Source organism: Cellvibrio sp. BR, assembly GCF_000263355.1.
GTDB lineage: Bacteria > Pseudomonadota > Gammaproteobacteria > Pseudomonadales > Cellvibrionaceae > Cellvibrio.
The window spans coordinates 1-57,671 of record NZ_JH668203.1; the positions used below are offsets into that span (position 1 = coordinate 1).

General features: G+C 48.1%; 42 protein-coding genes (1 of these 42 running past the window's edge). 15 read left to right on the forward strand and 27 right to left on the reverse strand.

Annotated features, from left to right (window positions below; translation table 11 throughout):
• The 4 genes from O59_RS13255 to O59_RS13270 all read right to left on the reverse strand — a co-directional run.
• The coding region (locus O59_RS13255) for a putative Ig domain-containing protein (RefSeq protein ID WP_040392669.1) at positions 1-5,598 on the reverse strand (5,598 nt) is incomplete at its 3' end.
• A 337-nt stretch (positions 5,599-5,935) separates the two neighbouring features.
• Positions 5,936-6,823, reverse strand: a complete 888-nt coding sequence (locus O59_RS13260) for an efflux RND transporter periplasmic adaptor subunit (protein WP_157152580.1) — start codon at positions 6,821-6,823, stop codon at positions 5,936-5,938.
• Between the two features lie 52 nt (positions 6,824-6,875).
• Positions 6,876-9,041 carry an efflux RND transporter periplasmic adaptor subunit gene (locus O59_RS13265; RefSeq protein ID WP_007643571.1) on the reverse strand — a complete coding sequence of 722 codons (2,166 nt, stop codon included), beginning with the start codon at positions 9,039-9,041 and terminating at the stop codon, positions 6,876-6,878.
• Positions 9,042-9,045: 4 nt separating this feature from the next.
• Positions 9,046-10,863, reverse strand: a complete 1,818-nt coding sequence (locus O59_RS13270) for an efflux RND transporter periplasmic adaptor subunit (protein ID WP_040392672.1) — start codon at positions 10,861-10,863, stop codon at positions 9,046-9,048.
• 446 nt (positions 10,864-11,309) lie between these two features.
• Between O59_RS13270 and O59_RS21075 the strand changes: the two genes are divergently transcribed.
• From O59_RS21075 to trxB, 4 genes are all read left to right on the forward strand, one after another.
• Positions 11,310-13,439 (forward strand): ATP-binding protein, encoded by a 2,130-nt coding sequence (locus tag O59_RS21075; RefSeq protein WP_157152581.1) that lies wholly within the window; start codon positions 11,310-11,312, stop codon positions 13,437-13,439.
• 15 nt (positions 13,440-13,454) lie between these two features.
• Positions 13,455-13,913, forward strand: a complete 459-nt coding sequence (locus O59_RS13280) for a response regulator (protein ID WP_007643577.1) — start codon at positions 13,455-13,457, stop codon at positions 13,911-13,913.
• Positions 13,914-13,973: 60 nt separating this feature from the next.
• On the forward strand, positions 13,974-15,731 hold the full coding sequence (locus tag O59_RS13285; RefSeq protein ID WP_007643579.1) for a bifunctional diguanylate cyclase/phosphodiesterase: 1,758 nt from the start codon (positions 13,974-13,976) through the stop codon (positions 15,729-15,731).
• Between the two features lie 217 nt (positions 15,732-15,948).
• Positions 15,949-16,896 carry a thioredoxin-disulfide reductase gene (trxB, locus tag O59_RS13290; RefSeq protein ID WP_007643580.1) on the forward strand — a complete coding sequence of 316 codons (948 nt, stop codon included), beginning with the start codon at positions 15,949-15,951 and terminating at the stop codon, positions 16,894-16,896.
• A gap of 80 nt (positions 16,897-16,976) precedes the next feature.
• Here the strand turns inward: trxB and O59_RS13295 are convergent, their stop codons facing one another.
• From O59_RS13295 to purL, 6 genes are all read right to left on the reverse strand, one after another.
• Positions 16,977-17,729, reverse strand: coding sequence for a DUF3313 family protein (locus O59_RS13295; protein ID WP_232283091.1), 753 nt, complete (start codon positions 17,727-17,729; stop codon positions 16,977-16,979).
• A gap of 214 nt (positions 17,730-17,943) precedes the next feature.
• Positions 17,944-19,074: an acyltransferase family protein gene (locus O59_RS13300; RefSeq protein WP_040392674.1), complete on the reverse strand. Its 1,131-nt coding sequence runs from the start codon at positions 19,072-19,074 to the stop codon at positions 17,944-17,946.
• A 44-nt stretch (positions 19,075-19,118) separates the two neighbouring features.
• Positions 19,119-19,799: an ABC transporter permease gene (locus tag O59_RS13305; RefSeq protein ID WP_007643583.1), complete on the reverse strand. Its 681-nt coding sequence runs from the start codon at positions 19,797-19,799 to the stop codon at positions 19,119-19,121.
• On the reverse strand, positions 19,796-20,680 hold the full coding sequence (locus O59_RS13310; protein ID WP_007643584.1) for an ABC transporter ATP-binding protein: 885 nt from the start codon (positions 20,678-20,680) through the stop codon (positions 19,796-19,798). The genes O59_RS13305 and O59_RS13310 overlap by 4 nt, the downstream gene beginning before the upstream one ends.
• 51 nt (positions 20,681-20,731) lie before the next feature.
• Complete coding sequence (locus tag O59_RS13315) at positions 20,732-21,112, reverse strand: GntR family transcriptional regulator (protein WP_198284807.1); 381 nt, start codon at positions 21,110-21,112, stop codon at positions 20,732-20,734.
• Between the two features lie 208 nt (positions 21,113-21,320).
• The gene (gene purL, locus O59_RS13325) at positions 21,321-25,193 is read right to left on the reverse strand and encodes a phosphoribosylformylglycinamidine synthase (RefSeq protein ID WP_040392679.1); all 3,873 of its coding nucleotides are present in this window, start codon (positions 25,191-25,193) and stop codon (positions 21,321-21,323) included.
• A 658-nt stretch (positions 25,194-25,851) separates the two neighbouring features.
• Between purL and mltF the strand changes: the two genes are divergently transcribed.
• From mltF to O59_RS13340, 3 genes are all read left to right on the forward strand, one after another.
• Positions 25,852-27,360 carry a membrane-bound lytic murein transglycosylase MltF gene (mltF, locus tag O59_RS13330; protein ID WP_007643592.1) on the forward strand — a complete coding sequence of 503 codons (1,509 nt, stop codon included), beginning with the start codon at positions 25,852-25,854 and terminating at the stop codon, positions 27,358-27,360.
• 219 nt (positions 27,361-27,579) lie between these two features.
• Complete coding sequence (locus O59_RS13335; RefSeq protein ID WP_007643594.1) at positions 27,580-30,633, forward strand: FAD-binding and (Fe-S)-binding domain-containing protein; 3,054 nt, start codon at positions 27,580-27,582, stop codon at positions 30,631-30,633.
• Between the two features lie 84 nt (positions 30,634-30,717).
• Positions 30,718-33,294 carry a DUF349 domain-containing protein gene (locus tag O59_RS13340; RefSeq protein ID WP_007643596.1) on the forward strand — a complete coding sequence of 859 codons (2,577 nt, stop codon included), beginning with the start codon at positions 30,718-30,720 and terminating at the stop codon, positions 33,292-33,294.
• Here the strand turns inward: O59_RS13340 and O59_RS13345 are convergent.
• Entirely contained in the window at positions 33,291-33,587 is a 297-nt protein-coding gene (locus O59_RS13345; RefSeq protein WP_151058402.1) for a hypothetical protein, read from the reverse strand. The two genes, O59_RS13340 and O59_RS13345, sit on opposite strands and share 4 nt — an antisense overlap.
• Positions 33,588-33,728: 141 nt before the next feature.
• Between O59_RS13345 and O59_RS13350 the strand changes: the two genes are divergently transcribed.
• The gene (locus tag O59_RS13350) at positions 33,729-34,448 is read left to right on the forward strand and encodes a GntR family transcriptional regulator (RefSeq protein WP_225318412.1); all 720 of its coding nucleotides are present in this window, start codon (positions 33,729-33,731) and stop codon (positions 34,446-34,448) included.
• A 74-nt stretch (positions 34,449-34,522) separates the two neighbouring features.
• On the opposite strand, the gene O59_RS13355 is transcribed toward O59_RS13350, so the two are convergent.
• The 3 genes from O59_RS13355 to O59_RS13365 are packed head-to-tail and all read right to left on the reverse strand — an operon-like array spanning position 34,523 to position 35,825.
• Complete coding sequence (locus O59_RS13355; RefSeq protein WP_007643604.1) at positions 34,523-34,711, reverse strand: DUF4177 domain-containing protein; 189 nt, start codon at positions 34,709-34,711, stop codon at positions 34,523-34,525.
• Positions 34,712-34,716: 5 nt separating this feature from the next.
• A complete protein-coding gene (locus O59_RS13360; RefSeq protein WP_007643606.1) occupies positions 34,717-34,923 on the reverse strand; it encodes a hypothetical protein in 207 nt (68 codons plus the stop codon).
• Positions 34,924-34,964: 41 nt separating this feature from the next.
• Entirely contained in the window at positions 34,965-35,825 is an 861-nt protein-coding gene (locus O59_RS13365; RefSeq protein ID WP_007643608.1) for an SPFH domain-containing protein, read from the reverse strand.
• A gap of 212 nt (positions 35,826-36,037) precedes the next feature.
• Between O59_RS13365 and O59_RS13370 the strand changes: the two genes are divergently transcribed.
• From O59_RS13370 to O59_RS13390, 5 genes are all read left to right on the forward strand, one after another.
• Positions 36,038-37,129, forward strand: coding sequence for a sensor histidine kinase (locus O59_RS13370; RefSeq protein WP_040392903.1), 1,092 nt, complete (start codon positions 36,038-36,040; stop codon positions 37,127-37,129).
• Between the two features lie 28 nt (positions 37,130-37,157).
• Complete coding sequence (locus O59_RS13375) at positions 37,158-37,754, forward strand: DNA-binding response regulator (RefSeq protein ID WP_007643611.1); 597 nt, start codon at positions 37,158-37,160, stop codon at positions 37,752-37,754.
• Between the two features lie 191 nt (positions 37,755-37,945).
• The gene (locus O59_RS13380; RefSeq protein WP_040392683.1) at positions 37,946-38,248 is read left to right on the forward strand and encodes a DUF485 domain-containing protein; all 303 of its coding nucleotides are present in this window, start codon (positions 37,946-37,948) and stop codon (positions 38,246-38,248) included.
• Positions 38,248-39,888: a cation acetate symporter gene (locus O59_RS13385; protein WP_007643618.1), complete on the forward strand. Its 1,641-nt coding sequence runs from the start codon at positions 38,248-38,250 to the stop codon at positions 39,886-39,888. Before O59_RS13380 ends, O59_RS13385 begins: the two co-directional genes overlap by 1 nt.
• An 85-nt stretch (positions 39,889-39,973) precedes the next feature.
• Positions 39,974-40,843, forward strand: coding sequence for a hypothetical protein (locus tag O59_RS13390; protein ID WP_007643620.1), 870 nt, complete (start codon positions 39,974-39,976; stop codon positions 40,841-40,843).
• 160 nt (positions 40,844-41,003) lie between these two features.
• On the opposite strand, the gene O59_RS13395 is transcribed toward O59_RS13390, so the two are convergent.
• Together O59_RS13395 and O59_RS13400 are read right to left on the reverse strand one after the other, a co-directional pair.
• Positions 41,004-42,023, reverse strand: coding sequence for a glycoside hydrolase family 16 protein (locus O59_RS13395; protein WP_007643622.1), 1,020 nt, complete (start codon positions 42,021-42,023; stop codon positions 41,004-41,006).
• 163 nt (positions 42,024-42,186) lie between these two features.
• Positions 42,187-42,891, reverse strand: coding sequence for an RluA family pseudouridine synthase (locus O59_RS13400; protein WP_007643625.1), 705 nt, complete (start codon positions 42,889-42,891; stop codon positions 42,187-42,189).
• Positions 42,892-43,129: 238 nt separating this feature from the next.
• Here O59_RS13400 and O59_RS13405 point away from each other — a divergent pair, with 238 nt between their 5' ends.
• Both O59_RS13405 and O59_RS13410 read left to right on the forward strand, forming a co-directional pair.
• Positions 43,130-44,794 (forward strand): nitrite/sulfite reductase, encoded by a 1,665-nt coding sequence (locus O59_RS13405; RefSeq protein WP_007643627.1) that lies wholly within the window; start codon positions 43,130-43,132, stop codon positions 44,792-44,794.
• Positions 44,778-45,281 carry a DUF934 domain-containing protein gene (locus O59_RS13410; RefSeq protein WP_007643635.1) on the forward strand — a complete coding sequence of 168 codons (504 nt, stop codon included), beginning with the start codon at positions 44,778-44,780 and terminating at the stop codon, positions 45,279-45,281. The genes O59_RS13405 and O59_RS13410 overlap by 17 nt, the downstream gene beginning before the upstream one ends.
• 76 nt (positions 45,282-45,357) lie before the next feature.
• Here the strand turns inward: O59_RS13410 and O59_RS13415 are convergent, their stop codons facing one another.
• The 11 genes from O59_RS13415 to O59_RS13465 all read right to left on the reverse strand — a co-directional run.
• Entirely contained in the window at positions 45,358-46,497 is a 1,140-nt protein-coding gene (locus tag O59_RS13415) for a patatin-like phospholipase family protein (RefSeq protein WP_007643639.1), read from the reverse strand.
• Between the two features lie 174 nt (positions 46,498-46,671).
• On the reverse strand, positions 46,672-47,139 hold the full coding sequence (locus O59_RS13420; RefSeq protein WP_007643641.1) for an NfeD family protein: 468 nt from the start codon (positions 47,137-47,139) through the stop codon (positions 46,672-46,674).
• 9 nt (positions 47,140-47,148) lie between these two features.
• Positions 47,149-48,138, reverse strand: a complete 990-nt coding sequence (locus O59_RS13425; protein ID WP_007643643.1) for an SPFH domain-containing protein — start codon at positions 48,136-48,138, stop codon at positions 47,149-47,151.
• Between the two features lie 56 nt (positions 48,139-48,194).
• On the reverse strand, positions 48,195-49,814 hold the full coding sequence (locus O59_RS13430; protein WP_007643644.1) for an AMP-binding protein: 1,620 nt from the start codon (positions 49,812-49,814) through the stop codon (positions 48,195-48,197).
• A 109-nt stretch (positions 49,815-49,923) separates the two neighbouring features.
• Positions 49,924-50,487 (reverse strand): CoA pyrophosphatase, encoded by a 564-nt coding sequence (locus O59_RS13435; RefSeq protein ID WP_007643645.1) that lies wholly within the window; start codon positions 50,485-50,487, stop codon positions 49,924-49,926.
• Positions 50,484-50,807 (reverse strand): YqfO family protein, encoded by a 324-nt coding sequence (locus O59_RS13440; protein ID WP_040392689.1) that lies wholly within the window; start codon positions 50,805-50,807, stop codon positions 50,484-50,486. The genes O59_RS13435 and O59_RS13440 overlap by 4 nt, the downstream gene beginning before the upstream one ends.
• A 28-nt stretch (positions 50,808-50,835) precedes the next feature.
• Positions 50,836-52,011, reverse strand: a complete 1,176-nt coding sequence (locus O59_RS13445) for a phosphoglycerate dehydrogenase (RefSeq protein WP_007643647.1) — start codon at positions 52,009-52,011, stop codon at positions 50,836-50,838.
• Between the two features lie 72 nt (positions 52,012-52,083).
• Positions 52,084-53,199: a phosphoserine transaminase gene (locus tag O59_RS13450; RefSeq protein WP_007643648.1), complete on the reverse strand. Its 1,116-nt coding sequence runs from the start codon at positions 53,197-53,199 to the stop codon at positions 52,084-52,086.
• A gap of 533 nt (positions 53,200-53,732) precedes the next feature.
• Positions 53,733-55,289 (reverse strand): tryptophan halogenase family protein, encoded by a 1,557-nt coding sequence (locus O59_RS13455; RefSeq protein ID WP_007643649.1) that lies wholly within the window; start codon positions 55,287-55,289, stop codon positions 53,733-53,735.
• 158 nt (positions 55,290-55,447) lie between these two features.
• Entirely contained in the window at positions 55,448-56,929 is a 1,482-nt protein-coding gene (locus O59_RS13460; protein WP_007643653.1) for a tryptophan halogenase family protein, read from the reverse strand.
• A gap of 38 nt (positions 56,930-56,967) precedes the next feature.
• Positions 56,968-57,671, reverse strand: partial view of a SapC family protein gene (locus tag O59_RS13465; RefSeq protein WP_007643655.1) — the 3' portion only. 19 nt of this gene lie beyond the right edge of the window; the window shows 704 of its 723 coding nt (coding positions 20-723); its start codon lies beyond the right edge, outside the window; its stop codon occupies positions 56,968-56,970.

Consider the following 57,671-nt stretch of genomic DNA (forward strand, 5'->3'; position numbering starts at 1 on the left):
ATTGGGGATGGTATTCGCAACTATAGGGGCATCGTTAGTATTAGCGACAACAATATTGAACGTGTCCGTTACGATACCGCCATTGCCATCATCGGCAATAACATCAATTGATACCGTTCCAACATCGCCATTTGCGGGTGTGCCGCTAAAAGTGCGAGTAAGGGGATCAAAACTCAACCATGCAGGTAATGCTCCGCCGCCAGCTAACTGAGCGGTGTAAGTGAAAGTGTCGCCAACATCAGAATCAGCAAATATATTACTGTTGAACTGGAAATTAAACGCAGAATCTTCCGTCGCGTTTTGATCAGGAATTACATTCGCAACTGTGGGGGCATCGTTAGTATTAGCGACACTAATATTGAACGTGTCCGTTACAGTACCGCCATTACCATCATCGGCAATAACATCAATCGATACCGTTCCAACATCACCATTCGTTGGTGTACCGCTAAAGGTGCGAGTAACGGGATCAAAACTCAACCAAGCAGGTAATGCTCCGCCGGCAGCTAATTGCGCGGTGTAAGTTAAAGTGTCGCCAACATCAGAATCCGCAAATGTATTGATATTGAATTGGAAGTTAAACGCAGAATCTTCGGCTGTGTTTTGATTGGGGATGGTATTCGCAACTGTGGGGGCATCATTTACGGCGGTGATAGTGATATTAACTGTGTCGCTGTCTATCAAAACGCCACCGCTACCACTATTACCTAAATCGCTTGTAGTAATTGCTAATACCGCAGTGCCGTTGTAACCCGTTGTTGGGTTAAATGTCAGAATTGAAAGTGCATTATTAATATCAGTTTTAGTGCCACTAAATACCAGACTGCTATCGTTGGTGCCATCGCCAGTGGTAAAAATTAAACCTGTAGTACCATCAAGTGTTAATGTGCCATTCGTTACCGAAAGAGTAACCTGTAAATTACCCGCACCAACATCCAGATCATCTATTTGAATTCTATTGCCATTTACTGAGCTGAAAACCAGTGATGTATCTTCACTCGTGACTTGTCCACCGGGCACAGTATTTTCAGGTGCATCATTCAGCGCGGTGATATTTATCGTGGCTGTGTCACTGCCCGACAAACTGCCATCATTGGCGCTAATGGTAAGCATGCGTGTTGCAACAGGGGTATCGCCTGAAAGGCGATAAGTAAGTGTGCTACCGCCATTGCCTGCAAACAAATCGTTGAGTTGTGCAGCGGTACCTGTGAGTACCAACGTATTCGTATTCACGCCCGATACAATTACCACATCTGTAGTGCCAACTGTTGCAGCAAGATTACTATTGCTACCCTCAGCAGTCAGCGTGATTGTTAATGCATCGCCATCTACATCAGCAACACTAATTCCAGTTCCGTGCAAATCAATCGGGGTTTGTTCATCTGCAAAATAATCAGTGGCAGTAATGGTGACACTGGGGGCGCCATTAGTGTTTGCAACCGTAATAGTAAATGTATCCGTTACACTACCGCCGTTGCCGTCATCGGCAATTACCTCGATAGATACAGTACCAACATGCGCATTCAGCGGCGTGCCACTAAAGGTGCGCGTAACGGGGTCAAAACTCAACCACGCAGGTAAGGCACTACCGCCAGCTAACTGCGCGCTGTAGGTCAATGTATCGCTCACATCCACATCGGAAAAGGTATTGCTGTTAAATTGGAAATTAAATGCAGAATCTTCCGTTGCATTTTGATTGGGAATTGCGTTGGCAAGGATAGGCGCATCGTTAGTGTTAGCAACAGTGATAGAAAAAGTATCTGTGACTGTGCCAACATTTCCATCATTGGCAATCACATCAATAGATATAGTACCCACATGAGCATTCGTAGGCGTGCCACTAAAAGTTCGCGTAGCTCCGTCAAAATTCAACCATGCCGGTAATGCACCACCACCGCCAGTTTGTGCGCTGTAAGTGAGTGCATTACCTACATCTTGGTCCGCGAATGTATTTGCTGCAAAAGTAAAATTAAATGCAGCATCTTCGGTTGCGTTTGCATTGGGGATTGGATTGGCAACAGTTGGAGCATCGTTAGTGTTGGCAACAACTAAATCAAAAGTATCTGTTGCGGGTGTCCCACCGTTACCATCATCAGCGGTCACTCTAATTGAAATTGTACCCACATCAGCATTGGCTGGTGTGCCTGAAAAAGTACGTGTAACCGCATCAAAACTTAGCCATGCTGGCAGTGCACTTCCATCCGCCATAGTGGCAGTATAAGTTAGCGTATCGCCAACATCCGGATCATCAAAGGTTGAATTATCAAACTGAAAATTAAATGCAGCATCTTCAGTTGCATTTTGATTGGGGATGGGCGTAATTAAAAAAGGAGAATTGTCTACATTGCCGATAACTACATCAAATGTATCTGACACAGTCGCTTCGCCATCATCGGCAGTTACGCTAATACTAATTGTGCCCACGTCACCATTGGATGGAGTACCACTGAAAGTACGCGTCGCTGAATCAAAACTCAACCATCCCGGTAGTGCACCGCCACCTGCCAAGGTGGCCGAATAAGTCAGACTATCACCAAGGTCCTGATCACTGAAAGCGTTAATTGGAAAGGTGTAGTTAAACAGTGCACTTTCGGTGGCCGTTTGATTTCCAATAGAATTCGCCACTGTGGGCGCATCATTGGTATTGGCAATTACAACATCAAAAACATCGTTAGCGGTTCCGCCTGCACCATCATTTGCAATTAATTTAACTGAAATAGTTCCTACATCACTGTTAGTAGGTGTACCGCTAAAAGTACGTGTTGCCGAATCAAAATTTAACCACGCAGGTAATGCACCACCATCAGCCAATTCTGCGGTGTAGCTAAAGGTCGCGCCCACATCGCCGTCACCAAAGGTATTGGCGGGAAAGATATAAGTGAACACAGAATCTTCTGTGGCGTTTTGATTGGGAACGGGAATATTGACGAAAGGATCGTCGTTGACGCCGTTAATCGTAATATCAAAGGTATCATCTGCTGTTGAACCATTTCCGTCATTAGCCGTGACTTTAACGCTAATAAAACCTACATCCCCATCGTCAGGAACTCCACTAAACGTGCGTGTGCCTGCATTAAAATGCAACCATGCGGGAAGCGCATCGCCATTTGCTAAAGTAGCAGTGTAAGTGAGTAGATCCCCATCAACATCAGCGAAAGTATCTGCGGCAAAAGTGAAACTGAATAGTGATTCCTCGGTAGCAATTTGATTGACGATTGGATTCGCAAGTGTAACCGGGTCGTTAACTGGGTTGACCGTAATATTGACGGTGTCTGTATCCTCAAGCGCGCCACTAGTACCACTATTACCCAAGTCATTGGTGGTGATGGTTAATACTGAACTACCGTGAAAATTTGCAGTAGGGGTGTAAATTATTGTTGCCAAAAAAGCGTTAAGGTTATCGCGAGTACTTAGAACCTGAATGGTCGAGTCATTGGTGCCATCAATCGGGTCTGTGGTGGGACCACCCACTCCACCAAACGTTAAGATGCCATTAGTTACCACTAAAGTAACCTCAATAACATTATTCTCCGCATCCGGATCAGAAATTTGAATTTGATTGCCGTTGCCTGCGCTAAAGACCAAATCGCTATCTTCATTAACCACCTGTGCACCGGGCACAGTATTTACAGGGCTGTCATTAATCGCAGTGATATTAATTAATGCCGAATCATTTGCACTCAAGCTTCCATCGCTGGCAGAAATGGTTAACTGTTGCGTTGCCGAAGGTGTATCTCCAGCCAAGCGATAAGTCAGCGTGCCACCATTATTACCGGCAAACAAATTATTCAATTGTGTTGATGTGCCAGTGAGGGTTAATACATTGGTAGCATTGCCGGATGAAATAATCACGCCGGTAGCGCCAACTACCGCAGTGAATTGACTATAAGTTGATGGCGCTTCGACAGTCACAGTTAACGTATCACCATCCGAATCATTGATCACTATGCCGGTACCATGCAAATCTAATAGTGCCTGCTCATCAACAGCATAACTAGTTTCAGCAATAACAACTGTTGGGGCATCATTAACATTATTAATAGTGATTGCAATATTATCTGTGTCTTGTAAGCCACCGCTTAATCCCAGATCTTTTGTCGTGATACTAAAAGTATCGCCACCAACAAAATTATTTACCGGTGTATAAGTAATAGTGGATAAGGCCGCATTAATTTCAGCTACTGAGCCACGGAATAACATATAGAAATCATTGGTGCCATCACCACCAATGAATGTTAAGCCTGTGGTTTGTGCAAGGCTGAACGAACCCTGCGCCGCATTTAGAGTCACTTCAAGATCGTTGGGGAATGCATCGGCATCGGCTACTTGAATTTGATTGCCGTAAATTGAGCTAAAAATTAACGGCGTATTTTGATTGGTAGATTGCGCACCCGGCACGGTATTCACCGGAGCCTGATTACTGCCATTATTGTATGAAAGCAAAAAATTCAAATCGGCACTGCTATTACCTGTGCCGTTTACAATCATTTCCGAGTTATTCCAGGCATCGCTTTTGTAGGCGACAGAAACTTTCCCATCGGCATTATTGGTGGTTATCTTGATAATGTAGGTTTGATTATCGTTAAGTACAACATCACCAAAATTAAAGGTTTTCCAACCAAAAGTGCTGTCTAACTGATCGGAATTAATCGTTTGTGTAGCCAGCGGTGATGCATCATTCCATCCGCCATCCAATAATTGAATCGTGATGTCCTGATTGGCAGCACCAGATTCCACACGCAGCTGCACACTGATCTGGTTAACGGTATAAGTTGCACCGGGGCTATCATAAAGAAAGGATTGACCTACACCACTAATCGACGACACTGATTGAACGCTAGTTCCCCCTTGAATATTAATATAATGAGTAGACGCTAAAACGCCAACCCACGCCTCTTGCACCGTCGTGCTTACAACAACAGTTTGTTCAATACTACCTACTGAAAACTCTAAATCCCAATCACCACTTAATGTGTTATGGCCCGTTGCATCATCACTTGCAGCGACATCCGCGTCGGTTAGCGCTGCAAGTTCTGCAATAAATTCGCGCCCCTGCACAGTCGCGGCCACATCGCAGCCGTAAATTAAAATATCAGCATTTTCACCCAATGCAGTACGCCAAGCGCTCAACTCATCTTCATACTGAAACAGATTATTGGTGCTGAGCAATGTACTGCCCAGTGCAACAGAGCCATTCGCGCCGTGAGAAATTATGTGCAGCGAATCAAGCCGGGAAAATTGTGTCAGCTGTTGCGCAATTTGAACGACGCCATCAATGTTGGCATCAAGGTAAACAATTTCCAAATCACCTGTCGAATGTTGTTGGCGAATATCCTCCACTAACTGCTTATAATTTTCGACAGCAGTATCCACAACCACCAAGCTCGTGATTCGTTGAGCAGCGGTTTGTTCATCCAATAACGGATCTGCAGGTGGCAGATAGATGGCGGTCAAATCGAGTTTGGCAGCAGCTTCCGATAACTGCGTTATATCTGCACTGCCATCGTCAAATACGGCGATATCTGCAGTTGCAGAAAATAGCAACCGGGGTTCAAGCGTTTCAATCAGGGGGCGCTTGTGGCGCGACAACTTGGACATGAGCAGTATCGAGTCTTGTTATTTGTACCCGCCTCTTGCATAGATACAAACAGGGTTAAGGTGTGGTTCTCACCAACTTGCATCCCTGTGGCAGAGCGATGGATTCCAAGCCATGGAAAACATCAACTACTACCATCGTAAAACTATCGTCAGCTCTTCTAGAAACGGAGTGCGTTTTCGCACTTTTATAATATTTATCTTCTTGAATTTTTTTCTTATGTGGTTTGAGGATCAAGCATGGCACATATTTTTAACAATCACCCTGCTCACAACTAAATAATATAAGGAAAGCAAAAATTAAAAAATTTAACCTTAATCGAAACATCGTTTACGTGATTCACGGCAAGCTTTGGGTATCCAATAAATTTAACGTGACGCCTTCAAAGGTAACACGGCATTTTAAACCACTGGGTAAACGGTTACCCGGATTGGGAAATGCCAAGCGAATACCAAAAGTATTACTCGGCCCATCAATCACTTGATCAACCAGAATCACTTTAGCGTCATAACTTTTAGTGGATGCACCCAGCTCTGGTACCACTGTAGCCGTCATACCTGCTTGTACCTTGCCGTAAAGGCTTGCAGGCGCAAATACTTCCACACGCAGTGGATCAAGCTGGGCAAGTTTAAGCACTGGTTCAAAATCAATGTGTTCACCGGGCTGTTTGTAACGCTCTACCACCACCCCATCAATAGGGCTCGCCAATGTGCGACGCTTGAGATCAGCCAGCGCACGATTGTGTTCAAGTTCGGCTTGGCGTTTGCGATCGAGCGCCTGCTGTAATTGTTGTTGGGCAATTGCATATTCAGTTTTGAGTTTATCCAGCTCTGAAAAAGAAGCGGCTTTTTTCTCGTAAAGATCGGTAACACGCTCCAGCGAGCGTTTGCTAAATTCAACTGCCAGCTGCTGGGCTTGTACATCGCTTATCAATTCCGCTTGCACACGACGCAATTCAGCGGTGGCCATTTCCAAACCGGCATCCAGGCGGGCCACTACCTCCCCTTTTTTTACTGAATCGTTTTTATCCACTAATACTTCACTGATTACGCCCTCAACCGCGCTGCTCATTTCCACTACTACCGAAGGTTCAATCCGGCAATTTAATTGTGCCGGCTCAGAGGTTTGCGCGCTGGCGTAGCTACTCACAACACTGCATAACGCCAGTAGAGGCAAGCAACCAGAATCACTAGTGCGAACGGACATATTTAGGATAGATCTGAACATAGTTGACTCGTTATAAAAAATTATTTGTATATAAATATAGTTCAAAAGAACATTAAGAGAAGTGACGAATGAATACTTGTTGCAAAGTACTGTACCACTGCGCTAACAAGGGCCGTGCCGGGTGTGAAAACTTCACATAGGTACGCTCACCATAATGTCCCATTTGCTGAAAATCATGCAGCACTATATCCAACAAAAATACTTGCTCAGTCACACGGGTTCCGCTGGGTTGCTGCGCATCTACCGCAAGCCTGCCTCCGCCCTGTGCCCCCAGCACTTGACTCGGCAATTCGAAAGTGGCGATTGGCAGTTGCTGCAAAAGCTCACCATGAATATGGCGTGAAGGATTACTCGCTAAACGAACTGAAACATGACGTGTGGCCTGACGCACCAAACCTATCTCTTCTTGTAACAAGGCAGTGCGCACGCGCACCTTGTCTGCGCGCTCAATAATCGCCAGTTCATCGCCTTGTGGAAAAAAGCTGCCCGGCAAATGGTGCTGACGCAATAGGCGTACTGTTCCGGCGGTGGGGCTACGCACCACCAGACTGTTCACTCGCGATTGCAACAATTCGATTTCAGCACTGATGGCATCGATATCCTGCTGTAGTAATTGCGCCTGGGTGCGATCACTGACCCATGCCTGTTGATAACGCGCTTCAAATTCGCGGAGATGCGCTTGCTGCACTGCTAAATTGGTAGTGAGCGCAGGATTGTGCAAACGCACCAACACTTGCCCCTGTGTAACCTGATCGCCATTATTAACCAACACCTCCTGTACTTCGCCGCTGGATTCCACTTTTACCCGCGCCTCTTCCGGCAACCAGATAACAGCTTCAACAGAAGTCGATTCCGGCATAGGAACCCACAAGAGAAAAGAGAAAAAAGCCAACACAAAGGCACCGGTGATTGTCACCGCACGCTGACGCACCGCCAATAATTGTTTATCAGCCATTAAAAAACGTATCGCTTTTATTAGCGGCCAACACAATTGAAAGAAAATCAGCCAAGCGCCAACAATCAAACCCGCCAGGGGGAAATAACTCGCCACCAATAAAATAATAAAAAACAAAATAAACAGGCGATAACCAAATGCGGCAATGCTGTAGCACGTGAGCACCGCTGCTTCACGATTTGTCTGTGCCGGGGAGAAAATCTCGCTTACACCATAGGCATAGCGGCGCAACAAATAACTCACTTGTTGATTGGCGCGGGTAGCAAGGTTAGGTAAATCAAATACATCAGTGAGCAGGTGGTAACCGTCAAAACGCATGAGCGGATTGCCATTAAAAAACAATGTGGACACGCTGCCGATAATAATGATGTTGTATAAAAAATCACTGAAAAAACCGGAGGGAACTTGGATCCACAATAACAGTGCAAGCGACGCTAAAAATATTTCCACCGCCATACCAGCGGCGCCCACCATTAGTCGCTGGCGTTTGGATTGAAATCCGGTCGCGGCACTCGCATCCACGTAGGGTAAGGGTGTACCCACCACAAATACCACCCCGCAATCATTCACCTGGCCGCCCCAGACTTTGGTAAATAATCCGTGACCCAACTCATGCAACACTTTAAAAAATGGATAGGTGAGCCAGAGCAACAACAAATTTCCCGGCGACAGCAAACGCTGCAACTGCCCTTGCGTGAGTTCACTCCAATGATTACCGGCTTGCAATAATGCGTAACCCACTACAAACAACCACAAGATGCCCATTGTGCGGCTCGCCAATAATCGCGCTAGGGGCATGAGTTTATTGAGCAAACGATCGGGGTTGCCGAGTGGCAGGTGCCATGTGAGCGGGTTCATTAATAAGCGCAGCCAGCGCTGCTGCTTTTTCTGTTCTTGTCGCGCAAATAATTCGCGCGTGCTGGGCGGTAAATCGCACACCAATAAATCAGCCACATGCAAATATTGCAACAGGTGAATTAGATCATCCTGCGTGGGCACATCCTCCGCACAGGTATAAAACTCTGGTTTGGCAGCAGCGGATAAAACCTGCGTTAAATTATTTCGCCCATCCATCGCGCTAATTAAACGCCACGCTGGTGGGCTCAAGCGATGAAAGCGACCATTACTTTTATCTTGCAATAAATACCAGCGCTCACCATTGTAATCGCGGCGTTGGATATGAATGTGTCGCGGCAATGAGGGACGTAATGATTCGAGCCGCTGCCAAGCAGGATTAACATCATGTGATTGGGCGTCATTCATAATGTCACCACCATAAACTTAAACGCAGCCAGTGCCAGAGATCGTGAAACCAAATCCAGCCCAGCGCGCGTTTACCAACGGTAATTTTGCCTGAGCCGGTCATGCCGGGGCGCAGCAGATTTTTTATACTGTCGTCATCACTTGCTGCATCAGCCATCAACAACAATTCCACGCGAAAGTAATTGCGCCCTTCTCGCACTTCACTGATCGGCGTAATGGTTTTTACACGCGCAGAGAAAAGTTGATTAGGTAAACTAGACAATTTCACTTGCCCTTCTTGACCGGGCACAAGCGCTGCGATATCGCGTTCATCCACGAAAAGCTGCACGATAAAATCGTTCGCCGCCGCCAACTCAAATAACACATCACCCTGTTTTACCGGAGCGCCCTGCTTTTGCGAAATATCATCTGACACGATAATGCCGTCGATAGGCGCAAGCAGCTGGGTGCGCTGCAATTGTTGCTCGATTAAACGCAATTGAATGGCCGCCTGATCCATTTGTGCGTTGGCAATTGCCGCTTCAACACGATCAGAATTCGCCAGAGCCGCATCATAGGCTTGGCGATAGCGCTGTACCTGACTCGCCAATTTACGTCGCTCCAGCAGTAAATCCTCATCCTTTAAGGATGCGAGCAACGCTGCTTTAGTCACACTGTCGCCGGGGCGCACCAATACCTCGCCCAAATAACCGTCCTGTGGAGATACCACCAGATATTTTTCGCTTGTCTGTAACCTGGCATCAGCAGTAATGCGATAACTGATCGGCACAAATAACCCCATCAGTAACAGCAGTGCAGCGGCTAATACCACACGACTGCGCCAAGCATCTACCCCAAACCAGCGCTGCATACGTTGGCCAATACTGCGTGCCACCAGTTGTTTAAACCCGGCGCCCGCATCCTGCCGTAAAGCGATAAGACCGCCAGCAAAATGCAGCGCCGCCTGAATAAACAACTGTTGTGTCTGACTAAGTTTTGTCTGTTTGTCCAACTCGATTGTAAGCACGCCCAGCAGGCGATCACCTTTACGAATTGGAAAGCTGGAAACCGATTGCAATTGTTGTGATTGTTGCAATTGCTGATGAGCGCGAGTAATCGCCACCGCCATGGTCTCGTCCGCAGGTTCCATCGGGGAGTAGCTAATCCTAAGCCCCTGCTCCAGCGCTTCATTCATCGCTTCAGTCACTGCCTGCATTGCTTGGGTGCGCGGATCAAAGTGCGCCGAGTAAGACACCGCTTGCAGGCGCAGTGTTTGTTTGTGCAATAAACCCAAACTCACGCGCGTAGCCCCCAACTGCGACGCAACCATATTGACCAAACTAATCGCCACTTCTTGCAGGGAATTTTCTTTTAATAAAATGGTGCCCAGCTGTAAGGCGGCGAGTTGATAGTCAGCAGCTGGTGTGGTTGCTGGCACCTCTTGTACTTCCCGTTCCAGTGGGGGCGAATCACTCTGCTGATGCAACAAAAATTGCAACCAGAACTGCCCCAACTTGAGTTCTTTGAGCATTCCGGTGAGTGCTTTTTTATCGGCGACACTCACTTCCAATGCCACCACTCCCCAAAAGTTACCATCGATAATTAACGGATGCGCAAGGCGGTAATGATGCTCATCCACCTGCTCCAACTGTAAGCGCTGTTTTATTACCACCTGTGCCAATAGCATGCGCAGCGGCTCGCTTATCGCGTCCGCACCCGGCCACCTGGCAAGTAGATGTTGAGTTCCATTATTGACCTGAACCAGCATGGCGGCACTGACGCCACCGAGCATTTGGCATTGGGTTGCCAGCCAGGTTTTGAGCTTATTGTTGAACGATTGCATGGAGTTAACTGCTTTATCGATCCTGCGGTGCAGGAACCACTGTGTTTTTGTTATTAACTGTTTTACTGAATTAACTGAATGGGCAGCTGAAATCGATACAGTGAGAATTAACCATAACAACAAAAACCACACTTGTCGTCAATTTCAACATTAAAAGCGAAGATTAAGTCCTTAAATTTCACTACTTCTCAAGCTTATACCAACTTATTGCAGTTTGATTGAAAACAACTGTCAGATTGTTATTAAGCTGAGAAAAATATCTCTTTTTTATCGCTACAAAATATATAAAACGATAAATACTAATTATTTTTTTATGCTCACAACTTTCGAGAGTATTTCTCATTACCTGAACTAGACTCTAGCCTTATAGCTGGAGGTTTTTTCACTTGTCATCGTATTAAACATACAAGTTGGGGAATTTTTAAAGAGTAACGGACTAAGCAACCATGTACGGAATTTTTAACCTTTTGAAGGAGCGCCCGGTGGTAATGCTGGGCTCAGCAAGCCTACTAATACTTGTGGGAGTAACCGTGCTCGCCACCTGGCACGCCCCTCGCCTGCTGGATGCTATTCACCCCTTTGCCACGCTAATGGCATACAACACTGCATTGGGATTTATCGCCTGCGGCTTGGGCTTACTCGCTATTGTTAAAAAATGGCAGCGAACTTTGGTGTACAGCGTTGTTGTGCTGTGGGGCATTGGGTTACTCACCCTGCTCGATTTACTCACTAGCATGGAGTTACACACTACTGATTGGTTTGAGATTTTTCTGAGTGACTCACCCATTCACCACCAGCCCATATCACCCACCACCAGCAGCGCATTTTTATTAGCCGGCGCCGCATTGTTATTAGGGCGCGCGACGGATGGTATTGCAACGTTAATTGCCACGTTGATTTGCTTGTTATTAATTTTAATTGCCACTGCCGCAGTACTCGGGCAGGGTTTTGGCTTGTTACCCAATTACGTATGGCTGGGAATTAAATTAGCGCCTCACACAGTTATTGGGTTAATTGCATTTGCATTGGCAATTATTACGCTGCGCTATTCAGCAGCAATCAATGCATTTAACCGGCTTAATTTTTTTAACCGGTTAGTGACCGGTTTTATTTTTATGAGCCTGTTATTTGTCGCTATAGGCTCTATTGCCATGCTGCAAATAAATAGTGTGGCGACTATTTCGCAACAACTTTATTCCGGGCCAGTGCAAGTAAACAATGCAATGTTGCGCATCAAAGCCCATGTGAGCAAGCTGAATCGTGGCATCAAAGATGTAGCGGTAGCGCCAGAGTTAATGGAAGAACGTAATTTGCCTGATTTTATAACTAGCTCCGGGCAAAAAATTGTGGCTGAACTGGTACAGCTTGAACAACAACCGCAGCACCTAATTGCCAGCGCACAACTGCGCAGCACATTAAAGGATTGGCAAGAGTTATTACTGGATACTTATCAACAATTGGCCGCAGGCAATGTCGACTATTATCGCAAAATTGCTCTGGAAGACAGCCAAGCCCACACCCAGAAAATTGAAAATTTATGTGATGAAATCATTGCGCAGGCGCAGACCGAAATGCATGCGTTAAACGATCAGGCACTACTCACCAAGCAACATGCAGGCAATTTAATGCTGGTAGTTATGCTAGGCTTTTTGTTAGCGGGAGTTTTGGTCGCCGCACTTATTACCCGCAGTTTAAGCTGGCAGCTGCAAAAAATTCGCGTTGCTATGCTCGAGCTGGCACAGGGCGATGCCAACATTCAGATTCCCTTTCTGGATCACCCCCAAGATGTTGGTGACATGGCCAGAACACTCAAAGTATTCGCACAAAATATTGACGAGCGCAACAAATCAACAGCACTACTGGCCAGTCACCAAAAAATACTGGAGAAAATCAATTTACAACTTGCACAGACAAATAAAGAACTTGAAACATTTGCCTATGTTGCTTCACACGATTTGAAATCGCCGCTGCGGGGCATTGCCCAATTATCCACCTGGATTGAAGAAGATCTTGAGGAAAAACAATTTTCCGAGGTGAATAAACACACCACCATGTTGCGCAATCGCATTCAGCGCATGGAAAAACTACTGGATGATTTGCTCACCTTTTATCGCGCAGGCAAAACCGATGGCAATCTGGTTGAGGTAGATGTTGCGCAAATGGCCAGAGAGTTATTTGACATCCAAAACACCAAAGCCGGGCTGCGCCTTGAATTGGCAGAGAACCTGCCCTGTTTCAGCACTTTGAGCACGCCCTTTGAACAAGTGCTACGCAATTTATTTTCCAATGCAATTAAACATCACGATCGCGATGAAGGTGTTATTCGTATCAATTACCAACTACTGCCTAATCAATATTATGAATTCAGTGTATGTGATGATGGCCCCGGCATCCCCGAGAAATTTCAGCAGCGAGTATTTGGTATGTTTCAAACGCTGAAACCACGCGATGAATTGGAAGGTAGCGGCATGGGCCTCGCACTGATAAAAAAATTGTCGCCACCTACGGCGGTCACATCAAACTTGTGTCAGAAGGACGCGGCTGCTGTTTTTATTTCAGCTGGCCGCAACACATAGACAAAGGCGTAAAAGATGACTGATAACTTCTATCCGAATTTAAACCCAAGCCAGTTTAAAACTGTCAGTCTTCTTATCATCGACGACGATGATATAGACGCAACGGCGTTGCGGCGTGCATTACATAAACTGAAATTGCTTAACCCGCTCTACCGCGCCAAAGATGGTGTGGAGGCCCTTGAAATGTTGCGTAATGGCAATGTGCCAAGCCCTTACATTATTCTGTTGGATATCAATATGCCGCGCATGAACGGTATTGAATTTTTGGAGGTATTACGCGCCGATCCGGAACTAACCCATGCGATCGTTTTTGTACTGACCACCTCCAAATCGGACGAGGATATTTTGGCAGCCTACCGTGAACATGTGGCCGGCTATTTACTTAAACAGCGTATGGACAGCGATTTTATGCAGGTGATTGGGTTGCTTGATCACTATTGGCGTGTGATTGAGCTACCACATCCCGAACAATAGCCCCCTAGCTTTAGCACCAGGGTTTAATAACGGGCATTAAGAATAGGAGACCTAATCTGCATGAAGCTATTACTGATTGATGACAACGAATTGGATCGCCTGGCGATCATTCGAACGTTTAAAAAAACCGAGTGGGATATCACCATTGCTCAGGCCTGCTCCGCGAGCGAGGGCCTTGCGCAATTTGATAGCGAAGATTTTGACGCTGTCCTGCTTGACTATCGCCTGCCCGATATCGACGGTATGGAAGTGCTGCAACTTCTCGCCAAACACCCCAATCACCACGCTGCCGTAATTATCCTCACCGGCGCCAGCGCCGACGAAGATCTGGAGCGCGAATTTATTGAGGCCGGTGCCCAGGATGTACTGTTCAAATCGGAGATTGCTCACAAACACCTGACCCGCGCCATCACCCATGCACGCACACGTCATGAATTGGAACATCAGTTACAAGAGAGCCACCAGCGCCTACGTGCGCTGGCCGAAAATGACTCACTCACCGGGCTTGCCAATCGCTACTATTTTGATGAGAGCCTGCGTGCTGCAATTCAGCGCACCAAACGCCAGCAAGATCAACTTGCCCTGCTCTTTCTGGATTTGGATAACTTCAAATTTATCAATGACGGCCTAGGCCATTTAATTGGTGATCAGGTTTTGATGGAAGTGGCTAAACGTTTGGTTGATGTGGTGCGCGCGGGCGATGTGGTGTGCCGTTTGGGTGGCGATGAGTTTGCGATTCTGGCCCATAACTTTGAAACCCACGAAGCCATCAGCCAGCTTGCACAACGTATTTTAGAGGACCTGCGCCGCCCCATTATTGTGGGCAATTATGAGCACAGCATCTCCTCCAGTATTGGCATTGCCACCTACCCGGAAGCCGGTGACAGCGCCAGCGATCTGCTCAAAGCTGCGGATATGGCCATGTATCGCGCCAAGCAAGACGGGCGCGACAATTACCAATTTTTTTCACCGGCGATGCAAGCGCAAATGCAGGAGCGCATTCACCTCGAAAAAGAATTACGCGCACTGATTCCTACCGATCACTTTATTTTGTTCTACCAACCCATTGTCGATGCACAAACCTTTGAAGTTTGCGGCGCCGAAGGCCTGATTCGCTGGGATCACCCCGAGCGCGGCATACTGCCACCAAGCGAATTCATCACCCTCGCTGAGGAGATTGGCCTGATTGGTGAAATTGACTCCCGCAGCCGTTTAAATGCCTGCAAACAACTGGCGAAATGGCGCAAAGACGGATTGGTGGATGAGCAGTTCAACATGAAATTTAATGTCTGCGCCCAACTGCTGACTGACGATGATCTCTATCGCGCTATTATTGCAGACCTTACTGCTACCGGCCTGCCCGGACATTGCGTCAGCCTGGAGATTACCGAATCGATCCTGATTGAAAACCTGGGGCGCACCGCAGAAAAACTGCAGATGATTCGCGACTACGGCATCGATATCGCGGTAGATGATTTTGGCACCGGCTATTCCTCCATCGCCTACCTGAAAGAATTACCCGCACGCACCCTGAAGATTGATCGCAAGTTTGTGCAGGACGTGCCCACTAATCTGGCTGATTGCCGGATTCTGCGCGCCATGATTGTGTTTGCCAAAAGCCTGGATCTGATTGTGGTCGTGGAAGGCGTAGAAACCCGCGAGCAGGCGCGTCTTTGCCGCGATTATGGTGCCGACTTACTGCAGGGATATTTATTCTCCAAACCCCTTCCACCCGCCGCATTTGAGCAATTCTTACGCGATCACAATGCAGCCGAGTGGAATAAGCGTCTCTCGGTATTGGGCGCACTCACCGGCTAAGGGTGCGCTGCTCCGGCGGCGCACCACTCAACAACAGCCAAGCACAGCCCCACCTGACCTGGTCAACAGACAGTCAGCTCCAGCAAATAGCCAAACCCAATACGACAGATTGAACCAGACAATTTTGCGCCGCCATTGCGATTCGCCTATCATGCCCCCACATTGCAAAGACCCTTTGGTTTGACCTCCTGTTTTGTTTTAATTTCAAGGATTCCCTATGAGTGACGTACAACACCACCGTTTAATTATTCTCGGCTCCGGCCCTGCCGGTTACACCGCTGCTATTTACGCCGCCCGTGCGAACCTCAAACCCGTTGTGATCACTGGCATGCAACAAGGTGGTCAATTAACTACCACCACTGAGGTGGAAAACTGGCCCGGCGGTGTTCACGACCTGCAAGGCCCGGATTTGATGGTGCAAATGCAGCAACACGCCGAGCGTTTTGACACCCAAATAGTATTCGACCACATTCACGAAACTATTCTGACCGAGCGCCCATTCAAACTGATCGGTTCCAATACCTACACCTGTGATGCGCTGATTATCTCTACCGGCGCTTCAGCTCAATACCTCGGCTTGCCCTCCGAAGAAGCCTTTATGGGCAAGGGTGTTAGCGCCTGCGCCACCTGTGATGGTTTCTTCTATCGCGGTCAAAAAGTTGCCGTGGTCGGTGGTGGTAATACCGCCGTGGAAGAAGCGCTGTATTTGTCTAACATCGCCAGTGAAGTAACGCTGATTCACCGTCGCGACAAACTGAAATCAGAAAAAATTCTGCAAGACAAGCTGATGGCCAAAGTCGCTAATGGCAACATCAAAGTGATTTGGAATCATCAACTGGAAGAAGTTTTGGGTAACGACTCCGGCGTGACCGGCCTGCGCTTGAAGAGCACTCAAGACGGCGCGACGCAAGAGATTGATGTCGCTGGTGTATTCATCGCCATTGGCCACAAACCCAACACTGACATCTTTGAAGGCCAATTGGATATGCACAATGGCTACATCAAGGTAAAAAGTGGCCTGGAAGGTAATGCGACATCAACCAATATTCCCGGTGTATTTGCTGCCGGCGATGTGGCTGACCACATTTACCGTCAGGCGATTACTTCCTCTGGGGCTGGCTGTATGGCTGCGCTGGATGCCGAGAAGTATCTGGACGATCTGTAACAGCCGGCACGTAGCATCGGCAGCTAAATAAAAAGGGGAAGGTCAGCGATGACCTTCCCCTTTTTAATTGCCCGTGTGGTTTATTTAGCAGCCAGACGATCCAACTCAGTGCGCAAATTGCGCAACCATTGGTTAAACGCCAGACGGATCTGGACATTATTAGTCACGCGATTGTTCTCCTCCCAAATACGCCCCAAATCGCGACGATCAGTAATAATCGCCAGCACATCGCCTGACACTGAATCCACCAGTGTCAGCTCCAACGTCATAGTCCCCATGCCTTCGCTGTACACTTTCATCATCGTCGGGCGACCTTTGGAGTCGTCTTTACTCGCCAATGGCGCAATCTCCAGCACTTTTGCTTTTACTTGCAATACATCCGCGCCCGTCTGTAAGGATGTCGCAAAACGGCCATCGACAATCAGGTTCGTCATTAACGCCTCGGTATAACGCTCCTGATAATAGCGGCGATCGGCATCGCTCAGCTCCCACGGCGTGTCGTTAATCTTGTCCGTGGACTGCTTGCGGATTTTGACCTCACTCAAATCCAACTGCTCGACCAATAATTTACTGTATTGCGCAAATTGCGCATTGGGCGCAACAAAGGTGCCATCAAAACGGCTGTCTTCCACCGCACTCAACCCCGCTTGATCTGCTTTCAGCGCCGCGTCTTTTTCATGGGGCTTAGTCATTGAACAACCACTAATCACACCAGTAGCCAGTGCAATTAGCACCAGTTTGACACTGAGATTTTTCATTAAACGTTTCATCACATTACCTGCCTGTAGTTCGGGGGACTGAAACTGTATGCTAGCCGCGGCAGTCACAGTCATTGGTTGTACCGCATGTTTATAAGACGTTATTCGCAATCAAGGGTTCATTGGTTGCATAACCCGCAACCTTATTGGTGGCATAAGGCCAAACTGCCAAGTGACTCCAAGTTATTGAAGCACAAAAGCAAACCGGGAAGCAGAGGCCTCCCGGTCAAGTTTGTAATATTTTGTAGTTTGACAGCAACCCTACTGGATTACCAAGACTGTAACAAGGTTACCTTCGACCATTCAACATCCAACCGATTGGTGTCCAACGCACCAGCAACAAATAACTCGCCATACCTACCGCAAAAGTTGCTGCCAGCGTCAGCCCATACTCCGCCCAGACCCCCCAATTTTTATCCATCAAAGGGTACTGCAGGGCAAAAATAATCGGCAAATGAATGATGTAAATCCAGTAAGAGCTATCGGCGATAAGCCGCATCCAACGGTGATGGGAATCCAGAAATTGTCTGGCATAAATTAAACACACCAATGTCATCCACAGCGCAATATAAACTTCACACACTGCCAGAAGTAATTTCTTCCACAACGCTAAAGGCGGCGCCATCAAATCCATCTGCACGGGTAAGTGATAATAATAAAGCGCAAATAACGCAGTGCTGGCAAGAAGAATCCTGAAGGCATAAACATTGAAGCGCGCAATAAAATTTTCCTGAGTGAAAATCCAATAACCCAACACAAAAAATAATCCGAAAAAGCCAAAAGACCATAATTGGGGTATAAAACTTTCCGGGGCGGGCTTGGGCGAAGCAATCAACAATGCACCGGGCAATAGTACCAAGGGTATGATTAAGAGAAATAACCCGGGTGTTAAACGAGCCAAAAAATTGCTCGCCCACTGCCAGTTAACAATGCGCAACAACCACACCAATACACAAAAATAAATCAGGTTATATAAAAACCACAAATGCATCGTAGTGGGTGGTGGGCGCGGGGCATCAGGGTTTTGCATTGCCTCCAGAATCATCAGCATAATTGCTGACTTATTTTCAACCTCATTGGTAGCCGTTAACAAAGGAATGAAAGTGGCGACCATACACAGCGGCAGAAAAATAATAAACGGCAATAAAATTCGCAGCGCGCGATTTTTTAACATACCAACCACCCCGCGCCGCGCCACTAAATAAGCCACAAAAAAACCGGCGATCAGAAAAAACAAAGGCATTCTGAATAGATGTGAAAACCAGGAAAACCAATCCAGCAGCAATGATTGCTCAGTATTTGCCGCTGGCCAGAGTGCCTGTAATTTGGGGCTATAGGCCAACGCCGCATGAAAAAATACACCCGTCAACATCGCCAGTGCGCGCAGGTTATCCATATAATAAAGCCGTGTAGTTACCATCGCTTTCACCTCCCTTTTTAATTATCGCTATTCATTACAGCTATTTATAAAAACGTTTCCTTGCGCGCTTGCCACACAAATGCAACCAGCAATGCAACTGCTAAAAAGGACAACTGCACAGCAATAATACCCAGTGCCTCACTACTCCATACCGCCTGCGAACTAAATAAGTGTGTGCGAATACTCTCTATCCGGGCAACCATATAAATCATCGGACCAATCATGCAGTTTAAAAAAATCATTACAAATAACACCATGCCATCCGACTCACTAATCATCCCCGTAGCCCACGTCAGGCAGTAACTCAATAAAAAATACAACGCCAAAATTAAACACAGTGGTAGCAATCCATCGGGTATTGGGCTAGCACTAAATACAAATATGGTCGCAGCTACAATCAACAACCAAGGAAAAACAAACAGCGTCATACAGGCAATTAATTTAGCCAGTGCGTAGTCAACGGGTGTAACAGGTAAACTCATAATAAAAGGCAGGGTATGTTCCTTTCGCTCATTAATAATAGTGCTGCTAATTTGATGATTCCCCATACCAATAACAGCGCTCATTAACAAAGTGGAGCCCATTACGAACTGCCACTCGCCAAGGCTGATAAAACTCAACGCAGCGATGCCAGCCAAGGTATACAACACGATAAATTTCCGCTGCAGATACCAATCCTTGGCAACTAATTGTTTAACCACCGGTAAGTTCAGTGTGTAACTCATGAATTCACTCCTGCTTTTACTGTAGCGACAAAAATTTTCTCCAGCGTCATAGGCTCTACACTGGTTACATTGACACCTTGCGCACTCAAATGGGCAAGCGTGGATTCTGTAAATTGATTAACAATAATTTCTTGCAAGGAACCGTTATGTTTGACGCGCACCAAACCTGATAATTCGAGACCGGTAGGATCCATACTGCTGGTACAAAGAATTCTTCGCCAGCGCTCCAGATAGGTCTCTTTATCTTGCGAGTCCAGCAACTTCCCTTTGTGCACAAAACTAATCGAATCAGAAAGCTGTTCTATATCTTGCGTATTGTGTGATGAAAACAAAACGCTGCGATCTTCATCGCGCAGAATAGCGGCAAGCTCCGTTAATACTTCTTCACGGGCAACGGGATCAAGCCCAGTTGTAGGCTCATCCAAGACCACAAGTTTGGGGCGCCGCGCCAGCACCAGTAGCAAGCCCGCTTTAACACGCTGCCCGTGTGAAAAACCTTTCATTTTTTGGTCCACACGCAAATCAAATATTTTTAATAAATGGGCTGCGTATGTTGGATCCCATGAGGGATAAATTGACTGGATGAACTGCATGTGCCAGCGCAGGGTTTCACTTTTGTAAAGCCGCATATCATCAGAAGCAAAACCGATTTGCTGTTTTACCGCTACCTGCTGCTCCGGTAACTTCTGGCCCAAGACATGCACGCTGCCACTGTCTGGCTGAATCAATCCCATGACTAAACGCAAAGTAGTAGATTTGCCGGCGCCATTAACCCCCACCAACCCCATCACCTGCCCGACCGGTAATTGCAGACTCAGATTATCCAAATAAAAATCCGGATAACGCTTGCACACATTTTGAAGTTCAATTGCATTTTCCATAATCAGACCTTTTAAAAACCCTCGCCTAAAAAATCACAGTCATTTATTAACTTATTTGCGTGCCGCTATAGCCTGCTGAATAAGTGCAATAATTCCTGCTTCATCCAAACCCAGTGCAAGAGCATTGTTTACCAGCTCATTAATTTGCAGCGTTAATTCATGCTGCGCTAATACACCTGGCAAATCAGCCTGCGCGGCAACAAAAGAGCCCCGTCCCGGCTGGGTGACTATCACCCGCTCCATTTCAAGTTCGCTGTAAGCGCGCTTGACCGTAATTACACTTACTTTGGTTTGCGCACTCAGTTCACGAATAGACGGCAATGGGTGCCCTGCAGGCCAATCGCCCACACGGATTTTTTGTTTAATCTGCGCCATGATTTGCAAGTACATGGGGCGACTATCGTTTTGCGAGAGAAACAGCTCCTCAGTCACGCACACCTCTATCTGTATATATTTGATATACACAGTATATGCACAGATATACACAGACAGCAAGCGAGAAAAGAGAAAAGAGAAAAGAGAAAAGAGAAAAGAGAAAAGAGAAAAGAGAAAAGAGTTTTTCAGGAAGGGAAATAAAAACAACGCCATCAGAAACGACAAAGGAGGCCGAAGCCCCCTTTGTTTTTTGCAGTAGTGGATATTAGCCCACAAACACCCGCGCGTTGCGGAACAAACGCAACCAGGCGCCGTCGTCTTGCCAATCATCCGGTTTCCAGGAGTTGGTGACGGAACGGAATACCCGCTCCGGGTGCGGCATCATAATCGTCACGCGACCATCCTTACTGGCCACACTGGTGATACCCAGCGGCGAACCGTTGGGGTTGGCCGGATAGGTTTCGGTGGCGTTTAGGTGGTTGTCGATAAAACGCATTGCCACTGTGCCACTCTCGTTGCAACGTTTGAGTGCATCCGCATTGGCAAATTCGGCATAGCCTTCACCGTGAGCCACAGCGACCGGCATATGGGAACCCGCCATACCCTTAAACAATACCGATGACGATTCCTGCACCTGCACCAGGCTAAAACGCGCTTCAAATTGTTCAGACAGGTTGCGCACAAAACGCGGCCAGTGATCGGCGCCGGGAATCAGGTTTTTCAGGTTGGACATCATTTGGCAACCGTTGCATACCCCCAAACTGAAAGTGTCATTGCGGTAGAAGAACGATTCGAACTCATCACGCACTTTGTTATTGAACAAAATGGTTTTGGACCAGCCTTCGCCTGCCCCCAGTACGTCACCGTAAGAGAAACCGCCGCAAGCCACCAAACCTTTGAACGCTGCAAGCGATACACGGCCAGAGAGCAAATCGCTCATGTGTACATCAACGGCGTTAAAACCAGCGCGGTCAAACGCCGCCGCCATTTCCACATGACCGTTTACACCCTGCTCACGCAGTACAGCAATGCTCGGGCGCACGCCAGTATTGATAAAGGGTGCGGCAACGTCTTCGTTTTGATCGAAACTGAGTTTTACGCTCAGACCGGGATCTGACTTGAGGATGCCGTCGAATTCAGATTGCGCGCAGGCAGGGTTATCGCGCAGCGCTTGAATGCGGTAGCTGGTTTCCGCCCAGAGGCTTTGCAGTGCAGCGCGCGCCTGATCAAAAATCACCGCGTTGTTGGCACTGATACGCAAGGTATCTTCGTCGTTTAATTGGCCAATCACACGCACATGGCTGATGCCGGCGGCGGTAAAACGCGCTTGTACCGCGGCGGATTTATCCCGTGCCACTTGCAACACAGCGCCCGCCTCTTCGCTGAACAGAACGGCGAGTGCATCATCGCCCAGACCATCCAGTGAAATATCCACACCGGTATGACCGGCAAAAGCCATTTCCGCCACAGTGGCAAACAAACCGCCATCGCTGCGATCGTGGTACGCGAGGATTTCATTGGCGGCAAGGCTCGCCTGCATCGCATTAAAGAAACCTTTGAGCTGGGTGCCAGAATCCAGGTCAGCGGCTACATCACCCATTTGGTTGTAAACCTGCGCCAGGATCGAACCACCCAAGCGGTTATTGCCATTACCCAGGTCAACCAGAATCAGGTCGGTAGCGCCCTTGTCGGTACGCAGTTGCGGAGTCAGGGTTTGACGTACATCCACCACCGGCGCAAAGGCAGAAATCACCAACGACAATGGGGCGGTAACGGCTTTGTCTTGGCCGTCATCTTTCCAGGCGGTGCGCATGGACATGGAATCCTTACCTACCGGGATGGTAATACCCAGCTCTGGGCAGAGTTCCATTCCCACGGCTTGTACAGTGCGATAGAGTTTTTCGTCTTCACCTTTATGGCCCGCCGCACACATCCAGTTGGCTGACAACTTCACATCAGAAAGTTTTTCAATGCGAGTCGCAGCGATATTGGTAATGGCTTCGGCAATTGCCATACGGCCAGACGCAGGCGCATCAAGCAGTGCCAGCGGGGTGCGCTCGCCCATACTCATGGCTTCGCCTTTAATGCTGTCGTAACTCACAGTAGTCACGGCGCAGTCAGCCACTGGCACCTGCCATGGGCCAACCATTTGATCGCGCACCACCATGCCGGTGACCGAGCGGTCGCCGATGGTAATCAGGAAGTTTTTGCTCGCCACAGCTGGGTGTTTAAGTACACGTTCGGCGGCGTCGTTGATATTGATATCTTCAGTCGAGAAAGGCGCTACAGCGGCGCTATGGGAGTGCGCCGTGCGGTGCATTTTGGGCGGCTTGCCAAACAACACAGACATAGGCAGATCGACGGGTTTGGCGTCGAAGTGTTTGTCGTTGACCAGCAGGTGTTTCTCATCGGTCGCCTCGCCCACTACGGCGTAGGGTGCGCGCTCGCGTTGACAAATGGTTTCAAAACGCGCCAGATCCTGCGGTTTAATCGCCAATACATAGCGCTCTTGCGATTCGTTACACCAGATCGCCAAGGGGCTCATGCCCGGTTCGTCATTAGGCACATTGCGCAGTTCAAACTTGCCGCCGGTGCCGCCGTCTTTTACCAGCTCAGGGAAAGCGTTGGATAAACCACCCGCACCCACATCGTGAATAAAGGCGATAGGGTTGTTGTCGCCCTGTTGCCAGCAGGCGTCGATCACTTCCTGACAGCGGCGTTCGATTTCGGGGTTTTGGCGTTGCACCGAGGCGAAATCCAGATCTTCCGAGGAAGAGCCAGATGCCATGGAAGATGCCGCTCCACCACCCAAACCAATTAGCATCGCCGGGCCGCCGAGCACCACCAATTTTGAACCCGCGGCAAAGGGCGGTTTTTCGATATGTTCAGCTTTGATGTTGCCATAGCCGCCCGCCAACATAATGGGCTTGTGGTAACCGCGACGCTCACCGTCGAAGTCTTCTTCAAAGGTGCGGAAGTAGCCGCAAATATTCGGGCGACCAAATTCGTTGTTAAACGCCGCACCACCGAGTGGGCCGTCAATCATGATATCCAGCGCAGTCACGATGCGACCGGGTTTGCCGTAGTTCTGTTCCCACGGTTGCTCAAAACCGGGGATCTGCAGGTTGGATACAGTGAAACCATTCAAACCCACTTTGGGTTTGGAGCCGCGGCCTACCGCACCTTCATCGCGAATCTCACCGCCGGAGCCAGTACCGGCGCCCGAGAAAGGCGAAATCGCCGTGGGGTGATTGTGAGTCTCCACCTTCATTAATAGATGAATAGGTTCTTGATGGTATTCGTAGGCTTTGGTAGCTGGATTGGGGTAGAAGCGCCCTGCTTCGTGACCAACCACTACCGCAGCGTTATCGGCATAGGCCGAGAGCACATCTTCACCACCCACTTCATTGGTGTTTTTGATCATCTTGAACAGACTGCGCTCCTGCTCAACACCGTCGATAGTCCAGGAGGCATTAAAGATTTTGTGGCGGCAGTGCTCAGAGTTTGCCTGCGCAAACATCATCAACTCAACATCGACGGGGTTGCGGCCGAGGGTATTAAAGGCATCAACCAGATAATCAATTTCGTCATCGGCGAGGGCCAAACCGAGTGATTTATTAGCAGCAACCAACGCGTCGCGCCCACCGCCGAGGATATCTACACTGGTTTGTGGTGCAGGCTGTTGCGCGGTAAAAATTTGCTCTGCGGCTTCCAGGCTAGCAAACACGGTTTCCACCATACGATCGTGTAATACCGCAATAATGGTGGCGCGATCGGCCGGCGAAATAGCGCCCTGCACATAATAGGCAACACCGCGTTCAACACGCTTTACGGTATCCAGACCGGTATTTTTGGCGATATCGGTCGCCTTGGAAGCCCAAGGTGAAATAGTACCCAAGCGCGGCACTACTAAAAATAACTCACCTTCGTGATTCACTTCCCCTTCGACTTTCGGGCCGTAGGTTAATAGTTGCTGCAATACCTGCAATTGCTCCACACTCAACGGCGCAGATAGGTTGGCGAAGTGCACAAATTCGGAGCTGACACCAGTGACTGCAGGCACGCGCTGTTGCAGGGTGGTCAGGAGTTTTTGTGTACGGAAACTGGAAAGAGCGGGAGCGCCACGCAGAATCAGCATAGTGGGAAGAGCCTCAGCATCGGGGGATGGGAAAAAAGGCCGCCATTGTACTGGATTTAGCAGTAAATCAGACAGGTTTTTCATCCCGGCTATCAGGCTTGGGTAAGCAAGCAATATAGGGGCATCCACTAGCGCCGTCGTAAAGCATCTATATATAGAAGAATGAACAAGGCACCTGAAATCCCGGTAAGTCCCTTAACGGTACAAAAATGATCTCGAAGAAAGCACTTAAGACGCCAAAAAACCCAAGCGAAATAAGTGCCTTATAACCAAAAAATCTGAATTTTGAAGATTATTTGCGCAGATTTTTAACAAAAATTTACGACTACAAGCCTATTTGTGCGCCACCCAAGAGCAAAAATGGCATCCAAAACACCATTTTTGTGCTTTTTTTTCGCCGCTCGTCGGCTTTTACACGGCGCCTTAAATCCGCCAGAACCCTTGTCAACAGAGGAATTGAGGAAAAATAGGTCAAATTATCGCCAGCGAGCTAACCTATGTGTGATCAAAAAACAAGCTAGGCACACCTAAAAACTGGCTATACCATGGTCGGGTATTTGCACGGGTCATTAATGGATTTGGATTCGGCATGAATGCGCACACACGAAATAGAACACCCTTTCGGGCGATGCAGTTCAGAAACCGGAGTAACCCCCTTATGGAAATTCGCAAACCTTTTGTGTTAGTGATTAAGTCCATGGTGACGAGCCTGATCATCGGTTCGTTACTGATTGCCGGCAGTTTTGTGCTGGTTCGTAGTACCCCACCTACTCAGTTGGAGCAGGTTCTTGAAGCAGGCGAATTGCGCGTAGTATCGAGCAACGGCCCTACTACCTATTATGAAGGCTCTAATGGCCTTACCGGCTTTGAATACAGCTTGGTGAAAGGCTTCGCCGATTCACTCGGTGTACGCTTGGTTATTGAAGACGAATCTAATCTGGAACTCATGCTCACCGGCGTTGAAAGTAAAAAATATCACTTTGCTGCGGCGGGTTTGACGGCGCTGGAAAGTCGCCACAAAAACCTGAGCTTTGCCGACCCATTTATGCAGATCACGCAGCAGCTGGTTTATAACAGCCGCTTGCGCCAGCCCTCCAGTATTGAATCATTAAGAGGGAAAGAAGTTCTGGTGATTGCCAACTCATCGCACACCAAGCGTTTAGATGCACTACGGGCCCAATATCCGGATTTGCTGTGGCGTGAAGTAGATGCCGAAATGATCGACCTACTAGAGCTGGTCAATAAAGGGGAAGCGGATTACGCCGTAGTGGATTCGAGCGCTTATGACCTGAATCGCTACTCTTACCCCAAAGCCAAATTAGCCTTTGACGTCAGTGACCCGCAGGATTTGGCGTGGGCTTTCCCTGCCCTGCAGGATGACACGCTGTTTTCGGTTGCCCAGCGTTATTTAAGCAGTATCAAAACAGATGGCACTCTGGCAAAAGTCACTGAAGAGTTTTTTGATCGTCACATCCAGGAAGTCACGACAGGCGAAGCCATGGCGCTTACCTACAGACTGGAACAACGTTTGCCGCAATGGTTGGAAGACATGAAGGCTTCCGCTGCCGAATTTGATTTGGACTGGCAATTATTGGCGGCAATTAGTTATCAGGAATCGCACTGGAAGGCTGATGCCCGCTCTCACACGGGTGTACGCGGCTTGATGATGCTGACCAAAAATACGGCTAAAGCCATGGGCATTAAGGATCGCGAAGATCCACAACAAAGCATTTATGGTGGCGCCAAATATCTGCGCCTCTTGCTTGATCGCCTGCCGCAACGGATTGAGGGTGACGAGCGCTTATATTTCGCCTTGGCCGCCTACAATCAGGGGTTAGGTCATTTGGAAGATGCACGTGTACTCACCGAGCGCATGGGGGGCAACCCAAGTAAATGGGACGATGTGCGCAAACACATGCCACTGCTCTCCAAACACCAGTATTACAGCCGTGCGAAACACGGTTATATGCGCGGTTGGGAGCCGGTGAAGTTTGTAGATAACGTGCTCAACTACCACAAAATTATCGCTTGGCACCAACAACAGGAAGAATTCCGCATAGCTACGACGGGTGCAGGCAATCGCATATCGCTGAATACCCCCTCCAAGAGCGATGACAGCAAAGACAACCAGACAGATAACGGGGCACGCAACCTCTCTGTACTCTGATCGATATTTTTTAACGCACCTCTCCTGACACTGCCGCTATTGCGGCAGTATTTGTTTTTGCCCATCACTTCTTGCATTCCCCCTACCGGCTAATGTTGCTGATTGAGAGCTATTCTTCAGGCTACAACGTATCAAGAGCAGCGTTCAATAACAGGGACTTTGCGCAGGCAAGGGAGTAGAATGCCGCCCCATGATTAGCTGCTGATTGATGATCACTCCATGATTCCACGTATAGACCAAACCTCACCCGTTCAAGCCCTGTATTTGAGTTTTATCAACGCCCTGCGCGACGGGGGTTTCACCGGTGACCTGAGCCCGGACTACGCCAATCGCACCGTTCTGGCGACAGATAACTCCATTTATCAGGTGCTGCCCCAAGGGGTGCTCTACCCGCGTGATACGTCCGACCTGGTACTTATTGCCAAGCTCAGTCAGGAGCCCCAATTCCAAGGCATAGTTCTCAGCCCTCGTGGCGGCGGCACCGGCACCAATGGTCAATCACTCACTGATGGTTTGGTGGTAGACACGTCCAAGTACATGAACCAGATTCTGGAGATCAACGCCGAAGAGCGCTGGGTGCGTGTGCAATGTGGCGTAGTGAAGGATCAACTCAATGTAGCGATTAAACCACACGGTCTATTTTTTGCTCCGGAGCTGTCCACCAGCAACCGCGCCACCATTGGCGGCATGATTAATACCGATGCCTCCGGCCAAGGCTCCTGCCGCTATGGCAAAACCCGCGATCATGTATTGGAATTAACCACGGTACTGCTCGACGGCAGTGAGTGGACATCCGCAGCGATAAGCGAAGACGAGCTGGAAAATCTGTGGAAGCGCGAAGACCGTGTCGGCGATATTCATCGCGTTATTGATGCGATCCAACGCGAGCATCACGCCTTGATCGATAGCAAATTTCCCAAGCTAAACCGCTGCCTGACCGGCTACGACCTGGCGCATATTCGCGATGAACAAGGCCGTTTTAATCTCAACAATATTTTGTGTGGCAGTGAAGGTACGCTCGGTTTTATTACCGAAGCCAAAATCAGCTTGCTGCCGATTCCAAAATGCAGCGCGCTCATCAACGTGAATTATCGCGACTTTAATGTCGCCCTACGCGATGCCACCCAATTGATGAAGGCTGAGCCAACCTCCATCGAAACCGTCGATTCCAAAGTATTGAACCTGGCGATGAACGATATTGTGTGGCACAGCGTTGCCGAGTTTTTCCCTGCACCGCAAAGCGGTGAAAAAATCCAGGGTATTAACCTCGTCGAATACACGGCTGATTCGGAAAACGATTTAAAAGCAGATGTAAAAAAACTGACAGACATGCTGGATAAGGCCGCACAAGATACCACCACAGGCCGTATAAGCTATTCCATCGCTTGGGGCAGCGACGCGGTGAATAAAATTTGGGGCATGCGCAAAAAAGCCGTGGGTTTGCTCGGCAACGTGGAAGGTGAAATTCGCCCGGTGCCTTTTGTGGAGGACACTGCCGTTCCGCCGGAAAACCTCGCCGATTTTATCGCCGAATTCCGTGCCGTTTTGGATGAACACAAACTTACCTACGGCATGTTTGGTCATGTGGATGCGGGTGTATTGCACGTGCGCCCAGCTCTGGACATGAAAGATCCCGCGCAAGAAAAAATGGTGCGTATCATCACTGATCGCGTTGTTGCACTGACACAAAAGTACAACGGTCTGTTGTGGGGAGAACATGGCAAAGGCGTGCGCTCCGAATATGCGCCAGCATTTTTTGGCGAGCTGTACCCACAAATCCAGCGCATTAAAGCGGTGTTTGATCCCCGCAACCAATTAAACCCCGGCAAAATCGCCACGCCAGCGGCGGACATTCCATTATTAAAAATTGATGGTGTCACAACTCGCGGGCAACAAGACCGAAAAATCCCAGTACAAGTATGGGAAGGTTATAGCGAAGGCATGCACTGCAACGGCAATGGTTTGTGTTACAGCTGGAACCCTAACGATGCCATGTGCCCCAGCTGGAAAGGTACGCGCGAACGCAAGCACTCACCCAAAGGTCGCGCTTCCTTAATGCGTGAATGGCTCAAACAAATGAGCGAGCGTGGCGTGAATGCAGTCGAGGAAAGTAAAAAAATAAAACGCGCAAGTTTTCTATTTAATTTACCCGGCCGCGTCATTAACACTATAGGTAAACGCAAAGGCGACTATGATTTTTCACACGAAGTGCATGAGTCCATGGTTGGCTGTCTCGCTTGCAAATCCTGCGTTGCGCAATGTCCGATTAAAGTAGATGTACCCGAATTTCGTGCAAAATTTTTAGAGCTGTACTACAGCCGTTACCTGCGCCCGCTCAAGGACTATTTTATTGGCGGTTTGGAATTTATGATTCCAACCCTTGCCAAAATGCCCTGGGCTTACAACATGGCAATGAAACCGAAATTCATGCAGAAATTTATGGCGCGTGCCATTGGCATGGTGGACAGCCCGTTGTTAACTGGCATTAACCTACACAAAGCCGCCGAAAAACTCGGCGTGAATTACGCCACGCTGGAAAATATCGCACAGCTCACGCCAGCCGAAAAAAACAAGGCTGTGATTTTGGTGCAGGATGCTTTCACCAGTTATTTTGAAACACCACTGGTGATAGACACCCTCAAACTGCTTAAAAAATTGGGCTTTGTGCCCTTGCTAGCACCGTTCAAACCCAACGGAAAACCGCTGCAGGTACACGGATTTTTGCAAGCCTTCGCCAAGGCTGCCGATGCCAACGCCACACAATTAAATGGCATTGCCTCGTCCGGTATCGCCCTCATTGGTATTGAGCCCGCAATGACCTTGGCCTATCGCGCGGAATACAAAAAAGTGCTGGGCGATAACGCACCAAAAGTGCAATTGCTGCAAGAGTGGCTCGCCAAACAAGCCGAAGCCCTGGAAAGCAACAACAAGCAATTTAAAGCAGCAGATTTTTCGCTGTTGGCACACTGCACCGAAAAAACCAATGCGGTCAGCTCAGTCAAAGATTGGCAAACTGTATTTGGCAAACTCGGCCAACAACTGAAAGTCATTGAGACTGGATGCTGCGGCATGGCGGGCACCTATGGCCATGAAACCAGCAACCTTGAAACCTCTAAAAAAATCTATGCGCTCTCTTGGGCACAAGTGGTAAATAATCCGGTTAACACCGGCAAGTTGACTGCAACGGGTTATTCCTGCCGCAGCCAAACCAAACGGATCGACAATGTTAAATTGCCGCATCCAGTACAAGTTTTGTTGCAACAATCTATTTAAAGCGTGTCGCAGCAATACCTGACACAGCGGCACGCAGCGCTGTGTCACTAACCTACCAATTCACTGACTGACGAAATCACGACTATGAAACTATTACGCAAACTGTTTGGTGCAAAAAATAAAGTAGAACCCATCAAGGCCGCCCCCATAGTAGTTGCCGAAGTAAAGCCACCCAAGCCAGTTATTACTCTGGATGTGGTTGAGCAAACCAATGATGAAAACGAATTATTAAAACTTGCCAGCGATGGCACCACCAGCCCTTTACGCCAAGCCGCTGCTGAAAAAATTCATAGCCGTGAACTACTTGAACAACTGGCTAAAACCGCTAAAACCAAAGACAAAAATGTCTTTAAAATTGTTAAAGCCAAACTCGATGTATTTAAAGCGGAAGATGCCAAATTAGCTGAGCTGGAAATTAGCGCCGCACGTATTTGCGAAAAACTTGAACGCCATGTTCACCAGGAAGCAGACGCACTGTTCAAAGCCAAGTTAAGCGTACTGGAAAGTGAATGGGCGGCACTGGGTCAAGTATCCACCGACATTCAAAACCGCTACCAAGTAGCTCTCAGCGCTTGTGAAAATAAAATGGCTGCGCGCGCGCAAGCTATCGCCGATGAAGAGGAAAAAATCACGCTTGACCAGCAAGCACTACAGCTCGCGCAGGAGGCTTACAATAATCTTAAAGCCATGGCGCAAGATATTTATCGCGCCGCGCATATCGACGATTTAGTCAATGCAAATTATGAAGCAAAAATTCAGGAACTGGGCAACGCTATACGTCTGGCTGCCAATCGCCAATTACCGCTGGAAAAACTCACCAAAGAATTCGAACAGCGCAAGCAGCAAACACTGAATTTAATCGACCAAATTAAGACCTCCGGCACCGCACAACAAATTGCCGATATGCTGCAACAAGCGGAAGACAGTGAAACGATTAAAAATGCCCAGCAAAAGTTACAGCAATTTGCTAAATCTGCCCGTGAGCTGGGTGAAGAACTACCGGAAACCTTACACGCTGCCAAAGCAAAACTAGATGCAATCTGGGCGGAGCGCCATCAAGCAGAACAAGCGGCTAAAAATAGTTTGCGTGAATTTAGTGAACTGGCACGCAAAGGTTTGTGGGCGGCTGAACAGGGCTTCGTGCGGAAAGCACGCGCCATTCAAAAAGAACTGGAAGAAAAACGTGTGCAATTGGTAGCTGCCACCCAGGAATTACCCAAAGGAATTCAAGCCAAACTGGACGACTTTGAAGCGCAACTAGCAAAACTGGGCGACTGGCATGAATTTGCAGTAACACCAAAAAAAGAAGCGCTTATCAGCCAAATGCAAGCTCTGGCCAGCAGCAGTATCGACCCTGAAGTTCTCGCCACAAAAATTCACGAATTACAGGATAGCTGGAAAGAGGTAAGTAAAGGCGCACAACAGCAAGACGATGATCTCTGGCAACAATTCCAGCAAGCATCGGCTGTAGCCTATGCTCCTTGCAAAGAGTTTTTTGAAGCGCAAAGTGCCGCACGCGAAGCGAACTTAACCAAACGCCGTGAATTGGTTAATCAGCTGACAGCCTATTTAAACGGTTATGATTTTACTAACGCGGTGTGGAAAGACGTAGAGCAAACCTTAAAAACTGCGCGTGCCGAATGGCAAACTTACTGGCCAGTTCCACGCAAAGCTGGCAACGAATTACAAAAAGAGTTTGAAACCCTAATGGAACAACTCTTTGGCAAAATCACCCAGGAGTATGAAAATAACAAAGCCGCCAAACAACAGCTGATTGAACAAGCGCAAACCTTATTGGATAACGCCGACCTGCGTGCTGCGACAGAATCGGTGAAACAACTACAAGCTCAATGGAAAACCATTGGCAAGAGTTGGCACAAAGAGGATCAACAACTCTGGCAAGAATTTCGCAAACACTGCGATGCCATTTTTGCACGTCGCAGCGAAGCGTTCGAAGCTGCCAAGGCCGCACGCGATGCTGTGGCACAACAGGCCGACGCCTTAATTGCACAACTCGCTGATTTTGCTAATCGCTCAGTGGAAGAGCTAAAAGCTGCAAAAGCAGAGATAGAAGCAATTCAAGCGAGCTTTTTGGCACTGGATCTTCCCAAGGAAGCAGCTAAATTTTTACAGCAAAAGTTCGCCGCCGGCCTCACCGCAATCGCCACCAAGCGCGACAGCGCCCGTGCACAAGCGGCAGAACAAAGCTGGAAGGATTTACTCAATGCGCTGGATGCCATACGCAATTATGAGTTGGCAGTGATCGCGCAAAAGCCCGCTGAACAATTGGCGACGGAAAAAAATGCACTGGAAGTACTTATCGCCAATACCCCACGCTGGCCAAACGGTTACTTCAACAGTTTGCAGCAACGTTTGGCAAAAGCTGACGCCATTACAGCGGCGGATCAAACCACAAATACCCAAGCCATGAAAATACTGACCATTCGCGCCGAAATTCTGGCGGGACAAGAAAGCCCTGCCAGTGATAAACAAGCACGTATGGCTTATCAGGTACAACTCATGCAACAAGGTTTTGGACAGCGTGATACCAGCTTTGAACCGCTGTTGACCGAGTGGATTTTGTTGTCAGGTGTCAGTAATGCAGATTACGCCACTCTGCTCGCTCGTTTTAACCACTGCCGAGAACAAATGATGGCTTAATGCAGCAGGCAATTCGGACCGCAAAATCCGGCTAAAGGTATATTGATAAAGGGCAGATTTTTCTGCCCTTTTTTTATAGATAAAAATATAGATGGAAAATTGATAAATAAAAAATCACAGGTAAAAAAAAGCAGCAAGCCTAAGGATTGCTGCTCAATGGGAGAGGTCAAAAAAATCGGAACAAGTGATACCCAACGGTTGTGGAAAAAACTGGCAGACGCAGTTTGCATCTGCCAGAAAAAGGTCAAACACAACCCCTGTCCAGTATCTCCCGACGAGAAAACACTGAACATTGATGCTATCCTATACCTTGTATACTAGTGGGTCAACCTTTTTGTCACATTGACTTTATCATAAATTTGCACTTTTCATATTTGCATAGAGTTTTATCCTTAAAGTAAACTCTGCGGCTAAATCAACATAAGGAGACACCCGTGGCTAAACAGCCTGTGATAAGCATGCGTACCGATGCCAAAGGCTTGTCTTATGACCGCCCGGCCGCCAGCCAAATATTCGGATTTATTCGCGATGCGATTATTAGCATGGAACTATTACCCGGCCAGATGATTTCCGAAACCGCTCTTGCGCAACAATTCGGGGTGAGCAGAACCCCCGTGCGCGAAGCGCTGATTCAATTGTCCAATATTGGATTTGTAGAGGTGTTGCCCCAACGTGGCACTTATGTATCCAAATTCAGCATGGATAAAATTCTGGAAGCGCGTTTTATTCGCGAAGCGCTGGAAGTTGCGGTAGTGAGCCACCTCGCCACCAATACTGACGATGCCACCCGTTTGGAGGCCGTAGCCACCTGCGAAAAAATTATCGCCGACCAGAAGGTCGCCGCCGCAGACGATGACGCCCTCGCCTTTCAAACGTTGGATGACAACTTTCACCAGACACTAGCAGGGTTCACCCATTACGCCCGTGTAGCTGCTTTTATCGAGGCAGAAAAAGCCCACATGGACAGAGTTCGCTGCCTTAGCCTGCACGTCAGCGGTCAGTACAAACGTATCCTCAGCCAGCACTCGGGTATTATTAAAGCGATCAAGTCCGGCTCAGCGGAAAAATCGGCTGCAGCCATGAGCGTTCACTTAAAAGATGTTTACAATATTTTGGAAGTGATTCCGCAGGAACATCCGGAATATTTTGAATAGAAACTTTACGTACCGGCGCTAACAAAAAAGCAGCTTAGGCTGCTTTTTTGTTAGCGGAAGACATGCACATCACATCAATGCGAACGTTTTAATACCGCAATCACACCTTGCGGAGCCCCCATGAAAATCGCCGGGCAAATGCTCACCAACTCCCAGCCATCGCGTCCCAATGCATTAATTTCCTGATTCAATTCATCTGTATCCAAAGAACCTGAAAAAAAACTACGCTTTTTAAATTTGATCGTTTTATATTCCCAACGCATTTGTTTTATTCCTCTTGAGGGTCATCCGATTGCAGCAACTCCACATCAGTTACTACTTTCTGGGTTAGCTTGACGCGTCCACTTTTTACTAACGCTTCACGCAGCACGAATTCAATTTGCGCATTTAAACTGCGCAAATCATCATCAGCCCAGCGCTGCATGGCAGCGATAACCTGTTCATTGATTCGCAGCGGAAATGATTTTTTCGTCACTATTAATGGCCTGCAGTTATCGACATAAATTGCGATATTGGTTAGGAATAAATAGTGCCAGTATTAATCACCGGTTTAGCCTGCTGATCACCGCAGAGCACCACCAGCAAATTACTGACCATAGCTGCCTTGCGCTCACCATCCAACTCCACTACACCTTGTAGCTTTAATTGTTCGATAGCATCAGCCACCATGCCCACCGCACCCTGCACAATTATCTTGCGCGCGGCCAACACTGCACTCGCCTGCTGCCGCTGCAACATTGCTTGTGCAATTTCCGGTGAATAAGCCAGGTGACTCAAGCGCGCTTCCAAGACTTCTACACCCGCTTTTTGCAATCGGTCCTGCACTTCACTTTTTAATTTCAACGCGATGGTATTTGCATCGCTGCGCAGCGATAAACGCTCGTCATCCTGATCATGCTCATAAGGGTAAGTGGTCGCCAAATTACGCAGCGCAGCTTCGCTTTGAATGGTGACATAGTTTTCGTAATCATCGACTTCAAAAACCGCCTCTGCCGTATCCACCACTCGCCATACCACTACCGCCGCAATTTCAATAGGGTTACCGTTGGAATCGTTAACCTTCAAACGACCCGATTCAAAATTGCGCACCCGCAGACTGACCGACTTTTTACTGTAGAGTGGATTCGCCCAACGCAAACCAGTGGTGCGATCAGTTCCCGCATATTGACCGAATAACTGCAGCACTTTGCCTTGATTAGGCTGCACCATGTAAAAACCGAACCAGCAAATAAAAACCAATAAGGCAACAAGCCCTAACAGCACTTTTAGCAACAGCGGCATAAATACCACTCCCGCCACTGTTGCTGCCTGCAACACCAGCAAAACCACCAGTAACAAATACCCTGAACCGCTGCGGGCTTCCACTTCTTGAACCATGATGTGCTCCTTGATTGATCGATTAAAAAATTATTTTGATATCATATTGATATCAAAATAGCACACAAAAATCCAACTGACAATTGTCATTGCGCACTAATGACTTTCACAGCTGGCACAAATTTGTCGCAACAAGCAAACTGATCGTTGACAATAAAGAGCAACTATCGCGCGTATTTTGGTTAATCACCCTATCGGACAATTGGCTCACCATGCACAAACCTAGTAACGATTGCGGCGGCTCCGTCTACTCAGCCAAGTCATGGGTCTGGCTTTTTTTTAGCCTGTATTATTTTGTCCCCCTCTACTACATGCCATTTGAGGGGCTGCAACTGCTCATTTTGATTGGTGTTTACTGCGTATTTGTCGGCTTATACCTCTGGGCAATCACCCTCAGTGCAGCGCAAGTATGGAAAGCTATTCTCGCGCTCAGCCTTTTATCCATAACCACCACCGCCTATACCCCTGGCGCCAGCACTTTTTTCTCTTATGTCGGTTTTTTGATTGGCTTTTCCTACCGCACCAAAATTTGGCTGAATTTGCTGGCGCTCCATGCGATGGTAATTGTGGCAATGCACTACACCTTCAATTATCCGGTGCCATTTTTTGCGCTACCGGCACTTTCAGGATTAATCACCATCAGCATTATTGGCTACGTGGAACGCGTGCGTCTTGAAGCACGTATTAGCCAACAGAAGAGCCATGAGGAAATAGAGCAATTGGCGGTGATTGCCGAGCGCGAACGTATTGCCCGCGACCTGCACGACATTCTCGGCCACACCCTCTCCAGCATTGCATTGAAAGCCGAATTGGCCGAGAAGCTACTGGCACAGGACAAGCAGGATCGAGCCAGGGAGCAAGTGTCTGAACTGCATCAAATTGCACGCAATACCCTGAGTTTGGTGCGCCAAACGGTGTCCGGCTATAAACATCGCGGGCTTTCCGGTGAAGTGATGGAGCTCTGCGAAAAATTGCGGCAAAACGGCTTTGTGGTTGAACTCATGGGGGAGATTCCGCAATTAAGCGCCCGCGCCGAAACCGCACTTATCCTTGCACTCACCGAATTGACGACCAATGTCTTACGCCACAGTAATGGCAATCACTGCCAAATTGAATTCCGCCACAGCTGCGACAAAATCGTGGTGAGCATGCGCGACAACGGCAGAGTGAGCGCACTAACGCCTGGCAATGGCCTACAGGGGATTCAAGAGCGCCTCAATGGATTGGCGGGCGACATGCAATCGTCCATCCATAAAGGCTGCGAGTTTGTTATTTCACTGCCGCGCCGCGAACTGCACCAGTAATTCGCATATCCAAGAGAATGTAATAACGATGAAAATTTTGTTAGCAGAAGATCAATCCATGGTGCGCGGCGCGTTGGCTGCCCTGCTCGGCATGGAAGATGGCTTTGAGATTACTCAGGCAGAAGATGGCGACCGCGCCTGGCTGCTGATGAAACAGCACAGCTACGATATTTTGCTTACCGATATTGAAATGCCCGGCCGCTCAGGTTTGGAGTTGGCACAATGGGTGTTGCAACAAAAGATCCCCACCAAAACCATCATCATCACCACCTTTGGTCGCGCCGGTTATATCCGTCGCGCCATCGATATGGGCGTAGCCGGTTTTCTTTTAAAAGATGCGCCCTCTGAACAATTAATTGAATCCATCTACAAAGTAATGGATGGCAAGCGCGTCATTGACGGCGAGCTTGCCATGATGGCATTGGGCGAGGCAGATCCGCTTAACGATAAAGAGCGTCGAGCGTTGCGCCTTGCTGCCGAAGGTAAGACTACCGCTGAAATTGCCACCGTACTCTGTTTATCGGAAGGCACTGTGCGCAATTATCTCTCCGAAGCGATTGCCAAATTACATGCCGCCAATCGTGTGGACGCCGCGCGTATCGCTCGCCAAAAAGGCTGGATTTAACCCACAACGGAATTAGATCAAGTTTAGTAATTTAATCCCTCCAACTGTTTCTGAATGGTCAGAATGACTGTTAGAATCCCGCTGCGCCTGCGGCCGCTCAGCCGCTGGGCACGTAAAAACTACAACAATATCAACACGATCAAATAGCATCACCGCTACTAATAACCAACAAAAACACGGAAACCCAGCTAATGCATACTGATACTATCCGGCAGCTGCCGGAGTACGCGGCCCTGACCCGCGCGCGCAAAAGAATTATGTGGCCTCTCTCACTGGCCACAATCCTCGCTTATTTCGCACTTATCCTGACTATTGCGTTTAACCCCGGTGCATTGGGTGAGCCCATTGGTGAGGGTGTTACCTCTATAGGTATGGTGCTCGGCCTGGGTGTCATTCTATTTTGCATGGTAGTCACCGGAATTTACGTGTATTACGCCAACCGCGTGCTGGAACCGCTTACTCGCGCCATCGTCAATAAAGCAGGAGCAAAATAATGAAAGTTCATGCTCCACTCGCCGTATTACTTTCCGCTATGGCCACCTGCGCCTGGGCACAAGCATCCAGCAGTTCCGCCATCAATGTCACCGCGGTGGCGATGTTTCTAGCCTTCGTATTAGTCACGCTAGGCATCACCTACTGGGCTGCCGGTCGCACCAAAACTGCCAGCGACTTTTACGCCGCAGGCGGTGGTATTAGCGGCTTCCAAAATGGCTTAGCAATTGCGGGCGATTACATGTCTGCCGCCTCCTTCCTGGGTATTGCCGGCTTGGTATACACCTCGGGTTTTGATGGCTTGATTTACGCCATCGGCTTTTTGGTGGGTTGGCCGATTGTATTGGTACTGATCGCCGAGCCACTGCGCAATTTGGGTAAATACACCTTTGCCGATGTTGCCTCGTTTCGCTTGCAACAAAAACCCATTCGCATCCTCGCCGCCAGTGGTTCGCTGGTAACAGTAATTTTTTATCTGATCGCACAGATGGTGGGCGCGGGTAAATTAATTGAACTGTTGTTTGGCCTACCCTACGAAGCCGCCGTGGTCATTGTCGGTGTGTTGATGACACTCTACGTCACCTTTGGCGGCATGATTGCAACTACGTGGGTACAGCTCATCAAAGCCGTTTTATTGCTCTCTGGTGCATCACTCATGGCGTTTTTAGTGATGATGCAATTTGGTTTCAGTTTTGAAAATTTATTTGCCGAAGCAGTGAAAGTTCACACCAAAGCCAACGCCATCATGGCACCGGGCACCTTAGTGAGCGATCCGATCTCTGCCATTTCGCTCGGTATCGCGCTCATGTTTGGTACCGCAGGTTTGCCACATATCTTGATGCGCTTTTTTACCGTGAAAGATGCCGTACAAGCGCGTCGCTCGGTATTTTATGCAACCGGATTTATCGGTTATTTCTACATCCTCACCTTTATTATTGGGTTTGGCGCCATCATTTTATTGCTGAAAAATCCGGCCTATTTCACCGATGGTGCGTTGATTGGCGGCGCCAATATGGCCGCGATTCATTTATCCCAAGCCTTGGGTGGTGACATTTTATTAGGTTTTATTTCAGCAGTCGCTTTCGCCACGATTCTCGCCGTGGTATCAGGTTTAACACTCGCAGGTTCCAGTGCCATCTCCCACGACCTTTACGCCACGCTGGTATTAAAAGGTAACCGCGATGAGAAAAAAGAAATTCGCGCATCGCGCATCGCTACGGTGTGCTTGGGAGTGATTGCGGTATTACTCGGCATAGTGTTTGAAAAACAAAACGTGGCGTTTATGGTTGGGCTCGCATTTTGTGTAGCGGCCAGCGCCAACTTCCCGATTTTGTTGCTGAGTATGTACTGGCGCAAACTCACAACTCGCGGTGCAGTAATGGGCGGTGGATTGGGCTTATTTACCGCAGTGATTTTAGTGGTGATTGGCCCAACAGTATGGGTAGATGCGTTTGGTTTTGAGCAGGCAATTTTTCCCTACAAATATCCCGCAATTTTCTCCGTGAGCGCTGCGTTTATTGGTATCTGGTTTTTCTCAATTACGGATAAATCAGCCTCGGCAGCAAAAGAACAAGCCGCGTTTGATGCACAGTTCGTTCGCTCACAAACCGGTATTGGCGCCTCGGAGGCAGCGAAGCACTAAGAAGCTTCAAAACCGATTTAAAAGCCCATGCAAATTAGTTATTTGCATGGGCTTTTATTTATAAGCCCAAAGGACAGGTAAGCCTATGCAAAGATTCACTGCAAAAATATATTGCACTTTATTGCTAACACTCTTGTTTTTATCTGCCCCAGTAATCGCAGATAAAGAGGAAGAATTTGACTACAGGCAATCTGTCGCTCTAATTCTGCAAACAAAAAATGGCGGGCACATACTGCAACGCCCTGATTATGACGAACCAAAAAATGCATTTCGCATTGCATTTGGTGCCATTGATAATTATTTGGGGGAAATGCACCGCGAACACTCGGGGCTTGAGCTTGACATCAGCTCTCTGGTGGCTGAATACAGTTTTATCTTAGTGAACCATGAAAATACTAAATTGTTTTATCTCGGCGATCACTGGCTCGGTGATGGGAGCAGTTTTGCAATAATGGATCATGAAGATTATGTAACAATTAAAGATGTTTTTGATTCAACAAACCGACACAGAAACGATGAAACCCCTAAAAAATTTTTGGATAATTATATAAAAAATATTCAGCAACTCTGGCAACAGGATACAGAAGAGTACTTTCGCGAATATCATTTTCCAGAACGGGGGAATACATCGCCTGTTGATTCAATTCCTAGCAACAAACCCATCATAAGAACCAATAAAAGTACTAATTTTTCTTCCAATCAAACATCTAACAATGAACCATTAAGACTCATATTGGAATCGAAACGTCAAAAAACAACTGAAAGCAAAACACCAATTGTCTCAAATCCATTAATGAAAGAAACATTATCTGACAATTCGTTTAATACTGAAAATACTGAGAAAGACTTGAACGCTGAGCAAACTGCAAGCATCAAGACCACACACTGGTTTTGGACTTTAGGGTTGATCGTATTATTGTTAATCGGATATTTGTGGTGGAAAGGCAGGACATAAACCTCACTAACAGTGGCAACCGACCGAACCCTATTCACTTGCATCAGTTTGATACCACACTTACACGTTCGAAGAGTCTAATTCCCCGGAGAATTAGACTCCATCAAAAAACCATTTTTCAACTTGCGCATCCTTGCGCTCAAGCCGTAATAACAGCCGATTAAAGCCCGCAGGGCGAAGGTAGTGGCGGATTTTGTTCTTTCACATCATCCACGTATTTCACTCCAGTAGTTTGTAAATGAGTAACTTGCCCTTCAAGTTCAGCAGGCGTCAGCGCAATACCTTCCTGGAAAAATACCCAATCGATATCTTGCTGATAATCGCGCAACTCCGGTGAATCAACCGGCCCGATGGAACCGTCAGCACCCTTGGGCATAAACCACAGATTAAAGTTAATCGACATAAAATCTTCGGGGTAGACCGCACTGCTGTGCTCCGAAAATAATTTGCCATCGACGTAGTAGGTCAGCTTGTTATCGGTGATGGTCAACATCAAGGTGCGCCAACCTGCATAGCTGCCCTCTACGCGGGTATTTTCATTAACCTTAGTCCAAGGCTCTAACTGAAAAGTATCCCAACTGGTTGTCCACATCGCCGGTTTTGCATTTGCGCCCCAACCGCCATTAGGCAGGTATTCAAAATCTGCCTCGCTGTAATCCTTATCCATAGGCGCCTTAAGCGGGCTGATGGTGTAAAAGGTTTGGATCACTTCATCACCGTCCGGACCATAGGTTGGTTCATCGCGGAAGAATACCCGTGCGGCATAGGTACCCTCGCGGTATTTGCGGGCATGACAAAACTGGGTGTGACGGGTGTTCTCGCCCTGCCCGGCCGTTACCGAACTCATACGCACAGCGCCAGCGTGAGTTGCAGGGATATCTTGATGGAAACTGATGCCCTCCGCTGACCAACTCGCCCCTTTAATACCCGGATGGCCAGCTTCAGTTCTCACCCGCCAGCCGTTGCGATTAAAGTCCTCTAGCGAGCTGTAATTAAAATCATCAAAGAAAACAGCGGGAGCCGAAACCTCGCTCGGCGGTGCAGAGACACTGTGCTGTACCGCATTGACTGCACTGGTTGCTACTGTTGGTGATGTTGTTGTTTCATTTTTTGCACCGCATGCAACAAGCAAAGATGTTGCCGCAATGGTGCCAATAAAAACTAACTCTTTGTGTTTCATTGTTGTTATCCGTGGTGGTTGATTGAAAGCTCACTCTCGTTAATTGGGACAACGTTGTCAATAATTGATAGGTGCAGAAATCGCTAGATTAACCCCCGTTAACAAAAGTTGATGCAAAGTGAAATTGTCTTTAACACTCTATGGGTGCTAGCACACCTGAAACTTAAAAAGGTGGCGCGACGTCGATGAATACCGGTTCAGTGGTATGCGGATGCAAAAAAGCCAGATCCGTTGCATGCAATAACAAACGATTGGCGGCGCTCGCCCACTCGCCCCCATAAAACTCACAGCCCAGAATCGGGTGGCCTATGGTCTGCAAATGCAAGCGCAACTGATGGGAACGACCGGTGATAGGGTGCAGCAAAACCCTTGTGGTACACGCCTGTTCATCGCGCGCCAACACCTGGTATTCAGTGACAGAGGGCTTACCGGTCTGCTGACAAATTTTATACTTTGGCCCTGCGTCCGCGGCGATGGGCAAATCGATAATACCTTCATCCTGCACCATCAACCCAGCCACTACAGCGGTGTAGTGTTTACTGACACTGCGCGCCTGAAACTGTTTGCTGATATTGGACAGCGCCGCCTTGTTGAGCGGAATCACCATCACCCCCGAGGTATCAAAATCCAGCCGATGCACAATAGTTGCGCTCGGGTACTTCACTTGCAGGCGACTAATCACAGAATCGCGATTCTGTGGGTGGCGACCCGGTACACTGAGCAGGCGAGTGGGTTTGTTAATCAGCAGAAAATCCCTATCCACCTGCACTATCTGCAGGTTTTCGGTACAGGCGGGCAGGATAAACAAATCGTCGATAGGCGCAGACATAGGCGTAAGATAGAGGCTGTGGGCAAGGGCTGCCATCATAACCAGATGGAACAAGCTTAGCGATAAACAGTCGTTCACTTCCCTGCCCTCGCCTGCTAAGGTGCCGGCGCTTATTTAGCGCAAAAATTAACCAGAAGGATCTCACACCGAGGTCGCCGAAATGCCGCTTTTCCTGTATCCTGCGCGCCTCTATTTTTCGCCCTAATGCCATTTTTTATGGCCTTTATCCTGATGCCATTTGTGATGGCTTTTATCCTGGTAATAGGTATCTAGCTCCATGTATATCTACGATGAGTACGACAACAGCATTCTGCGCCAGCGTATCGCCCAGTTTCGCGACCAGACCGAACGCTTCCTCGCCGGTGACTTGAAACCCGAACAGTTCCTGCCCCTGCGCTTGCAGAACGGCCTGTATGTACAGCGCTTGGCGCCTATGCTGCGTATCAACGTGCCCTACGGCATGGTGAACTCCACGCAACTGCGTAAGTTGGCCCATATCGCCCGTCATTACGATAAAGGCTACTGCCACGTCAGTACCCGTCAGAATATCCAATACAACTGGCCAGACCTGACCGAAGTGCCGGACATTCTCGCCGAACTGGCTGAGGTGGGCATGCACGGCACCCAATCCAGTGGTAACTGCATCCGCAATACCACCTCTGACCAGTTCGCCGGTGTTGCCCCCGACGAAATGATTGACCCGCGCCCCTACTGTGAAATTATTCGCCAGTGGTCCAGCTTCCACCCTGAATTTGCGTTTTTACCGCGCAAATTCAAAATCGCTGTCACCGGTTCAACGCAAGATCGCGCCGCCGTACAAGTGCACGATATCGGCCTGCAATTGGTGCATAACGCACAAGGCGACGTGGGCTTTAAAGTTTACGTGGGCGGCGGTTTGGGCCGCACCCCGGTTATAGGCGTGGCGATTCGCGACTTCCTGCCCGAAGAAGATTTGCTGTCGTACCTGGAAGCTATTTTGCGGGTGTACAACCTTTTTGGTCGTCGCGACAACAAATACAAAGCGCGGATCAAAATTTTAGTGCGCGCCTTAACCCCTGAAGTCTTTGCCCAAAAAGTGGAAGACGAATGGCAGCATTTGAAAGACGGATATAACAAGCTGACGCAAGAAGAGATCGCCCGCGCCAAAGGTTTCTTCACCGCTCCGGCTTACGAAACCATTGATAACGCAGCGGCGCAAGCAAAGCTTGATGCACAAGCTGCCGAGAGCATTGCTTTTGGTAAGTGGTTGCAGCGCAATGTGCGCGAACACAAAATTGCCGGTTACGCCTCAGTGACACTCTCGCTCAAGCCAACCGGTGTTGCACCAGGCGATATCACCGACAGCCAACTGGAAGTGATTGCCGATCTCGCCGATAAATACAGTTTTGGCGAAGCGCGCACTACGCATGAACAAAATATTGTGTTGGCCGACGTGAAAAAAGCCGATCTGTTTGCACTCTGGCAGGAATGTAAAACCGCTGGTTTTGCCACGCCTAACATCGGCACCATTACCGACATTATTTGCTGCCCCGGCGGCGATTTCTGCTCACTCGCCAACGCCAAATCTATTCCGATTGCTGAAGCTATCCAGCGTCAGTTTGAAGACCTGGATTACGTTTATGATCTGGGTGACATCGACCTGAACATTTCCGGTTGTATGAATGCCTGTGGTCACCACCATGTGGGTCACATTGGTATTCTGGGCGTGGATAAATCCGGCAAAGAATTTTATCAAGTGCAACTCGGTGGCAGCGCCAGTAACGATGCTTCGCTCGGCGATGTACTTGGCCCCTCTTTCGGCGCCGATGACATGCCCGCCGTGATTCAAAAAATCGTCGATGTGTATGTTGCCAATCGCACCGATGAAGAATTGTTTATCGACACCTATCGCCGTATAGGCGCAGCTCCCTTCAAGGAGAAAGTTTATGCAAAAGCTCATTAAAGACGGCCAGATTGTAGAAAATACCTGGAGGCTCATCGCCAAAACTGAAGGTGATGCGGCAGCAGTAGAAGTCCCCGCCGGTCAGGTAATTATTCCGGTAGCAGTATGGAATGCGCAAAAAGACACATTGCAAAACCGCACTGATATTGGTGTGTGGCTGGACAGCGATGAAGGTGCAGAACTGATTGGTGCAGACGCCAATCGCTTTGCCGTGATTGCTGTTAACTTCCCGCTGTTTATGGATGGCCGCGCATTTTCTACTGCGCGTCTGCTGCGCGAGCGCTATGGTTTTACCGGTGAGTTGCGCGCCGTAGGTAACTTTATGCGCGACCAACTCTGCTACTTGCGCCGCTGCGGTGTTAATGCGTTTGCCTTTGCCGATGCAGAAGCCAATTTGGAAGAAGCAGTAAAATCCCTCAGCGATTTACAGGAATATTATCAAGCCGCGGTTGATCAACCCCTGCCGCTATTCCGCCGCCGCGCTTAATTGTTTCAAGCCAACCAATAAAAAACGCCGCAACGATCCACTCATTGCGGCGTTTTTTATTGGTCAAATTTTATAATTACGCTGTCGTAAAAAACCGTAGAATATCCTCCGACTGCAACAAAGTATCTTTACGTCCAAGCTCCATGAGCTCATTAATAAATTCATTAGAAAAAAGCAGATAACTCGCAGCCGTCGCGCCCCCACCTTTTGCGGTAGAACCTGTCGCACGCATAAAAAAGCGCAAGCTTTTAGGTAGATAACGCACGTTGCGCCCCGCTATACCATCGATGGGGTAACTGGGTGAGATCACCATATTATTGACGGGTCGCAATTGGATTCCTTGCTGATTACGAACATCCTCGGGAATCAACTTCAACAGCTCATTCATGCGTTGCATATGCTCCAAATCCCCCTCGAGGGCATCCACGAATGCACTGTTAAACAAATGACCAACGATCTGCCCCATGGAGGGCGAGTGACGATGGGGCACGCGACGATTTGCCTTGGCAGCCGTGCGGTTGCCACTCACCCCGATAACAAACAATGACTCTGCACCCAGATGTAACGCCGGACTAATCGGTGCCAGCTGGCGCAGAGCGCCATCACCAAAATATTCGCGATTAATTCGCACGGCGGGAAATACCGTTGGAATTGCCGAAGAAGCCAACAAGTGCTCCAAGCGCAGCTCAGTAGCAACGCCACTGCGTCTATGCCGGTTCCAACTTTGCAGGTCGGGATGTCCCTGAAAAAAACTCACCGTATGACCAGAGGTATACCCCATGGCCGATACACTCACCGCATGAAGCTTGCCTTTATCAATCGCGTGGCTAATATTTTCAAAATGGATGACTGACCCCAACAAATTCCACAGAGGGGAATTATCCAATAATGACAGCGGACGACGATGGCCCATACCTTCATTAAACAAAGACAAACCTAATAAACTCAGACCTTTAAAAAGATCCCACCAGCCGTGCAAATACACCTGACCTATATCCAGGTTTTGCCAGACATAAGCCAAAGCGTTTACCGCTGATTTAAAATTACCCTTATGCGCCGCCAGTGCCAGTGCGTTAATTGCTCCGGCAGATGTACCACAAATTATAGGAAAGGGGTTTTCAATATAATCAGGCAGAATTTCAACCAGCGCCTGCAATACACCCACTTGATATGCCGCGCGAGCGCCACCACCAGAAAGAACCAAAGCTGTTTTCATAAATTGTTCTAATGAAGTAATAGTGCTTATAGATGCGAATCACTATTCACAAAGCAACAATTAAAATTTAGTTATCGTTTTTAGACTAGCAGCTATTAATAGCAGTGACACGGATTATTGTTTTTAGAATGAATAACAGCATCCGGTAACGGATGCTGTCGATAAAAATAAATATTACTCAGCTTGCACTAACAATAGAGAACCGTCGACCGCCAACACCCGTACGTGCATTCCAACCGGCACTGGCTCAACGGCTTCTTTTAACCGCACTTGCCATTCCGTACCCGAATAACTAACCGCACCTTGATCGCGAGTCACGAGCTGCGTCACGGGTAGAACCCTACCAATCATATCGCTACTGGTATCTGGCACTACGGCAGCATTTTGAAAACGCTTAAACGGTTTCCACAATATCAGCGCACTTATCGCAGTCAGTAAACCGAGTGACAATATCGCCATTTCCCAACCATTAATTACGCCAAGGGAAATCATCACACCAGTCAATAGCGACCCCAAGGCGACAAATAATAATGGGCCACTCATGCCCAATACGCCTAACTCTAATATCAGGCACAGACCGGTGAGCGTGTAAAAAAGATGCGCAGGATTTTGTACAAAATAATCAACGATATTTGTCACCATTAATCCCTCTTAGGCATTGCGTGGGTGATGCGACAAATTAATTGCCGATGACACTGCCATAGCCTGCGCTACCGTACTCACAATGTTATCGCTGGTTTTACCATCTGAAAGCACAACTGTGCCCTCATGCGCGATCGCTTTGTGCGCAGCAATAGCACCTTGTGCCAAGTTCAGTGCAATTGCTTTTTGGCCTTCATCAGTCGCTGCTGACTTACCGATAGTTGTCAGCGCTTCTGCTTCGGCAATCGCCACCAAACGAATAGCTTCAGCCTTACCTGTAGCCTCCAAAATTTGTGCTTCTTTGCTTGCCTCTGCGGCTAATACTTGCTCTGCCTTGGCCGCTTCCGCATCCAACACACGCGCTTGTTTTTGCCCCTCGGCGGTGGTAATTGCCGCAATTTTTTCACCCTCGGCGGTTAAAATTGCCGAGCGTTTCTGCCGCTCTGCGGTCATTTGTTTTTCCATGTCTTCTTTAATCGACGGTGGAATAGCAATTTCCAGTAATTCAAAACGCAACACAATCAAACCCCAAGGCTGGGTAGCCAGCAACATGGCCTCTTGAATTTTGGCATTAATTGCCGAGCGATTTTGAAAACAATCGTCCAGCTCCATTGAGCCGATCGCATTACGCATAGAAGTCATGGCCAATTGGGTACAGGCCAGTTTGTAGTCAGTGATATTGTTAGTTGCTGCCGCTGCGTCGATTACTTTAATAAACAACACTCCATCAATCATGATCGCAATATTGTCCTTGGTAATTGCTGACTGCTGCGGAATAACCAAGGTCTGCTCTTTCAAATTGCGGTCTGCCTCAACCGACTCGACAAAGGGAACAATAAAATTCAAACCGGAACTTAATGTTTTTGTATATTTCCCAAAACGATAAATCACATAACCCCTATTTTGCGGCACAAAATGAATACCTTTTTTAAGGGTATAAAGCAGTACCAATGCAATCCAAAATGCCGGACTTGTTACGATTGAAAAAAGCGAATCCATATTGTTTTCCTATTTGGTTAAGTTATTCCTGCACAAGTTAACACTGGAGCCAGGTTTTATTTTTTAATATCCTGATCACGCAATTCACGACGCAAAATTTTACCCACGTTAGTTTTTGGCAACTCTTTGCGAAACTCGATTTGATGCGGCACTTTATAAGCAGTGAGTGTTTGCTTGGCAAATTTTCGCAACTCTTCTACGGTCAAATTTTCATTGGCGCTCACAATAAAGGCCTTAACTATTTCACTTCCCTCGCCATCAGGCACACCCACAACTGCAGCCTCAATAACATCGGGATGACTACTCAGCACATCCTCCACTTCGTTAGGGAACACTTTAAAACCACTGACATTAATCATGTCTTTTTTGCGGTCGACAATCTTGATAAAACCATCAGGTTGGATAATGGCAATATCTCCGGTTTTAAACCAACCCTCATCATCCATTACTTCTGCGGTAGCATCGGGGCGCTGCCAGTAACCTTTCATCACCTGCGGACCGCGTACACAAAGCTCGCCCGCTTCGCCGCTGGGTAAATTCTTATTGTGTTCATCAATGACTTTGCATTCGGTATCGGGCAAGGGCAAACCTACAGTCCCCATTTGCACATTATCAATGGGGTTATTGGACACTACCGGCGAAGTTTCGGTTAATCCATAACCTTCACTAATAGGCGCCTTGGTTAATTCCAACCAGTGTTTTGTAGTTTCTGCAGTAAGCGCCATTCCACCCGAGCAGGTGAGACGCAAATGACTAAAATCCAAATTGCAGAAATCGGGGTTGCGCATTAATGCATTAAACAAGGTGTTTAAACCGACAAAAAAAGTAAAGGGAACACCCTGTAAGGTTTTAACAAAACCAGGAATATCGCGTGGATTGGGAATTAATAAACTGTGATTACCAAGCGCCACCGCCGAGGTGCAATGAATGGTAAAAGAGTAAATGTGATAAAGCGGTAGCGGCGCGACATAGAGCTCCTGCGCAGGGCGAAACACATCCTTCATGCGCTCATTAAGTTGCATCATATTGGCAACCAGGTTGCGGTGCGTCAGCATCGCCCCTTTGGCAACACCTGTAGTACCACCGGTGTATTGTAAAACTGCTACATCTTCTGGCACTTGGGTTACCGGCTGCCAAGGTAGTGATGCCGCAGCCAATGCTTGGTTAAAGCCTATCTGATTTGGAAAAGAAAATGGCGGCACCATTTTTTTGACGTATTTCACTACTGCGTTAATTAGCGTACGCTTGAAAAACGGATGCAAATCGGCAAGTTCGGTTACTATTACCTGCTCCACGCTCGTTTCTTGAATAATGGAGGCTGCATTTTTGGCGATATTCGCTAACACCACCAATGCCTTTGCACCGGAATCGTTAAGTTGGTGTTTTATTTCATGAGCCGTGTAAAGCGGGTTGGTATTGACTATCACCAACCCTGCGCGCAACGCACCGAATATAACAACGGGATACTGCAGAACATTCGGCAATTGAACCGCAATTCTATCGCCTGGCTTCAGCGATGTTTTCTGCTGTAAATAAGCTGCAAACTGCCCGGCAAGATGATCGAGTTCCGAATAGGTAAGCGATTGCCCCATACAGCTAAACGCTTTTTTGTCAGCAAACTTTTTACAGGAATCCGAGAAAACCTCTGCAAGCGTTCTGTTGTATTGCAACGACATCTGACATTCTCCATATTTGTTATTGTGCAAAATTGAAACAGCAAGAAAACCGGCAAGGTATTCCTGATTAATATCCTGATTGTAGCCAATTACACCACGCTACGCGTTGTTAGCGAAGTGCACGGTCGATCAATAATAACAACTGAGCAGTAATGGCAGCGGTAAAGCCCCATATCTCATAACCTTGGTAATGATATACAGGCACACGCAAGGTACGGCCATGCCGCACAAAACAGTCCTCACGCACCTGCAATCCGGATCTGAAATCCGCAATCGGCACCATAAAAATACCGTCCAATTCATCCGGCGAAGGCTGTAATGGGGTGGCCGCATCAAAATGAGCAACAAACGGGGTTACTGCAGTACCGGCACGCGTATGCGATTGAGGCAGAGAGCCTAACAACTGAATATGACGAGCAGGTAAACCAATTTCTTCACGAACCTCCCGCTGGGCGGTAACCAAAAGATTGTCATCGCCCGGCTCCCACATACCACCGGGAAAACAGACCTCACCGGGGTGCTGACGTAAATGTGCAGCACGCTTGGTAAATAAAATGGAGGGATTGTCGCCGCGGCTAATCAGCACCAGCACCGCTGCTTGAGGCGTATTGACTGGATCCAGAGGAGTATTTGTCAGTTGTTGCGCAAGCCCGTCAAATAGCCAGGAAGTCACTGAAAATCCTCGGGGTTAACTAAGAGGGACAGATCAAATGCGGGCTCTTGGTAAGGGTGAGCGGCGCGCAACGCTGTAATAGTGGCTTGAATATACTCATCAGCACAAACCATTTCAACACGATATTCCGGCAGGCATTCAATCTCACCGATTTTACCAATATAGGGTTTAGCGTCAGCGAGGGGCCGAAACTGGCCTTGCCCCAACACCTGCCAACAACATTGATCATAATTGCCAAGCTTGCCGGCACCCGCGGCAAACACCGCGGTTTTGACTTGTTCAAGATGAGACACGGGAACAAAGAAGACCAATTTATACATCGACTTTGCCCCCAGTAGCTCAGGTTTGTTAAATCACCCGCACCGCAATCACGTGTTCCACTTTGGCCAGCGCATCAATCACTGCCGCTGAAGGTGCCGCTTCAACATCGATAATGTTGTAGGCCACATCGCCGCGGCTTTTGTTGACCATGTCTACCACGTTGACTTTGTGGTCAGCCAATACCGACAGCACATGCCCCAAAACCCCAGAGACATTCTGGTTGGAGAAGGTGATACGCGCACCAATGCCGGGGTTGCGGTCCATAGACACAGCGGGAAAATTCACCGAGTTTTTGATATTGCCATTTTCAAGATAATCGACCAGCTGATCGGCCGCCATGATGGCGCAGTTCTCTTCCGCCTCTTCGGTGCTGGCACCTATGTGCGGCATGGCATAGACATCCTTGCGATTGAGCAGGATCGGCTCGGGGAAATCGCAAATGTATTTACCCAAATGACCGGCATCCAGGCTCTCCACTACCGCATGGGCATCCACAATCGCCTCGCGCGCAAAGTTGAGAAGGGTTGCACCCTTTTTGGTGACTTTCAGGGTGTCAGCATTAATCAGGTGTTTGGTCTGCGGAATGGCCGGCACATGCAGGGTGATATAGTCCGAGCGCGCCAACAGCGATTGCAGGTTTTCCATACGGCCCACCTGACTGGGCAAACGCCATGCGGCTTCTACCGACAGCGCCGGGTCAAAACCGACCACATTCATACCCAGTGCCAGGGCGGCGTCGGCAATCAGTGATCCGATTGCGCCCAAACCGACAATACCCAGGGTTTTACCGGCCAGCTCAAAACCAGCAAAGTTGGATTTTTCTTTTTCCAACAATTTGGACATCTCATCGGCATCGGTCATGTGGGTCAAGGTGCTCACGTACTCCATGCCCGGCAGAATACCGCGCGAACCGAGCAGCATACCGGCCAGCACCAATTCTTTTACCGCGTTGGCGTTGGCGCCGGGTGAGTTAAACACCACTACGCCTTTTTTGGTGTACTCCTCCACCGGCACATTGTTAGTGCCTGCACCGGCGCGGGCCACGGCTTTTACCGACTCAGGCAGCGGCTCACCCTGCAGTTTATGGCTGCGCAATATATAGGCGTCAGGGTGGCCTATGTCGCTGGCGACTTCGTAGTTTTCGCGCGGAAAACGATTCAAGCCTTTGACTGAAATGGCATTGTAGGTTTTGATTTTGAACATGGTTGTTATTCCTCAAATCGGCTAACAAAAAGGCCGTGTAAAAACACGGCCTTAAGAACATTAATTGGCAAATCAGGCCGCGGTCGCTTGCTCGTAAGCCCAGCTCAACCAGGGCAGCAAGGCCTCCAGGTCAACCGCGCTCACAGTCGCGCCACACCAGATACGCAGGCCGGGTGGTGCATCACGGTAAGCGCCAATGTCGTAAGCAACACCTTCTTTATCGAGCAACTTGATCATGGCTTTTACCTGATCGGGGGTGGCCTTCAGGGTGAAGCACACGCTGGTATTGGACAGGGTTTCAGGGGTTTGCGCCAGGAAATCAATCCAATCATTAGCCGCTACAAATTTTTTCAATACGTCGAGATTGGCGTTGGAGCGGGCGATAGTTTCTTTCACACCACCAATCGCACGCACCCAATCCAGCGCGTCTAAATAGTCGGCCACTGCCAACATTGACGGGGTATTGATGGTATCGCCCTTGAAGATGCCCTCGACCAGTTTGCCGCCGCTGGTCATACGGAACAGTTTGGGCATAGGCCAGCTGGGTTTGTAAGTTTCCAAACGCTCAACCGCGCGCGGGCTTAGGATCAACATACCGTGGGCGCCCTCACCGCCGAGCACTTTTTGCCAGCTGTAGGTGATCACGTCGAGTTTGTCCCAGGGCATATCCATCGCAAATACCGCCGAGGTAGCATCACAAATGGTCAAGCCTTTACGGTCGGCTGGAATCCAGTCGCCATTGGGCACTTTTACTCCTGAAGTGGTGCCGTTCCAAGTGAAGATTACATCGTTGTCAAAGTTCACTTTGGATAAATCCGGCAGCAGGCCGTAATCCGCCTCATGAGCGTTAACCGTCAATTTCAACTCTTTGGTGGCATCGCTCAGCCAGCCTTTACCAAAGGATTCCCACTGCAGAATATCCACAACGCGCGCGCCGAGCAGCGACCACATGGCCATTTCTACCGCACCGGTATCTGAACCTGGCACCACACCAACACGGTAGCCTTCCGGCAGACCCAACAATTCAGCGGTGTCTTCACAGGCGCGCTGTAACGCAGCCTTACCAATGGTTGAACGGTGTGAGCGGCCCAGAGTGGAGATATCCAACTGCTCCAAACTGTAACCCGGGCGCTTGCTGCAGGGGCCAGATGAAAAATTGGGGTTATGGGGTTTTACTGCTGGCTTCATGGTAATCCTCTAGCTGACAGGAACAGCGCGCCTTGCGATAAGTACCCAGTTGCGATAGGTATCGCCAAAACGCACCAAAGAGGGCTCGCCCTTGAGCAACGATAATCGGGCAAACCCGTAAAATTCGGGGCGTCGATTATGCCAGCTCGCTTGCAAATAACCTAGCCAGAGAGGTGGCGATGAAAGGTCAAAATGAAACTTCAGGCAAAAAAAAGCCCTCTGAAACTCAGAGGGCGCAGGGAGACGTCGATGCATCAACCAGACATCGACGGTGAGAGAACCTAAATGCTCGAAACCAACAGCGCAGCTCCTTCGCCAACCAAGCATTTCAATTAACTGGCTCTACTTTATGAGCAAATGACAGCGCTGTCAACAATAATTTAACTGCATCACGTGAATCAACCCACAAGTTCAGCATTGTTCACAGAAAGTAGCTTTGAGGAATAAGGATGAAGCAAGCAAATCAGTAGCCATAGACTACTGATTTGCCAATACTTGATTCAGAGGGAACAAACCAGAGAAAAATAAAACAACTAAATCAATGGCATTCCATGCTTCATGACATGGTCTATCAGTGCGCGGTTAGAGGGCAAGCCAGACAAATACTTGCGGGTCTTCTCCACCGTCTCACGAATACGCGCTGTCGCCATAGGTAAATTATCAGAAGTACGCGGTAACCTGGATGCATCCATGCTAAAGCCCATACCATAGAGCACGTATTGATAACTGGCGGACGGAAAAATCTCCTCTACCTGAATAAAATCGCTGCGATGTGGTGGGCGATGTTTCCACAGCAATAATAATTCGCGTAGATGCTCAGGCAGCGCCTCTGGCGCTGACATATCGCGCCAATAATCGGAGTCGTTCCGCTCAGTCAGCGCATAATGCAATTTTAAAAAATCAATAATGCGATCCCAGCGGTAACTAAATACTTCATTGAAACGTTTCGCCGCAATTTTCATTGCAACTTTATCTGCGGGAAACTCTTCGCAAATCATATTCATCGATAACTCGACCAAAGCTAACGCTGACGCTTCCAGTGGCTCTATGAATCCGGCAGACATACCAACAGCAACACAATTCCTATGCCAAAACTCTTGCCTATGCCCCGCCCTGATCGATAGTTTTTTACTGCTTAAAGAATTCGCTACGGATTGCCCAACACTTTTGGCGATATGAGCGCGCAACTCGATTTCTGCTTTTTCTTCAGAGAGATAACTGCTGGAAAATACATAACCCACACCACGACGCGAAGACAAGCCTATATCCCAAGTCCAGCCAGCAGACTGAGCCGTGGCAACAGTACAAGATTCAATTGGGCTGGACTGCTCGGGATAAGGCACTTGCATGGCAAGCGCAGTGTCGTTTAATGACAAGTGCTTTTTATCTACAAAAGGCACACCAAAGTGCTGCCCCAGCAATAGACAACTTAGACCGGAACAATCGACAAAAAGATCACCGTAAATTACACCTGATGCCTTGGTATCAACCCCGGTAATATCGCCGCTATCGTCGGCAGCAACTTGAGTCACATGATCCAGAACATGAATGACCCCCAGTGCTGTTGTGCAATGCCGCTGCAATAATGCAGCAAATTTCCCGGCATCGAGGTGATACCCGTAATTAAGCACGCCGGCGTATTCCGGTGTTGTTATTTGTTTTGGAGCGCAGCCCTGCTCCGCCACGACAAATTGCGATGAAACAACTTCAGCAAAGGGGCGATCCGCAAATTGCGCTTGCCACGCAGCAGCTAAATTACATTCAGCATAACCATGCGGAATACTGAACGGATGATGGTAAATATCGTCAGCCGCCCCGGTTTTCCAACCGACAAATTTTGACCCTTGTTTAAAAGACGCAAAACACTCACGAATCAAATCTGTTTCGGAAATACCAATCTTGCGCAGGGTCGCCCGCATGGATGGCCAAGTACCTTCACCAACCCCAATCGTATTCACATCAGGCGACTCAATCAGGGTAATACTGACCCCCGCCTCATTGTGCCTGAACTCTGCCGCTAACAACCCCGCCGCCAGCCAACCAGCAGTACCGCCACCAACAATGATTATTTTTTTTATGGATTCGCTCATAGTGATTTTCTTTTAGTAATGATCTATTAAACACGGCTATCGGTTCCTATCCTAGTTACCGCACGATTCAGCGCGAAAACCAAAACAGCACCGCTTGATGGGTGCCGAGTATATTACTTGGCTTAATAGCAAGTCGATCATGTTTAACTGACATCAAATCACTTTTCCATAGCGCAGTACTGGGCAATAAATTGCTCATGGCTTGGCAACAACGCGAGATTCCTTGATATGTGATCACGAAATCCAGTCATATACTGGCTAAACTCAGTATTTGACATATTATCTACAATAGGCTGGTAATTGGCAGGCGCAAAACCCTGACCAATCAAGACCTGTGTCCAACCATTGGTTCTGAATAATTCATCTCCCCCCAGAAATACCATGCCGCTTTGGGTGAACATATCCATACGATGACGCAAGGTATCTGGTATTTGCATGGTTCGTACGTAATTCCAGAACTCCGTATCACTACGACGTGTTGCGTGATAATGAAGGATAATAAAGTCGCGAATACTTTCAGCCTCCTCCTTAGATTGGCGGTTATATTCATCTACCAACACTGGCTGAACACCGCGCAGAGGAAATAAGCGCAAAAAGCGAATCAAGCCAGAAGTTACCATGTGAATACTGGTCGACTCCAAAGGCTCAAGAAAACCCGATGCCAGCCCCAATGCTATACAGTTTTTATTCCAACCGAACTTACGCCGCCCAGTGGTAAATTGTATTAGGCGCGGGTTATTTAACATCGTACCTTCGACATTATTGGTTAATGTTTTTTCCGCCCAGGTTTGATCCGTAAATTGACTGGAATAAACGAGGCCATTACCCGTGCGATTTTGTAGCGGGATTCGCCACTGCCAACCAAATTCACGCGCAGTAGAAGTCGTGTAAGGAGTGGCAGGTTTCACCTTGGCTGTTTGTACTGCCAGTGCGGAATCGCAAGGTAACCAATGCTGCCAATTCTCATAACCGGTTTGTAATGCTTGCTCAATCAGCAAACCGCGAAAACCACTACAATCAATAAAAAAATCTGCCTCAATCTTCATGCCGCCATGAAGATGTAAACACTCAATAAAACCAGTATCAGGGTTTAGTTCGACATGCTCGATTTTTCCCTCGTGACGAACCACTCCCAACCCTTCGCTAAACTGACGTAAAAATTTTGCGTAAAGTCCAGCATCAAAATGAAAGGCATAGTTCAGTGCAGGGCTTTCGCTAATCCCAAATCGCTCTGCCCGTGCGGCTTCATGCTCAAGACAATAGGCACCAAAAGGAATATCCAACCCTAATGCTTTTGCACGCGCCCAAAAATGCTGAAATTCTCCAGCCCAAAAAATACGACCAACTTGACCAAATGCATGAATGTAATCCTCACCAATTTCCCCCCAATTCTTAAAATTTATTCCCAACTTAAATGTTGCATGGGTGGCTCGCATCATGTCCGCTTCATTAATACCGATTAATTTATGAAACGCCAGCATAGTGGGTATTGTTGCTTCGCCAACGCCGACCACACCAATCTCTTCGGATTCGACCAACGTTACATTTACTTTTCCCTGATATATCTTTCCAATCGCCGCCGCAGCCAACCACCCTGCCGTTCCACCACCAACAATTACAAGATTTTTAACCAGCCGCATGCTCAGCCCTCCTATCTTTATAGACTTGGAAAATCATCTTAGTCGCGTGAAAGTTGAGTATTTTTAAGATCTACCAACGATTGGATATTAGTAAATGATCCGATGATTAAATAGGCATATCGCAATAAGCCAGTGCGATGCAAATTGGCAACCTCTGCATCAGGCAGTGATAATAAACGTGCCTTATTAATGGTTGCATAACTGCTATTTTTATACTTTTTCCCATTTGAAAAATCGATTTCAATCGTGACTTTCTCAATTAAATCCAACCTTTCAAATTCTGCCATCATCCACTCCGCCTCAGCTACACCTTCGTGTAGAACGGATAAAACGTTGGTCATCCTTTCCAAAAAAGGTGAATTTCCCCCATGAGGTAAAAAAAGTAACTCTCCTTGCTGCTCAAAAGAAACACGCGGGCTATCCAAATCAATATTAACAACAGCCTCAACATTACCATTGGTGTGCTCTTGCATCCCGATTACAAAAGGCTCTCGCTCGATCACCGCGGGAACATAGGGAACACGCCACGAATCTCCAGTCAAAAACAGATTTTCATTCGCATCAAAACCAAATAATGCAATTGTCAGCCAGCGATCACTCTCCATTTGCTGAAATAGAATGGGGTAGTATTTTTGGACTTCGTTAAATTCACTCGGATATACCGCGCAGCCGGCAACTGCATCGCCAAACTCTGATCCACGCTGTGTAATAACACGTAGGTTTTTGTGGGCAATATTATTAA

Coding starts and splice junctions, on each gene's coding strand:
- O59_RS13260 (WP_157152580.1), bottom strand. CDS start 6,823: ATGTTCAGATCTATCCTAAATATGTCCGTTCGCACTAGTGATTCTGGT.
- O59_RS13265 (WP_007643571.1), bottom strand. CDS start 9,041: ATGAATGACGCCCAATCACATGATGTTAATCCTGCTTGGCAGCGGCTC.
- O59_RS13270 (WP_040392672.1), bottom strand. CDS start 10,863: ATGCAATCGTTCAACAATAAGCTCAAAACCTGGCTGGCAACCCAATGC.
- O59_RS21075 (WP_157152581.1), top strand. CDS start 11,310: ATGTACGGAATTTTTAACCTTTTGAAGGAGCGCCCGGTGGTAATGCTG.
- O59_RS13280 (WP_007643577.1), top strand. CDS start 13,455: ATGACTGATAACTTCTATCCGAATTTAAACCCAAGCCAGTTTAAAACT.
- O59_RS13285 (WP_007643579.1), top strand. CDS start 13,974: ATGAAGCTATTACTGATTGATGACAACGAATTGGATCGCCTGGCGATC.
- trxB (WP_007643580.1), top strand. CDS start 15,949: ATGAGTGACGTACAACACCACCGTTTAATTATTCTCGGCTCCGGCCCT.
- O59_RS13295 (WP_232283091.1), bottom strand. CDS start 17,729: ATGACTGTGACTGCCGCGGCTAGCATACAGTTTCAGTCCCCCGAACTA.
- O59_RS13300 (WP_040392674.1), bottom strand. CDS start 19,074: ATGGTAACTACACGGCTTTATTATATGGATAACCTGCGCGCACTGGCG.
- O59_RS13305 (WP_007643583.1), bottom strand. CDS start 19,799: ATGAGTTACACACTGAACTTACCGGTGGTTAAACAATTAGTTGCCAAG.
- O59_RS13310 (WP_007643584.1), bottom strand. CDS start 20,680: ATGGAAAATGCAATTGAACTTCAAAATGTGTGCAAGCGTTATCCGGAT.
- purL (WP_040392679.1), bottom strand. CDS start 25,193: ATGCTGATTCTGCGTGGCGCTCCCGCTCTTTCCAGTTTCCGTACACAA.
- mltF (WP_007643592.1), top strand. CDS start 25,852: ATGGAAATTCGCAAACCTTTTGTGTTAGTGATTAAGTCCATGGTGACG.
- O59_RS13335 (WP_007643594.1), top strand. CDS start 27,580: ATGATTCCACGTATAGACCAAACCTCACCCGTTCAAGCCCTGTATTTG.
- O59_RS13340 (WP_007643596.1), top strand. CDS start 30,718: ATGAAACTATTACGCAAACTGTTTGGTGCAAAAAATAAAGTAGAACCC.
- O59_RS13345 (WP_151058402.1), bottom strand. CDS start 33,587: ATGTTCAGTGTTTTCTCGTCGGGAGATACTGGACAGGGGTTGTGTTTG.
- O59_RS13355 (WP_007643604.1), bottom strand. CDS start 34,711: ATGCGTTGGGAATATAAAACGATCAAATTTAAAAAGCGTAGTTTTTTT.
- O59_RS13365 (WP_007643608.1), bottom strand. CDS start 35,825: ATGGTTCAAGAAGTGGAAGCCCGCAGCGGTTCAGGGTATTTGTTACTG.
- O59_RS13370 (WP_040392903.1), top strand. CDS start 36,038: ATGCACAAACCTAGTAACGATTGCGGCGGCTCCGTCTACTCAGCCAAG.
- O59_RS13375 (WP_007643611.1), top strand. CDS start 37,158: ATGAAAATTTTGTTAGCAGAAGATCAATCCATGGTGCGCGGCGCGTTG.
- O59_RS13380 (WP_040392683.1), top strand. CDS start 37,946: ATGCATACTGATACTATCCGGCAGCTGCCGGAGTACGCGGCCCTGACC.
- O59_RS13385 (WP_007643618.1), top strand. CDS start 38,248: ATGAAAGTTCATGCTCCACTCGCCGTATTACTTTCCGCTATGGCCACC.
- O59_RS13390 (WP_007643620.1), top strand. CDS start 39,974: ATGCAAAGATTCACTGCAAAAATATATTGCACTTTATTGCTAACACTC.
- O59_RS13395 (WP_007643622.1), bottom strand. CDS start 42,023: ATGAAACACAAAGAGTTAGTTTTTATTGGCACCATTGCGGCAACATCT.
- O59_RS13400 (WP_007643625.1), bottom strand. CDS start 42,891: ATGATGGCAGCCCTTGCCCACAGCCTCTATCTTACGCCTATGTCTGCG.
- O59_RS13405 (WP_007643627.1), top strand. CDS start 43,130: ATGTATATCTACGATGAGTACGACAACAGCATTCTGCGCCAGCGTATC.
- O59_RS13410 (WP_007643635.1), top strand. CDS start 44,778: ATGCAAAAGCTCATTAAAGACGGCCAGATTGTAGAAAATACCTGGAGG.
- O59_RS13415 (WP_007643639.1), bottom strand. CDS start 46,497: ATGAAAACAGCTTTGGTTCTTTCTGGTGGTGGCGCTCGCGCGGCATAT.
- O59_RS13420 (WP_007643641.1), bottom strand. CDS start 47,139: ATGGTGACAAATATCGTTGATTATTTTGTACAAAATCCTGCGCATCTT.
- O59_RS13425 (WP_007643643.1), bottom strand. CDS start 48,138: ATGGATTCGCTTTTTTCAATCGTAACAAGTCCGGCATTTTGGATTGCA.
- O59_RS13430 (WP_007643644.1), bottom strand. CDS start 49,814: ATGTCGTTGCAATACAACAGAACGCTTGCAGAGGTTTTCTCGGATTCC.
- O59_RS13440 (WP_040392689.1), bottom strand. CDS start 50,807: ATGTATAAATTGGTCTTCTTTGTTCCCGTGTCTCATCTTGAACAAGTC.
- O59_RS13445 (WP_007643647.1), bottom strand. CDS start 52,011: ATGTTCAAAATCAAAACCTACAATGCCATTTCAGTCAAAGGCTTGAAT.
- O59_RS13450 (WP_007643648.1), bottom strand. CDS start 53,199: ATGAAGCCAGCAGTAAAACCCCATAACCCCAATTTTTCATCTGGCCCC.
- O59_RS13455 (WP_007643649.1), bottom strand. CDS start 55,289: ATGAGCGAATCCATAAAAAAAATAATCATTGTTGGTGGCGGTACTGCT.
- O59_RS13460 (WP_007643653.1), bottom strand. CDS start 56,929: ATGCGGCTGGTTAAAAATCTTGTAATTGTTGGTGGTGGAACGGCAGGG.